General features: G+C 34.0%; 58 protein-coding genes and 2 pseudogenes (1 of these 60 cut by a window edge). 18 read left to right on the forward strand and 42 right to left on the reverse strand.

The window, feature by feature from the left end:
• The 4 genes from WAZ07_RS10050 to WAZ07_RS10065 all read right to left on the reverse strand — a co-directional run.
• Positions 1 to 558, reverse strand: the 5' portion of a protein-coding gene (locus tag WAZ07_RS10050) for a metallophosphoesterase family protein (RefSeq protein WP_336472318.1). The gene continues 684 nt to the left of window position 1, outside the view; 558 of the gene's 1,242 nt are visible here — the first part of the coding sequence; the start codon lies at positions 556 to 558; its stop codon lies beyond the left edge, outside the window.
• Between the two features lie 452 nt (positions 559 to 1,010).
• The gene (locus WAZ07_RS10055; protein ID WP_336472319.1) at positions 1,011 to 2,750 is read right to left on the reverse strand and encodes a tetratricopeptide repeat protein; all 1,740 of its coding nucleotides are present in this window, start codon (positions 2,748 to 2,750) and stop codon (positions 1,011 to 1,013) included.
• A gap of 27 nt (positions 2,751 to 2,777) precedes the next feature.
• On the reverse strand, positions 2,778 to 3,722 hold the full coding sequence (locus WAZ07_RS10060; protein WP_090919295.1) for an ATP-binding protein: 945 nt from the start codon (positions 3,720 to 3,722) through the stop codon (positions 2,778 to 2,780).
• Between the two features lie 224 nt (positions 3,723 to 3,946).
• Positions 3,947 to 4,117, reverse strand: coding sequence for a hypothetical protein (locus WAZ07_RS10065; RefSeq protein ID WP_336472320.1), 171 nt, complete (start codon positions 4,115 to 4,117; stop codon positions 3,947 to 3,949).
• A gap of 520 nt (positions 4,118 to 4,637) precedes the next feature.
• Here WAZ07_RS10065 and WAZ07_RS10070 point away from each other — a divergent pair.
• A complete protein-coding gene (locus tag WAZ07_RS10070; RefSeq protein ID WP_336472321.1) occupies positions 4,638 to 4,823 on the forward strand; it encodes a YhzD family protein in 186 nt (61 codons plus the stop codon).
• A 27-nt stretch (positions 4,824 to 4,850) separates the two neighbouring features.
• On the opposite strand, the gene WAZ07_RS10075 is transcribed toward WAZ07_RS10070, so the two are convergent.
• Complete coding sequence (locus WAZ07_RS10075; protein WP_090918346.1) at positions 4,851 to 5,210, reverse strand: hypothetical protein; 360 nt, start codon at positions 5,208 to 5,210, stop codon at positions 4,851 to 4,853.
• A gap of 138 nt (positions 5,211 to 5,348) precedes the next feature.
• Here WAZ07_RS10075 and WAZ07_RS10080 point away from each other — a divergent pair, with 138 nt between their 5' ends.
• Positions 5,349 to 5,489: a YflJ family protein gene (locus tag WAZ07_RS10080; protein WP_090918344.1), complete on the forward strand. Its 141-nt coding sequence runs from the start codon at positions 5,349 to 5,351 to the stop codon at positions 5,487 to 5,489.
• Positions 5,490 to 5,624: 135 nt separating this feature from the next.
• Here the strand turns inward: WAZ07_RS10080 and WAZ07_RS10085 are convergent, their stop codons facing one another.
• The gene (locus WAZ07_RS10085; RefSeq protein WP_336472322.1) at positions 5,625 to 5,951 is read right to left on the reverse strand and encodes a nucleoside triphosphate pyrophosphohydrolase; all 327 of its coding nucleotides are present in this window, start codon (positions 5,949 to 5,951) and stop codon (positions 5,625 to 5,627) included.
• 137 nt (positions 5,952 to 6,088) lie between these two features.
• Here WAZ07_RS10085 and WAZ07_RS10090 point away from each other — a divergent pair, with 137 nt between their 5' ends.
• Complete coding sequence (locus WAZ07_RS10090) at positions 6,089 to 6,235, forward strand: DUF2639 domain-containing protein (RefSeq protein WP_336472323.1); 147 nt, start codon at positions 6,089 to 6,091, stop codon at positions 6,233 to 6,235.
• Positions 6,236 to 6,389: 154 nt separating this feature from the next.
• A complete protein-coding gene (locus tag WAZ07_RS10095) occupies positions 6,390 to 6,746 on the forward strand; it encodes a DUF805 domain-containing protein (protein ID WP_336472324.1) in 357 nt (118 codons plus the stop codon).
• Positions 6,747 to 6,996: 250 nt separating this feature from the next.
• Here WAZ07_RS10095 and WAZ07_RS10100 read toward each other — a convergent pair whose 3' ends face one another.
• Complete coding sequence (locus WAZ07_RS10100; protein ID WP_336472325.1) at positions 6,997 to 7,797, reverse strand: MerR family transcriptional regulator; 801 nt, start codon at positions 7,795 to 7,797, stop codon at positions 6,997 to 6,999.
• Positions 7,798 to 8,162: 365 nt separating this feature from the next.
• On the opposite strand from WAZ07_RS10100, the gene WAZ07_RS10105 reads away from it, so the two are divergent.
• The gene (locus WAZ07_RS10105) at positions 8,163 to 8,732 is read left to right on the forward strand and encodes a GNAT family N-acetyltransferase (RefSeq protein WP_336472326.1); all 570 of its coding nucleotides are present in this window, start codon (positions 8,163 to 8,165) and stop codon (positions 8,730 to 8,732) included.
• Between the two features lie 260 nt (positions 8,733 to 8,992).
• A complete protein-coding gene (locus WAZ07_RS10110; RefSeq protein ID WP_336472327.1) occupies positions 8,993 to 10,678 on the forward strand; it encodes a multicopper oxidase family protein in 1,686 nt (561 codons plus the stop codon).
• Positions 10,679 to 10,804: 126 nt separating this feature from the next.
• Here WAZ07_RS10110 and WAZ07_RS10115 read toward each other — a convergent pair whose 3' ends face one another.
• Positions 10,805 to 11,308: a DinB family protein gene (locus WAZ07_RS10115; RefSeq protein WP_336472328.1), complete on the reverse strand. Its 504-nt coding sequence runs from the start codon at positions 11,306 to 11,308 to the stop codon at positions 10,805 to 10,807.
• Between the two features lie 273 nt (positions 11,309 to 11,581).
• On the opposite strand from WAZ07_RS10115, the gene WAZ07_RS10120 reads away from it, so the two are divergent.
• Positions 11,582 to 12,580 carry a S66 family peptidase gene (locus tag WAZ07_RS10120; protein WP_336472329.1) on the forward strand — a complete coding sequence of 333 codons (999 nt, stop codon included), beginning with the start codon at positions 11,582 to 11,584 and terminating at the stop codon, positions 12,578 to 12,580.
• A gap of 112 nt (positions 12,581 to 12,692) precedes the next feature.
• Here WAZ07_RS10120 and WAZ07_RS10125 read toward each other — a convergent pair whose 3' ends face one another.
• Positions 12,693 to 13,046 carry a hypothetical protein gene (locus WAZ07_RS10125; protein WP_336472330.1) on the reverse strand — a complete coding sequence of 118 codons (354 nt, stop codon included), beginning with the start codon at positions 13,044 to 13,046 and terminating at the stop codon, positions 12,693 to 12,695.
• 131 nt (positions 13,047 to 13,177) lie between these two features.
• Positions 13,178 to 13,537: a DUF805 domain-containing protein gene (locus WAZ07_RS10130; RefSeq protein WP_090918331.1), complete on the reverse strand. Its 360-nt coding sequence runs from the start codon at positions 13,535 to 13,537 to the stop codon at positions 13,178 to 13,180.
• 268 nt (positions 13,538 to 13,805) lie between these two features.
• Between WAZ07_RS10130 and WAZ07_RS10135 the strand changes: the two genes are divergently transcribed.
• Complete coding sequence (locus WAZ07_RS10135) at positions 13,806 to 14,057, forward strand: hypothetical protein (protein ID WP_336472331.1); 252 nt, start codon at positions 13,806 to 13,808, stop codon at positions 14,055 to 14,057.
• A 162-nt stretch (positions 14,058 to 14,219) separates the two neighbouring features.
• Here WAZ07_RS10135 and WAZ07_RS10140 read toward each other — a convergent pair whose 3' ends face one another.
• The 6 genes and pseudogenes from WAZ07_RS10140 to WAZ07_RS10165 form a co-directional block, all read right to left on the reverse strand.
• On the reverse strand, positions 14,220 to 14,360 hold the full coding sequence (locus tag WAZ07_RS10140; RefSeq protein ID WP_170857670.1) for a hypothetical protein: 141 nt from the start codon (positions 14,358 to 14,360) through the stop codon (positions 14,220 to 14,222).
• Between the two features lie 323 nt (positions 14,361 to 14,683).
• Positions 14,684 to 15,814: an MFS transporter gene (locus WAZ07_RS10145; protein WP_336472332.1), complete on the reverse strand. Its 1,131-nt coding sequence runs from the start codon at positions 15,812 to 15,814 to the stop codon at positions 14,684 to 14,686.
• 120 nt (positions 15,815 to 15,934) lie between these two features.
• Positions 15,935 to 16,561, reverse strand: a complete 627-nt coding sequence (locus tag WAZ07_RS10150; protein WP_336472333.1) for an FMN-dependent NADH-azoreductase — start codon at positions 16,559 to 16,561, stop codon at positions 15,935 to 15,937.
• 25 nt (positions 16,562 to 16,586) lie between these two features.
• A complete protein-coding gene (locus tag WAZ07_RS10155) occupies positions 16,587 to 16,850 on the reverse strand; it encodes a hypothetical protein (RefSeq protein WP_336472334.1) in 264 nt (87 codons plus the stop codon).
• Between the two features lie 63 nt (positions 16,851 to 16,913).
• Complete coding sequence (locus WAZ07_RS10160) at positions 16,914 to 17,498, reverse strand: DUF3238 domain-containing protein (RefSeq protein ID WP_090918324.1); 585 nt, start codon at positions 17,496 to 17,498, stop codon at positions 16,914 to 16,916.
• 366 nt (positions 17,499 to 17,864) lie between these two features.
• Positions 17,865 to 18,011: pseudogene (locus tag WAZ07_RS10165) on the reverse strand (DUF3238 domain-containing protein); the annotation flags it as partial.
• A gap of 138 nt (positions 18,012 to 18,149) precedes the next feature.
• Here WAZ07_RS10165 and WAZ07_RS10170 point away from each other — a divergent pair.
• Positions 18,150 to 18,623, forward strand: coding sequence for a MarR family winged helix-turn-helix transcriptional regulator (locus WAZ07_RS10170; protein ID WP_336472335.1), 474 nt, complete (start codon positions 18,150 to 18,152; stop codon positions 18,621 to 18,623).
• Positions 18,624 to 18,802: 179 nt separating this feature from the next.
• Here WAZ07_RS10170 and abc-f read toward each other — a convergent pair whose 3' ends face one another.
• Positions 18,803 to 20,431, reverse strand: a complete 1,629-nt coding sequence (abc-f, locus tag WAZ07_RS10175; protein ID WP_336472336.1) for a ribosomal protection-like ABC-F family protein — start codon at positions 20,429 to 20,431, stop codon at positions 18,803 to 18,805.
• Positions 20,432 to 20,999: 568 nt separating this feature from the next.
• Between abc-f and WAZ07_RS10180 the strand changes: the two genes are divergently transcribed.
• Positions 21,000 to 21,656, forward strand: coding sequence for an amidase domain-containing protein (locus tag WAZ07_RS10180; RefSeq protein WP_336472337.1), 657 nt, complete (start codon positions 21,000 to 21,002; stop codon positions 21,654 to 21,656).
• 244 nt (positions 21,657 to 21,900) lie between these two features.
• The gene (locus tag WAZ07_RS10185; RefSeq protein WP_336472338.1) at positions 21,901 to 22,923 is read left to right on the forward strand and encodes a GH25 family lysozyme; all 1,023 of its coding nucleotides are present in this window, start codon (positions 21,901 to 21,903) and stop codon (positions 22,921 to 22,923) included.
• 314 nt (positions 22,924 to 23,237) lie between these two features.
• Here the strand turns inward: WAZ07_RS10185 and WAZ07_RS10190 are convergent, their stop codons facing one another.
• The 3 genes from WAZ07_RS10190 to WAZ07_RS10200 all read right to left on the reverse strand — a co-directional run bounded on the left by WAZ07_RS10190 (position 23,238) and on the right by WAZ07_RS10200 (position 26,760).
• Positions 23,238 to 23,945 (reverse strand): class A sortase, encoded by a 708-nt coding sequence (locus WAZ07_RS10190; protein ID WP_336472339.1) that lies wholly within the window; start codon positions 23,943 to 23,945, stop codon positions 23,238 to 23,240.
• A gap of 122 nt (positions 23,946 to 24,067) precedes the next feature.
• Positions 24,068 to 25,306 carry an isopeptide-forming domain-containing fimbrial protein gene (locus WAZ07_RS10195; protein ID WP_336472340.1) on the reverse strand — a complete coding sequence of 413 codons (1,239 nt, stop codon included), beginning with the start codon at positions 25,304 to 25,306 and terminating at the stop codon, positions 24,068 to 24,070.
• A 698-nt stretch (positions 25,307 to 26,004) separates the two neighbouring features.
• Complete coding sequence (locus WAZ07_RS10200; protein ID WP_336472341.1) at positions 26,005 to 26,760, reverse strand: SDR family oxidoreductase; 756 nt, start codon at positions 26,758 to 26,760, stop codon at positions 26,005 to 26,007.
• Between the two features lie 836 nt (positions 26,761 to 27,596).
• Between WAZ07_RS10200 and WAZ07_RS10205 the strand changes: the two genes are divergently transcribed.
• The 3 genes from WAZ07_RS10205 to WAZ07_RS10215 are packed head-to-tail and all read left to right on the forward strand — an operon-like array spanning position 27,597 to position 31,288.
• Entirely contained in the window at positions 27,597 to 29,300 is a 1,704-nt protein-coding gene (locus WAZ07_RS10205; protein ID WP_336472342.1) for a molecular chaperone HscC, read from the forward strand.
• On the forward strand, positions 29,297 to 30,595 hold the full coding sequence (locus tag WAZ07_RS10210) for a J domain-containing protein (RefSeq protein WP_336472343.1): 1,299 nt from the start codon (positions 29,297 to 29,299) through the stop codon (positions 30,593 to 30,595). The genes WAZ07_RS10205 and WAZ07_RS10210 overlap by 4 nt, the downstream gene beginning before the upstream one ends.
• Before the next feature lie 12 nt (positions 30,596 to 30,607).
• On the forward strand, positions 30,608 to 31,288 hold the full coding sequence (locus tag WAZ07_RS10215) for a DUF1266 domain-containing protein (protein WP_336472344.1): 681 nt from the start codon (positions 30,608 to 30,610) through the stop codon (positions 31,286 to 31,288).
• 150 nt (positions 31,289 to 31,438) lie between these two features.
• On the opposite strand, the gene WAZ07_RS10220 is transcribed toward WAZ07_RS10215, so the two are convergent.
• Together WAZ07_RS10220 and WAZ07_RS10225 are read right to left on the reverse strand one after the other, a co-directional pair.
• Positions 31,439 to 32,857: a helix-turn-helix domain-containing protein gene (locus WAZ07_RS10220; RefSeq protein ID WP_336472345.1), complete on the reverse strand. Its 1,419-nt coding sequence runs from the start codon at positions 32,855 to 32,857 to the stop codon at positions 31,439 to 31,441.
• A 1,070-nt stretch (positions 32,858 to 33,927) separates the two neighbouring features.
• Positions 33,928 to 34,578: an AmiS/UreI family transporter gene (locus WAZ07_RS10225; RefSeq protein WP_336472346.1), complete on the reverse strand. Its 651-nt coding sequence runs from the start codon at positions 34,576 to 34,578 to the stop codon at positions 33,928 to 33,930.
• A gap of 443 nt (positions 34,579 to 35,021) precedes the next feature.
• On the opposite strand from WAZ07_RS10225, the gene WAZ07_RS10230 reads away from it, so the two are divergent.
• Entirely contained in the window at positions 35,022 to 37,262 is a 2,241-nt protein-coding gene (locus WAZ07_RS10230; protein WP_336472347.1) for an ABC transporter ATP-binding protein, read from the forward strand.
• Entirely contained in the window at positions 37,259 to 39,124 is a 1,866-nt protein-coding gene (locus tag WAZ07_RS10235; protein WP_336472348.1) for an ABC transporter ATP-binding protein, read from the forward strand. Before WAZ07_RS10230 ends, WAZ07_RS10235 begins: the two co-directional genes overlap by 4 nt.
• A 116-nt stretch (positions 39,125 to 39,240) precedes the next feature.
• Here the strand turns inward: WAZ07_RS10235 and WAZ07_RS10240 are convergent, their stop codons facing one another.
• The 13 genes from WAZ07_RS10240 to WAZ07_RS10300 all read right to left on the reverse strand — a co-directional run bounded on the left by WAZ07_RS10240 (position 39,241) and on the right by WAZ07_RS10300 (position 48,022).
• Positions 39,241 to 39,966, reverse strand: a complete 726-nt coding sequence (locus WAZ07_RS10240) for a DUF975 family protein (RefSeq protein WP_336472349.1) — start codon at positions 39,964 to 39,966, stop codon at positions 39,241 to 39,243.
• A 230-nt stretch (positions 39,967 to 40,196) separates the two neighbouring features.
• Positions 40,197 to 41,162 carry a DUF7018 domain-containing (lipo)protein gene (locus WAZ07_RS10245; protein WP_336472350.1) on the reverse strand — a complete coding sequence of 322 codons (966 nt, stop codon included), beginning with the start codon at positions 41,160 to 41,162 and terminating at the stop codon, positions 40,197 to 40,199.
• Between the two features lie 1,296 nt (positions 41,163 to 42,458).
• Positions 42,459 to 42,863, reverse strand: a complete 405-nt coding sequence (locus WAZ07_RS10250; RefSeq protein WP_336472351.1) for a PH domain-containing protein — start codon at positions 42,861 to 42,863, stop codon at positions 42,459 to 42,461.
• Positions 42,864 to 43,127: 264 nt separating this feature from the next.
• Positions 43,128 to 43,436, reverse strand: a complete 309-nt coding sequence (locus tag WAZ07_RS10255; RefSeq protein WP_336472352.1) for a hypothetical protein — start codon at positions 43,434 to 43,436, stop codon at positions 43,128 to 43,130.
• 101 nt (positions 43,437 to 43,537) lie between these two features.
• Positions 43,538 to 43,795 carry a hypothetical protein gene (locus tag WAZ07_RS10260; RefSeq protein WP_336472353.1) on the reverse strand — a complete coding sequence of 86 codons (258 nt, stop codon included), beginning with the start codon at positions 43,793 to 43,795 and terminating at the stop codon, positions 43,538 to 43,540.
• Positions 43,796 to 44,309: 514 nt separating this feature from the next.
• A complete protein-coding gene (locus tag WAZ07_RS10265; protein WP_336472354.1) occupies positions 44,310 to 44,567 on the reverse strand; it encodes a hypothetical protein in 258 nt (85 codons plus the stop codon).
• A gap of 124 nt (positions 44,568 to 44,691) precedes the next feature.
• Positions 44,692 to 45,000 carry a hypothetical protein gene (locus WAZ07_RS10270; protein ID WP_336472355.1) on the reverse strand — a complete coding sequence of 103 codons (309 nt, stop codon included), beginning with the start codon at positions 44,998 to 45,000 and terminating at the stop codon, positions 44,692 to 44,694.
• Positions 45,001 to 45,028: 28 nt separating this feature from the next.
• Positions 45,029 to 45,286, reverse strand: coding sequence for a hypothetical protein (locus tag WAZ07_RS10275; protein ID WP_336472356.1), 258 nt, complete (start codon positions 45,284 to 45,286; stop codon positions 45,029 to 45,031).
• Positions 45,287 to 45,762: 476 nt separating this feature from the next.
• Complete coding sequence (locus WAZ07_RS10280) at positions 45,763 to 46,020, reverse strand: hypothetical protein (protein WP_336472357.1); 258 nt, start codon at positions 46,018 to 46,020, stop codon at positions 45,763 to 45,765.
• A 299-nt stretch (positions 46,021 to 46,319) separates the two neighbouring features.
• Complete coding sequence (locus WAZ07_RS10285) at positions 46,320 to 46,772, reverse strand: YrhA family protein (protein WP_336472358.1); 453 nt, start codon at positions 46,770 to 46,772, stop codon at positions 46,320 to 46,322.
• A gap of 338 nt (positions 46,773 to 47,110) precedes the next feature.
• Positions 47,111 to 47,473 carry a hypothetical protein gene (locus tag WAZ07_RS10290; RefSeq protein ID WP_336472359.1) on the reverse strand — a complete coding sequence of 121 codons (363 nt, stop codon included), beginning with the start codon at positions 47,471 to 47,473 and terminating at the stop codon, positions 47,111 to 47,113.
• Positions 47,474 to 47,493: 20 nt separating this feature from the next.
• Positions 47,494 to 47,799, reverse strand: a complete 306-nt coding sequence (locus WAZ07_RS10295; RefSeq protein WP_336472360.1) for a hypothetical protein — start codon at positions 47,797 to 47,799, stop codon at positions 47,494 to 47,496.
• Between the two features lie 97 nt (positions 47,800 to 47,896).
• Complete coding sequence (locus tag WAZ07_RS10300) at positions 47,897 to 48,022, reverse strand: hypothetical protein (protein ID WP_336472361.1); 126 nt, start codon at positions 48,020 to 48,022, stop codon at positions 47,897 to 47,899.
• A gap of 533 nt (positions 48,023 to 48,555) precedes the next feature.
• On the opposite strand from WAZ07_RS10300, the gene WAZ07_RS10305 reads away from it, so the two are divergent.
• Complete coding sequence (locus tag WAZ07_RS10305; protein ID WP_090918281.1) at positions 48,556 to 48,756, forward strand: hypothetical protein; 201 nt, start codon at positions 48,556 to 48,558, stop codon at positions 48,754 to 48,756.
• 107 nt (positions 48,757 to 48,863) lie between these two features.
• Complete coding sequence (locus tag WAZ07_RS10310; protein WP_336472362.1) at positions 48,864 to 49,097, forward strand: hypothetical protein; 234 nt, start codon at positions 48,864 to 48,866, stop codon at positions 49,095 to 49,097.
• Positions 49,098 to 49,902: 805 nt separating this feature from the next.
• On the opposite strand, the gene WAZ07_RS10315 is transcribed toward WAZ07_RS10310, so the two are convergent.
• From WAZ07_RS10315 to WAZ07_RS10345, 7 genes and pseudogenes are all read right to left on the reverse strand, one after another.
• Positions 49,903 to 50,892, reverse strand: coding sequence for a hypothetical protein (locus WAZ07_RS10315; protein WP_336472363.1), 990 nt, complete (start codon positions 50,890 to 50,892; stop codon positions 49,903 to 49,905).
• A gap of 284 nt (positions 50,893 to 51,176) precedes the next feature.
• The gene (locus WAZ07_RS10320) at positions 51,177 to 52,079 is read right to left on the reverse strand and encodes a DMT family transporter (protein ID WP_336472364.1); all 903 of its coding nucleotides are present in this window, start codon (positions 52,077 to 52,079) and stop codon (positions 51,177 to 51,179) included.
• A 243-nt stretch (positions 52,080 to 52,322) separates the two neighbouring features.
• Positions 52,323 to 52,433: pseudogene (locus WAZ07_RS10325) on the reverse strand (tyrosine-type recombinase/integrase); the annotation flags it as partial.
• Positions 52,434 to 52,793: 360 nt separating this feature from the next.
• Positions 52,794 to 53,822 (reverse strand): spore photoproduct lyase, encoded by a 1,029-nt coding sequence (gene splB, locus WAZ07_RS10330; protein WP_336472365.1) that lies wholly within the window; start codon positions 53,820 to 53,822, stop codon positions 52,794 to 52,796.
• Positions 53,819 to 54,082 (reverse strand): transcriptional regulator SplA domain-containing protein, encoded by a 264-nt coding sequence (locus WAZ07_RS10335; protein ID WP_336472366.1) that lies wholly within the window; start codon positions 54,080 to 54,082, stop codon positions 53,819 to 53,821. The genes splB and WAZ07_RS10335 overlap by 4 nt, the downstream gene beginning before the upstream one ends.
• Positions 54,083 to 54,683: 601 nt before the next feature.
• Positions 54,684 to 54,950: a hypothetical protein gene (locus WAZ07_RS10340; RefSeq protein ID WP_336472367.1), complete on the reverse strand. Its 267-nt coding sequence runs from the start codon at positions 54,948 to 54,950 to the stop codon at positions 54,684 to 54,686.
• 288 nt (positions 54,951 to 55,238) lie between these two features.
• Positions 55,239 to 55,387, reverse strand: a 149-nt coding sequence (locus tag WAZ07_RS10345; protein ID WP_336472375.1) for a thiol-activated cytolysin C-terminal domain-containing protein, incomplete at its 5' end; no start/stop codon positions are given.

The following is a 55,387-nucleotide window of genomic DNA, read 5'->3' on the forward strand; positions in this document are numbered from 1 at the left end:
ACGAATTTGAAACGGCGCATACCGATTATGATCCGCATCTCCTTCCACACTTCCGTGAAGCATGCCGATATGAAACGGTGCACCTGTCATCTTTTTATATTGCTCTGTCATATTATCCGTCACAGCTTGCTGCTGATAACTAAATCCGTAAATGGAGACAAGGAGCTCCCCGTTTTTATAAAATGATTTTTCTTCTATATAAGGCTCTGTGAAAATATGTACATTACTTGGAAACTCAATTGCCGCCCAGCTTCCGCCTAAATGATCATGATTGCCGTGAATCACATACACCGGAATATCATACTGCGCCAGACGCTTCATTTGCTCACGAACAAACACCTGCGCTCGCAAACTTCTCGTCTCTGCATCATATAAATCACCCGCAAGCAAAACAAAATCAACCTGCTCTTGAATCGCTTTATCCACAATGCGCGCAAACGAACGAAACGTACTTTCCTTCATTCTTTCCCATATAAAAGCCGGTACATTCAGTTCCATCCCTTTAAACGGACTATCCAAATGCAAATCTGCCGCATGAATAAACTTTACTTTTTTCACAACGTAACGTCCTTTCTCCGTCATACTCTGCCCAATCAAGTCCATACTGGCTTTGATCTTCCTCGTTTCTCTTTGAATCTTGAAACGGGAAACTTACTGCCTAAATGCATTTTGATTTTTCAATATCTAAGTCACTGCTATACAGAAAAAAAAGAGCCTACACTCGCTTTTTCTCTTTGTTTTAACTTCGCATGTAGCAAAAAAGTCACTGACCGCTTCTATACACGGCCAGATGCTCTCGCCTACCTAAAAAAATAGTTTTTGTTGTTTTTTCACTCATTCACAGTCCACTAATAGGTAAAGTTTCACTTTATTTTAACACTTTTTTTCAAATTGGGGATGCGCCCGAAACGGCTAGATACTCTCGTCCTTATTAAAACAACAAAAATAAGCCAGATGTAAAAAAACATCCAGCTTATCTTTATCATTCGTTACGTTGTCCTACTTATACTTTAGTCTTTTTTACCTTTCGCTTCCACACCTTGTGTTTCCAACCTATTCAGTAATTCATGATACCTTTGCATTTCTTGCTCACTATTATCCCAGGTTTCTCCGTAAATATGATTAATTTCCTTCCCTACAAATTCTAATATAAAAGTGCTATCATCACTTTTCACCGATAAGTATGTATTTGTTCCTTCTTCATAATTTCTATCAAGATGTGAATTTTTTAATTTCTCTACACTTGGTTGTCCTGCCTTTTCCATAACAATTGGTACATACTGATCTGCTACAATTTGGCGAAGCGAATTCTCGCTAAAGTCACTTATTTTTAATGAATGGAATATGAGTGTAACCATAGGCACATTTAATTTCGTTTGATCTATTTTAACGTTATGTGCAGACTCAGTAATACTCTTTTTCTCTTCTAGGCTTATATTTGGCATCGGATTTTTATCCTCTTTATGATAAAGGTTAAATACTTGCACAGCACGGAAAACGAGAGTAAGAGACAGCGTAACGATTAAATAAATTTGCCATCTGTTATACCGCGGAGATTCAATATTGGAATACGATTGAATTTCCTTATGCTCTTTCGATGATAACTGCGGTTGTGTGGCTGCAGCTACTTCTTCAATTGGCTGTTTCTCAAACACAGCTCCAGTGCTCCAAAAACTTGCTAATTGTGATTCAACTTCTTCTTGTGATAATTTCGGCGTTGAAACTACCGCAGGTTCTACTTTATCAAGTGTACGTGCCATTTTAGAAATTTCTTGCTTTCTTGTAAATTGATTTTTACGTAGATTTTCTTTCGCATCAAATGATGTTCCTAAACCAACTTCTTTATAAATCTTCTTTTTAATTCTAGAAGAAATGAAATACATAACAAGAATTGCAATATAAACACTCCCTGCATACCAACCAGTTGCATATACAGGCAAAATGAGCCAACCTAACAAACTTAACAAGCATAAACAATAAAATATTTTTGGATTCTTGGAACGTACAAACCTAAATAACGAACAAAACTTCACAAAAGCTTGACCTACAACATGTGAAAAACCTGCGGTAAACGCACAAAACTTATTTTTTGTCCCAATCGTACTCTTATAAAGCTCATATACTCCTTTATCATTTGGGTCTAGCCGCATCGCGACTTCCGCTAACATCCTTGCTTTTTTAAAATTCCCCTTATGTTTTGCTATATTTGCAAATAAAACGAGATTGAACGTATTTTCTGGATTTAACTCTAAGGCACGCTTTTCGGCTTTTAATGCCTCCTCTTTTCGTTTAGGGAAGGATGCATAAAGAACATACGCGTACCTTCCTACATATATTTCATTTTCAGGATCCAACTCCATCGCTTTCTCGAAATAAACAAGTGAATCCTTAACGCTTTCACGACATCTAAAAACTTCGCCCATATAGAAGTAATACTGACCATCTTCAGGATAATTTTTTATACCGATTTCCGCTAGTTCTTCTATTCTTTCAAGATCGTTTTGACGACCGAAAATATCTAATCCCACTGAGAGAACTTGCTCATTTAAATGATCGAGTTTAAGCGCCTCCTCCAAGTACTTATTTGCATTATCTTTGTCATCAAACCCATAAAAATAAACATAGCTTAAACAAAGGTATCCGGAAGCATCTTCTGGATCTTCCTCTATAAGTATTTCAGCCTCTTCCATTGCCCGTTCAGCATCGCCAATCTTCACCAAATGCTGAATTCTTCTAAAGTTATCCTCCATCACTTGACTCATCCCTGCCCTTATTTTCTATTTCAACCTATGCTCTTCCATATAATCGAGCACCTTATCAAAATCCTTATTTACATCGCTAAATGTTGCATAATTTTTCGCTGTTGAAAACCAATCTAACGTTGTTGGCTGACGTTTCTTCATCGCTTCTAACAAATCTTCGTTGGAAAGCGGCTGCAGTTGTCCTGTTTCAAATGAACGTTGAATTGCTTGATTAATCGCATCCTCAACTAAAAACGTTAAATCAGCGCCTGAAAAATGTTCCGCATATTTTGCGACAATATCAAGCTGTAAATCTGTTCGAGGCTTATCTTTTGTCTTTAAGTCTAGTATTGTCAGACGTTCTTCATAGCTCGGCGGTGCCACAAAAACAAGTGAATTAAAACGTCCCGGACGGCGGAGTGCCGGATCAATATACCACGGTGTATTCGTCGCTCCAATAATATAGACACCTTCATTAAAAGAATTCATTCCATCCAGTTCTACTAGCAGTTGATTCACTAATGTACGTTGATGATGGGCACCCATCTTCTGTCTATTCCCGCCAAATGCATCTAACTCATCTATAAACAAAATACAAGGCTTTGTTTTCCGTGCTTCTTCAAAAACCTCATGTAAATTTTTCTCAGCTTCACCTGACCACATAGATAGGATAGCTTGTAGCTCCAAATGAATAAAATTCGCATTAATTTCCCCAGCTACTGCACGCGCTAAAAACGTCTTCCCACAACCAGGAGGACCATAAAACAGCAAACTACCCCCCGTTTTCTTACCAAATGCTTGAAAATATTCAGGATTCTTAATTGGCATGATGAAATCCATATTAATTTGCTTCTTAATATCTTCCATCCCGCCAACATCTGCAAAACTCGTTTTACTTTCTTCTACTTCTACCATTCTATTTTGCTCTCTATCAAAAGAGATTACTTTAATTTTGTCATAATATTTCTCCACTTCATTCACCCTCTTTTTTATTTATGTATAATATGAAACTTCCAACGATTGGACGATGTCAAGGAGAATCTACCCCTTATCTTCCCAACTACCCGATACATGCTTTTTATATAGCTATTACAATTGGACGGGTATCCCGATAGCAAAAAATATAAATCTTTAATCAACAAAAATTATCATAACAAACAAGATACTTCCACTATGGAAGTTTCACTTTTGCATTTATCTAACTTCTAACTATTCTTCTTTGATTTTCTTACTTCTTTATCCAACCAAATAAACGTCACGATTAATATAGCACCCACAGCTGTAAATAGAATGCCAGGTACCAATAACCATAAATTCCCTCTACTCCACCAAATTAAATCTATTCCTAAAATTAAACATATGATCCCTATTATCATCTAATCTCATTACCCCTTTTTCATGAAAATTTTTCTTTGTTTGTAAAGACATTCCTTTAGAATTATACCTTTTTACGTCCAAACTGTTAAACATAAAGTGAAACTTCCATCAGTGGAGGTTTTTCTTCATCCCCCACTGATGGAAAGCCCACCCAATCGGGCGCATGCCAGCAGTTATCTCCCACCTATCTTCTTAAGAAAAGCGGAAGTGGCTCGTTCAGAATGTAAGGGGGATGGAGCTTCTGACGTATAGGGTTTTTTCCTCGTAGGAAGAAGCGAAGCCACCAAACATTCTAGCCACTGGAGCTGGACAATGCTTTCTCAGAATCTTGAGGTGGGAGTATTACTGCCCACGAATAGCGGGATAAAATTTTTACCTCTTCATTTCCCCAGTGACCTTGCGTATCATTAAATAATCCATCTTACTTATTACAAATAATGTCACATATTTCTTTTGCATAATTGCCCATTTTGTGACACAATAGTTATAACATTCTGATTATTTTTGGGAGGAATTTTCATGGGCATATACACACTAACAGTTTTCGAAAAAGACGGTTCCAAAGTACTAGATGAATCATTTGAGGCTACGACAGAAGCAGAAGCAAAATCAAAAGGTGAAACCCTTTTACGAGACAAACAATTGTATGACCACACGCACCGCTGCACATCTTCAAGCGGAAAGCTTGTCTTATTCCAGCGCTAAAAAAAGAAGCGTTACACCGCTTCTTTTTCACACTATATCTTCTTCACACCACAGAAACACAACTTCTACAATTCGATTGCCAAATCGAACACGCTTATTCCACATACCTGTTTGAATAAGGCGCTTTAACTCATCCTTCATGTTATCCGTCCACTGCTGAATACTTTCTTTCCGATTGTACGGATAAATACTTGGAAACTCTTCATGTAAGAGACGCAAGCTTTCCGCATCTAGATGAAAATGAAAAAAATAATTTGCAGTCAGAGAAGGATCCTGCAATTGTAAAAACGGATGGTCAATTTGCTTCTTATTACGATAAAACGTAAAAATATTGACCTTGCCACTCGTAATCTGATCAATTTGAATTTCGTGTTTTTCAATAATCACGCTGTTCAATCCACCTCAATATATACTACTTCTAGTATATATGTCTTTGACAAAGAAGTTAACCTCTTTCCTATGGAAATTCATCATTTTACAAAAAATACAATCAGAATCACTCCAAACAAGAAAGGAAGCGATCATATGCATTTCGGCAGCAAAGGTTGGTACGTAAGTGAGTTGAAAAAATTAGGTATCCGTACTTATGAAGGTAGAAAACTAGAGTCATATCGTACGCATATTTTGGCTAGTTTGCTTGAGAAGGCTAAGAGACAGTCGGCTTGATGGAGGAAAGCTCCTTCTTATACGGGAGGAGCTTTTTTGAAATTAACAAATAGCTTGGCATCACTTGTATAAGTAGTGCCTTTTTCTTCTTTCATTAACGGACTCTTAAATAGTACAGGCTCTACAATCCGCTACTTAATTATCACTTACCTCAATCAAGAAAATTCTCTCCCCGAACCCACCGCGCTTTTCAGCTTTTTCTTTGCGGACTTTTTCCACATCTTCGAGCGTTACGCCTTCATGCTGTGCTAGTGCGTTGATAAGCTCCAGTAAATCCGCTAGTTCCTCTACTTTATGCTCCTGTGTTTCCGCTTCTACATATTCCGTTAATTCTTCTCCTGTTTTCTTACACATTTCTTCTATATATTCTTTTTCATCTAACATTCTTGTTGTGCATGTCTTTCCTGTCTTTTCAATAATTTCTGGGATACGATCACGTACTAGTTTGTTGTAGATTGGCATCGCAAGTCCTCCGCTATTTTGAATTTAATTCTATTATTATAGCATGCAGAAAAATCCACACTTTCCATAAGTAAAACAAGCTTTCCTTTTCCTACTGAAGCATATACTGTTAAAAATCTAAAAGGAGAAGATTCATCATGTATTACGGAACAAAAGGCTGGTACGTGTATGAGTTGAAAAAGCTTGGAATTAATTATTATGAGGGGCGAAAATTAGAAAGTTACCGGGCGCATGTTTTAAGGAGTTTGTTATTGACAAAGCAGCAAGAGCAGAAAGAGAAATAAACTTTCTGCTCCACTCTTATAAAAAAACCTTAAAAAATTAAGGTTTTTTTATATAGAATCAGCATTTTCCGTTTATTGTCTAGACAAGATAAAATTGAAATGTTATATTACAATTTCGTAATTATTATCAAAATAAAAAAAGGAGGAACCTTATATGCAATGGTATTTAAACGTACTTAAAAACTATGTAGGATTTCAAGGAAGAGCTCGTCGTAAAGAATACTGGATGTTTTCTCTTATTAACTTCATTATCTTCTTTATATTTTCAATACTTGGGGAAATAGCAGACATATTTAACATTCTATTTGGACTTTATACTTTAGCAATCCTATTACCATCCTTAGCTGTTGGTTTCCGCAGACTACATGACACCGGAAAAAGCGGATGGTGGCTATTGCTGGGCTTTATTCCTCTCATCGGTAGTATCGTTCTCCTTGTATTCTGTTGCCAGGATAGTCAAGAAGGCGATAATAAATATGGCCCAAATCCTAAGGCTGACGAAAACTATTAATATTGTTCTTACTACATAAGCAGATAAACAACCCGTGAAGACTTTCTTCATGGGTTGTTTATCTATGTATTTATTTATATATCCGTTTCAATTTTTTTACATATAAATCTTTTCTATGCAGAATACAACATAACCTGCACTCGCTCACTCCCTTTGTTTGAAACCTCGCATGTAACAGAAATAAGCCCTGACCGCTTCTATACACGACTAGATGCTCTCGTCCTCCTAAAAAAGGTTTTTAAAACATTTTTTAATCTTCTATCAACATTTGCATTTGACAACTATAAGATTCCGTATTAAAGAAATCGTTAAATAACTCCACCTCAATGAGATTTTTAACTTTCAACTGATTTTCTTTTACATATTTAATGATTTTATTTCTACGTTCCTCTTCATTCTCTTTACTATAGGATAACGTTACATACTTTCCCTTAGGTAATGTCTTTATATTTTGTTCAGCTTCTAAATTAGAGTTCTCTTGCAATCTACTAAAAACATACCTTGGTTCTACACTCCAATCTGCATTAACGTGATAGAGGATCCCTCTTTCCATTGACATTTTTCCGTCTTTATCTTGAATGATCTTCTCTAAATCTGAATAGTAAAGTAGCTCTTTTAAACTTCCCACTTCTTTACATGGTGCTACAATGACATAACGCTGTTCAAAGAACTGAATAGATATCTCATCATGATGTAATATATCTTTAGAACGCTCTACCTTCCTATTTAAGCTATCAATCGTTTTGATGATTTCCTGCATTTTCTTTATGTGTTCTTCTGCTTCATCTCTTTTTAATTGTAAAAATTGTAGTAATTTCTCCGTATCACAGTCCTTAAAAATCTCTTGAAGTTCGACGATACTCGTTCCTAACTCTCTACAGCTTTTTATAATATCTATATGAATAAATTGATCTATAGAATAATACCTATAACCTGTCATTTCATCAATATATCTTGGAGTAAGAATGCCCATTTTGTGATAATATCTTAACGCTTTTATTGTAATGTCTTTCATTTTAGCAACTTCTCCAATAGAAAATAAGTTTTTCATCCTAATCACTTCCTTTATCCCGCATTAACGGGCAGTAAGACCCCCACTGATGGAAGTTTCACTTTATATTCTTTCTTACATTACCCTTGACTCTCCTCTTAAGGGAGACTTTATTATCATAATAAGATATTCACAAGAAAATACTATATAAATTCATTTTAATTTTTCGACATCTAAATCCTTGATACGCATAATAAAAAGTAGCAGACACTCGTTTGCTATTTCTGTTTTTACTTCGCATGTGGCAGGAAAAGGCCCTAACCGCTTCGATGCACGGCCAGATGCTCTCGTCCCCCCCTAAAAGGAAAGGGGTTTTTATGTCGGGTTTTTAATTGGCATTTATATATAAAGAGGAGTTTATAACCATGGATAAAGTAATATATAGAAGCTTAGTTAAAGAAGATTATGAAGCTGTTAAAACTTTGATTGGTGAAGCATTTGGTTTCAATGAATTTATCGAGGATAAGAAATTTTTAGATTCAGTATTAAATATGTACTTGCAAAGTTGTATTTTAGGAAGTTCATTTAGCAAAGTAGCAGAAAAAGACAATAAGATTATTGGTGTTATTTTGGGCGATTCCAAAAAAGACAAAAATCGTTTAAAGAAAGCTCATAATACTTTAAGTCTTGCCTATAGTATGCTTAAAGTGCTCATGGCTAATAAGGAAAATAAAAAATTCATGAAAGAATTCGCAAAGGTTCAAGAAATTTATAAAGAACTTATCAAAGGAAAAGAAGATGATTTTGAAGGTTGTATAGAGTTATTTATTGTATCAGGAGAATCTAGAGGTCTTGGAGTTGGAAAGGCTTTAATGAATCATTTGTATAATTATATGAAAAGTACGGATGTGAAATCTTTATATTTATATACAGATAATAGATGTAACTATGGGTTTTATGACAGTCAAAACTTTGAGCGTATCAATGAAAAATAAATTTATTTTGATTCAACGGAAGCAAAACTTAATGTATTTTTATACTGTTATGATTTTTAACGAATGGTAAAAACCGTACCTCTTATTTAGGGTACGGTTCACCGCAGCTCATGTAAATGAGATTTTTTCCTTAGACGAATTGCTTTTTTACGATTCAAGCCTATTTCATTCATTTTCTATTAGAAATTCGTCTATACCGCCATTAAATTCATATTATATATGATAAACAATATTTGATTTTTAAAAAAGGAGGCAGTTAAGTGTCTTTAAAAAAATTTGTAGATGCATTACCCATTCCTCCTGTCTTAAAGCCAAAAGGTAACTATGATGGAATCCCATTCTATGAGGTAACGATGAGGCAAGTCAAACAAAAATTACATCGTGATTTGCCGCCAACTACCGTCTGGGGGTACAACAGTATGTACCCTGGCCCTACATTCGAAGTAGAAAGAAATCACCCTATTTTTGTAAAATGGAAAAATAAATTGCCCTTTGAACACCTGCTGCCTGTCGACCAAACTGTTCATGGTGCGAAATCAAACCAACCTTCTGTTAGGACGGTTGTCCATTTACATGGCGGTCGGGTTCTTCCAGAAAGTGACGGATATCCTGATGCATGGTTCACAAGAGATTTTAAAAATGTTGGGACGAAATTCGTGACTGAAGTCTACTATTATCCAAACTGTCAACGCCCTACAACACTTTGGTATCATGATCACGCCATTGGAATCACCCGTTTGAACGTTTATGCAGGTCTTGCAGGCTTCTATCTTCTCAGAGATGAAGAAGAGAAAAAGTTGAATCTTCCTAGTGGAAAATTTGAAATTCCGTTGGTCATTCAAGATCGCTCGTTCTATGCCAATGGTGAACTATTTTATCCATCCCAACCAGGAAATATGCCGCCCCCAGCCCCGCAGCCACCTCCACCAATCGACCCTGCATTACCAAATCCGTCAGTTGTTCCGGAATTTTTCGGTAACACAATTTTAGTCAACGGAAAAGTATGGCCTTACCTTGAGGTTGAACCGCGAAAATACCGGTTCCGCATCCTAAATGGCTCCAATTCTCGTTTTTATCGTATGCAGCTGAGCTCTGGGCAAAATTTTGTCCAAATTGGTACGGATGGAGGACTTTTAGAAAAACCAGTCCTAGTATCCGAACTCATCCTTGCCCCTGCGGAACGTGCCGATGTCATTGTCGATTTTTCAAACCATAATAGTGAGAATATTATTTTAACAAATGACGCACCAACCCCGTTCCCTGACGGCGAAAGTCCTTCTGGAGATCTTAAGCAGATTATGCAATTTCGCGTCAAACAAACATGCTACAAACCTGACAAAAGTAAAATTCCTGAACAGTTGAGCTGCTTGGAACAACTTAATCCCCAGGATGCTGTAATGACACGCAAAAACACTTTACTTGAAGCTACCGATAAATTTGGACGCCCTATGCCATTATTAAATAACATGGAGTGGGATCAGCCCATTACAGAAACCCCATATAATGGAACCATAGAGATTTGGGAGCTGTACAATACGACACCAGACACTCATCCGATTCACTTGCACCTTGTCAATTTTCAAATTTTGAATCGTGCTGTATTTACCGGCGATCCAACTGGATTTAATCTTAAAGTCGGGCCACCAATACCACCCGATCCAAACGAGAGAGGATGGAAAGATACTGTTCGCGCCAATCCCGGGGAAGTTACTCGAATTATTGCACGTTTTGGTCCATTTACAGGAACCTACCCGTGGCACTGCCACATTCTTGAACACGAAGATTACGACATGATGAGACCATACGAGGTGCTAGCTAACCCTAGCTTTAACCCACGCGAACAAAATCCAGAACAATGCAGCGATAACTCCTTTTCTCAATGTTTTGACTGTCACAAACGCCGTAAAGATAAATGCAGTAAAAAAAGACGATGCGATGATGATTGAATTCAATATTCAAGTTTAGTTATACATTTTTTAGCAACATTCAAATCCTAACATAAAAAAGAAGAGAAATAATGATTCCTTGATTTCTCTTCTCCTTTTCATTCATTAAAGCGAGTCCGTTTTCATTTAAAGTGGCGGATTTTCCACGCCTAAATGAATCCAATCTTCTTTTGGTGGACCATAAACTCCAAATGGTTTGATTCCTGCTTGACGCATAAGAACTGTAACTTGTCCACGATGATGAACAATGTGCTTAATTAGCCCCATTAAGATTGTAGCGTTTGATTCCTGTCTTCCAAATGCTTCTTGGATTTGCTTTAGGGATTCATCTGTCCATTGTTCTTCAATAACTTTGGCCGCATCGAGACTTATATCTTTAAAGGTTTCAGCAATTTCCTCCGCTGAGGTTGGTACACTTTCTGCATTTTCTACTTCATCTATCTTCAACCCGAAATGAGCTAAATACTCTGGAATACTTGTTGTCAAATGCCACGCAATCCTCCCCAATGTACGACCTTCTAGATACACTTGTTGTTTTAAGGATTCATCTGTCAAACCATCCAAAACTTTTTGAGTTAGTAATGCTTCCCTATTCCATTCCTTAATGAAGTCTGAAATTGTTACATACATAAATAATCCCTCCACAATCAAATTTTTCTCGAAATACAGTACAAAACATTCGTTTCTGTATCTCAATTTCCCTTCTTGAATTGGAACTACTCATTGATAGACTTGTTCTTTTTTGTATGTAGAAAGATTCATATTGCAGCGCTTTTCCATTTATTATACATTGGATAAAAAGTAATTTTCAAAAAATAACTTAACAGAAGGAAGCATTATACATAAACACTAGTTTTTCATTTCAATATAAATGCCAATGCCTTTCAAGGGAGCGAGAAAACAATGAAACTTAGCAAATTACAAAAAGGAGATTTAATTGGAATCTATTCTCCTTCATCACCAGCAACCTATACAGCACCGAAAAGATTTGATCGAGCCAAAAATTTTTTAGAGAGCAAAGGTTTTCATATAATAGAAGGAAATTTAACTGGAAAACACGATAACTACCGGTCTGGAAATATTAAAGAACGGGCAGAAGAATTCAATGAGTTAATAAGAAATCCGAACATCAAATGTATCATGTCAACCATTGGTGGGATGAATTCTAATTCAATATTGCCTTATATTGATTATGAGGCATTTATAAAAGATCCGAAAATCATGATAGGTTATTCTGATGTTACTGCAATATTACTTGGGATATACGCCAAAACTGGAATAACTACATTTTATGGCCCTGCATTAATCCCTTCATTTGGTGAATTTGAACCATTTGTCAACTTTACATACGAATATTTTAGTGAAATGCTAGAAGAGAAACAGAAGCTCCCATATACTATTAAAAAGCCGCCTTATTGGACGGATGAGTTTATCAATTGGGAAGAAAAAACGAAGGAAAAACAACGTATAAAAAATGATTGGATCTGTGTAAATGCAGGAAAGGCAACAGGAAGGGTAATTGGAGGAAATTTAGACACTTTAACTGGCATTTGGGGTAGCGAATACATGCCAGAAATAAAAGATGGAGATATCCTTTTTATCGAAGATACAACAAAAGATGCTGCTACTATTGAAAGAAGTTTTTCATTACTAAAACTCAATGGAATATTTAATAAAATTTCTGGTTTAATCCTTGGAAAGCATGAGCAATTTAACGATAGTGGTACAAATAAAAAGCCTTATGAGATTCTATTAGAAGTTTTAGATGGCATTAACATACCGTTTATTGCAGATTTTGATTGCTGCCACACCCACCCGATGTTAACCGTTCCAATTGGTATGAAAATAGAGATGGATGCAACAAATAAAACAGTACGAATTCTTGAAGATTGGATACGTTAAATCTATTAAAAGGAAAAAGAAGACAATCATCTCTTGATGATTGTCTTCTTTTTCCTTTTGTATATCAATAAAGATTGGACTCAAAAACTAGTAAACACCATTACAATAAAGATTATACAAAACTTAAACAAACTAATATCAATGGAATAATCAATGCAAATAAAAGAAAAATCCCTCGTTTTTTTCTCTTTTTTGAAATGGAATCATCTGTTTTTTTCTCATATGTCCCACTTACATATAATGCGATTACCAAAAATAGAAAACCTAGTAATATTGGATACATCATTTTCCACACCATAGGTAGATAGTCCTTACTCATATCAAGACTTGGATCATCCCAAAATAATGCAAGTATTACTGCATAGAAACAAGACAATGTAATTCCAATACTATGTATAACAAATATTATGATTGAAAATATCTTTATAAAAATATCTTTCAAAGATTCTCTAATCACTTTTTCCACAACTTTCTCCTCCAAATAATATTTTTTCATCCTATTCTAAAAAGAATAATTTAATTTGAAGAATTTAGATAACGATTAATTTTTCATTCATATACTATGCATGTGCACGCTACCACATGTAGTAAAAAATATTAACACTTGCCATCAAACTTAGGATTTGGGCCGTATTTATTATCGTCTTCTTGACTATTCTGACAAAAGAATATAAGGAGAACAATACGGCCAATGATAGGAATAAAGCTTAGCAGTTGTAACCATCCTGTTTTTCCAGTATCATGTAGTCTGCGAGCCCTAACAGCAAGCATTGGCAATGTCATTGCGATCACATACATCCCAGCAATTGACAAAAATGTTTTTGACACTACTTCTCCAAGGAATGCAAGTACACAGAATACTATTACATGAATAAGGAAAAACATCCAATATTCTTTACGACGAGCTCTCCCTCGAAATCCTACATAGTTCTTAAGTACTTTTAAATACCATTGCACGTAAGATCTCTCCTTTCTTATTTTAATAACTATAGTAAAATAGTAAAAAATGGATTTCAATTCAAAATATAACATTTCCATTTCATACTGTCTAGATAATATAAATGAAAAGCATTTGATTAAAAACTATTTCTGTATAATCGCTTTTCAATAAACACTTTATTAACGAAAAAAACAGATGGAATTGAAACTTTTACCGCACTATAATTAGGCGAAGCCATTTCTAATAGAATAAAAACCTTGATTATTACAGAAAGAAGTGATTACATTGATTAAATTTGTCCAATTTATATTTGGTAAACCTTGCAAAAAAGGTAACACGTTCCAAACTAAATTTTCACGCTTTGTTTATTGGAATGCTATTGTGCTCTACTTTTTTGCGGTGATATTTTTTGGAGTATGTTCACTTTTTAATACAGTATTTCTTCCATCCCTAATAGGATCTTTGTTTTTTCCGTTGATATTTAGATTGGTTTATTATATGAATCTAAAAATGAATGGGCTCGAAAAAGAAGATTAGATATAAAAAGGATTTCTGGGGATCGTGCACAAAATTTACAACAAGAAGAATGAAAGAAATCTATCACAAGAAGATGTGAAACAGTATATTTATACGAAATATGGGAAGGAAAATTAATAAAAAAGAAACAATCTCCTGTTATAAGCGATTGTTTCTTTTTTATCAATACTCAAATGGCAAGATAGACATTAAATCGCCTTCTTCAGTGTCCTCTTTAGGATTCATTGCAACTTCGTTACGTTCAAAAGACATACACGTTAGCATCGCTAATGCTACTAAACTCCCCACAAAAACTTTTTGCATACTATTCCCCCCACATTTTTAATATAGCACGAAGTAATATTTGTATCATATGCAATATTGCATATGATTTCGTATTTTCAGATAAAAACAATTGTGTTACAATAAATTTTCCATCAAACCGTCTTAGTGGTTAGTACTCACTAGCCCTGAGAAAAAAAGCCCATTGTCTAAACAAATGGGCTTTTTCATATACAGCCTAGAAAGATAATGGTAGTTTTTCAGCAAACAAATGAAAATCATCTTGCATCGAAAAGTTCATAAAAAACGCTATCCTTTTTATACATTTCTACAAAAAGAATAGCGCTTTTTTCATAAATTAAAAATTATTTTAGTGTCTTTTTTACCAACAAAATAAAAATGAACAGACTAATAAACCCAGATACAGCACAAACAATAAATAGCATTTGATATCCCATGAGCTGTGAAACAAATCCTAGAAGAATAGACCCCAAACCAATCCCTAAATCAAAAGCAGTAAAAAATGTAGCGTTTGCTACACCTCTTTTCTCTGGTGGAGCTAATCGTATAGTTACTATTTGAAGAGCAGGTTGCGCTGCTCCAAATCCAATTCCATACAAAATAGCTGTAATAATTAGTCCAACAAGCCCTTTTGTCATTGCTAGGACTAATAGTGCGACTATCAGTGTACAAAGTGCAGGAACAATAATGACCCCTTCTCCATGTTTATCGGATATCTTCCCTGCAAGTGGCCTAATTACTGTAAGTGTGACAGCATAAACTAAGAAAAAAGTACCAACATTAACTTGAATTTTTGCCGCAAACAGCGGTAAAAATGTGGTAATGCCTCCAAAAGTAAGGGATAGAAAAAATGTAACAATAGCGATTGGTAAAACGGTTTTTTCAAAAAATGATATTGGTTTTTTTGCTGCACTTTGAACTGCTGGAATTTTTGTACCAAATGCGAGTATGAATGCAATAAGTGCTAATGCTGTGCATAGAAGAAATAGATAATGAAATGAAAATGATTTTGCTACCCAAAGACCTAATATTGGTCCTAAAGCCATCCCTAAAGTCATTGCCAGTCCATACCATCCCATGCCTTCTCCGCGACGAGATGGTGGAATCACATCAGTCACGGCCGTTCCGATCGAAGTTGTAGCAATTGCCCAGCTAATTCCATGAAGGATACGTAATACCACTAAAAATATAACACCTGTTACCCAATCGTAAAAATACATTGTAATTGCAAAAAATAGTAGTCCGCTTATTATAAATACGCGCCTGCCATATCGATCCATTAATCCGCCAACAATAGGACGTAAAATGACTGCCGATATTGTAAACACTCCAATAATAAATCCAACTTGAGATTCACTCCCACCTAATTGTTTAATAAACATCGGTAGTGTTGGCATGAGTAAATAAAAACCACTAAATAGTAATAATGCTGTAATTGTCAGCATTATATAGTTCTTTGTCCATAATCGTTCCATTATAATGTAATCCTGCTTTCTATCGTTTATGTTCTTATCACCCAAAAGTAGAATAAAAAAGCAGTACCACCGCTATAAAAGTGTTGGTACTGCCATATTGAATGACAAGTGTTTTGTTAATTAGAACGTACTTGCTACTTTAACAGCCGTTTCAAGCCCTGCAGCAATAATTTCTTCTGCTTTATCAGGGAATTGGTTGTGACCTTCAATCACTACTTTCTCCATATCTTTTACACCGAAGAAGTTCATCATACTTGCTACATATTTAACAGCCATTTCCATTTCAGCTTTTGGTCCTTCAGAATATACACCGCCACTTGCGTTTAATAGTGCAATTTTCTTATCCCCGATAAGACCTACCGGACCTTCTGGCGTATATTTAAATGTTTTGCCCGCGCGGTTTAAGTAATCAATATATGTGTGTAGTACAGCTGGGATTGTTAAGTTCCATAACGGGAAACCAAATACAACTTTATCAGCTGCAAGGAATTGATCTAAATATTTATCAGCCACAGCCACAGCTTTTGCTTCTTCTGCTGTTAAATCAAGTCCTCTACTAACCTTAAATGTACCGTTAATCATATCTACTCCTACATATGGCAATTCTTCATTGTATAAATCAAGCTCTACCACTGTATCGTTTGGATGTGATTCTTTATAGCTCGCTAAAAAAGCCTCATATAATTTCACACTAACCGCCTGATCTGCTGGACGATTGTTTGCTCTTACAAATAAAACTGTTGTCATTCTCTTTTCCTCCTGTTACTCACTCTTACGTTGTTCTATATTTACACATTAAAAATGGGTATCCCATTTCTTTTATAACAAAAACAACATAGTCAACCCAATTGACTATGTTATGCATAGTACAATAAAATTCAAATAAAGTCAACTTAATTGACCTTATTTGAGGAGGTTCTATAAATGATGTAACGAGTTGTTCCATTGCCATATTCTCTAATACTTGCTCCATCGCTTCTTGTGCAACAACCTTTAAAACAATTTGTATATTTGCTCTTATAGGACGGCCTTTCATGGAAATGAAACAACTTTTCCTCTTCTACAACATCCACCGCTCAGTACACGTCTAATAAAGTATCTACACTGTTTTTTTAAAGCTATACTCCATTTCTCCGGCTAGTGCTTCAGGAGTATCACCAGTTTCTCTGAAATCATGTGTATAAATCTGTTCAAACGGCCCAAAATTTACTTGCTTATAAAATTCAAAACAAGGAAATCCATCATGTGTACCTTGAATATCGACAGTACCATCTTTTTTGACATGTACTGTTAATAGGTAGTCAACGGGAGGTGCATATACATTTAATGGGTTGCTAGCACTTGCACCCATTTGAAATTTGACGTCATCAGAACCCCATACAATATCAGTGCACAAAATACCTTCTGTACTCGCTTTTCCTGTTCTTTTATTAACGGAACCATCTGAAGTTGTGACTCTTTCTGTTGTTATGCCAGTATTCGCATATGTGAAAATTTCTTTTTTGTAAAAATCTACAACTACTTCTTGTTCCACTCTGGAACGCATAGCGTTTACAGCATAAGGTGTAAATTCACGTGAATCACCTTCGAATTGAATTACGTTTCCTGTTTGAATATCCTTCCTAGGTTCAGTCCAAGACATTGGAATAAATACACTTGCTCTAATTTTAACGATATTAGTCATGAGACACACCTCTGTAATTCTAATTTTATTTTGGGTAATACATAACATTGAACCCCCCGCAAAACAGGCCGCAATTTCTTTCGCATAATCAATTGCTGCTTCTTATTTAAATAGCGATATCTTTTGATTCATATTTATCCCGCTATTCGTGGGCAGTAAGACCCCCACCTCAAGATTCAGAGAGAAGCGTTGTCCAGCTCTAGCGGCTAGAATCTCCGGTCGTTTCGCCCCCTCTGACGAGGCAAAAAGCGCCTCTTTGTCAGGGGCGTGGGCGTCCTGCGTTTCTGAGCGAGCCGCTTCCGCTTTTCTAAAGAAGATAGGTGGGGGATGAAGAAAACCTCCACTGACGGAAGTTTCACTTTATATCTATATTGTCGTTTTAAAACTGTATTCCATTTCTCCAGCTAGCGCTTCGGGAATATCACCAGTTTCTCTGAAATCATGTATATATATGAATTCAAATGGACCAAAATCTGTTTGTTTATAAAATTCATAGCAAGGGAACCCATCATAATTTATTCATTTTTATTTCGGTGAATCCTGTTTCTTTCATTATCGCAATATAGTCAATTTGATTGACTATATTGCGTATAGTACAATGGAATTCAAATAAAGTCAACTTAATTGACTTTATTCAAGGAGGTTTTAAGTATGAATCATCAAGTATTTAGTAAATTGGATCTTACATCACTTTTGTCATTATCCTTTAGTACTTTGATTGATGAACTAAATGACAGAATGAGTGAATTAGGGTTTGGAGATATTAGACCTGCACATGGTTTTATGTTTAAACGTATCACCCCTAATGGAGCGACAGGTATAGAACTAGCTGAATACTTAGGAATTACAAAGCAAGCTGTGAGTAAAATGGTGGATCATCTTGAGAAAAGTGGTTATGTAATGCGTCAAACTCATCCCACTGATAAGAGAGGAAAAATTATTGTTTTGACCGAACGAGGTTGGTTAGCGGTGAAAACAAAAGATGAGATACTAACTGAGATTGAAGGGCGCTGGATTGAAAAGATCGGTGCTGAACGAATGCAAATGCTCAAAGAAGATTTAACAAAATTAGTTTATGAAGCAAATGAGGGCAAATTATCATCAAGCTTAAAACCTGTCTGGTAAATAAAGCGTTTATAAAAGAAAAAAATAATCCCCCAAAACCAATTTTTAATTTGATGGCGATGGCTTAAATTTTGTACACTAAGCAAATGAAAAAGAAAAGCTGATTTCCTCTAAACTAAGGAAGATCAGCTTTTCTTTTTTTCTGAGCAGCTAATACATTCTTATACAAATATTTTCAATTAAAGCTCCTTCATTTGCTTTGTAAGTTCTTTGAATCTTTTATCAAGTTCCATGTATTCTTCATCTTTAAGAGTTAAAAAGCTGAGTTTTCCTAAAACTTCTTGTCTCTCTGTTTCAAGCTTTAAACGTAATTCAGCGAGGCTATCTCTTTTTTGAGATGGTTCCTTCAATTGCTTTTGGATGCTATTGTTTGAAAACACGAGTCTGCTGTTAGCTGTTTTTTCAAGGAAGTACCGATCATGCGAAACAATAAGCAAGGTACCATTATATTGCGCTAATGTATTTTCAAGCTGTTCGCGTGAAGGTAAGTCAAGATGATTTGTCGGTTCATCTAAAATAAGTACATCTTTTTCATCTAAAATGTACGCCATGAGCTTACACTTTACACGCTCACCCATACTCATGTGCTTGATCGGCTCTTTCCATTGAGAAGATGTAAAGCCTAAATGCTTCATTACATTTTGTACTTTTCCTCTTTCTTCAAAAGTCTCTTTATAAAATAATTGTTCTGGTGTTTTTTCAAGTGGTAAATCAAATACTTCTTGTGTTAAATAACCAATGTTTGCAGATGGTGAAATCCATACTTCTCCTTCAACTGTTTCCTGTCCCATAATCATCTTCAATAATGTTGTTTTCCCGCAACCATTAGGACCAACTATTGCAATTTTTTCACCATGTTGAATTGTAAAATTAACTTTCTCAAATAATGTTCTTCCCTTAAAACATTTTTTTAATTGTTTCACTTCTAAAAAACGCTTTCCTACCTTTTTATTTGCTTGAATGGAAAACTCTACAGTTGGGTCTGGCTTAACACGCTCTATTTTCGTTTTTTCAAGCTCTTTTTCCAGACGTTTTTGTTTTGACTTAACTTGCGCATCCGTTCGCTTTGCCTTAACACGATAGTATTCTTTAAATCCCTCTTTTTTTGTTGACTGTGCATGTGCTTTTTGCGACCATGATGTTAATTCTTTTATTTGTGATTGTATACGTTCAATGTTTTTTTGTTGCTTTTCATATTTGCGTTGCTGAGTGAGCCTTTTTTGTTCTCGAGCTTTCATATAACTCGTATAATTCCCTTTATGCTCAATTAGTTTTCTATCTTCTATCGACCAAATCTTCGTTGCAACAGCATCTAAGAAATAACGATCATGTGATACGACAATGATTGTTCTACTATAGCTTTTTATCTGTTCAATAAGAAGTTCTGTACTATTTTCATCTAAATGATTTGTCGGTTCATCTAGCATTAAAAGAGTTGGATTTTGCGCAAATCCTTTCGCAAGCCGGATTTTAAGTTTTTCTCCACCACTTAACGTATGAAAATCGTTTGTTGGTACGCTCCACTTTGCAAGAAGTTCCGCTTCTACTATTGTTACTTCTTTAGATGTAAATGCCTCTTTTTCTTGTTCAACATATGCCATCGTTACGTTCGTCTGTTGCCATTCTAGTTGCCCCTTTGTTGGTCCTATTTTTCCATTTATCAACTGTAACAAGGTGGATTTTCCAGCACCATTTTTTCCAATTACTCCGATGATATCTCCCTGTTTCACTGTAGCATTTATTTGTTCTAACAAGGTATTTTCCATGATTTCTACATAAACATCTTTTAATTTTAAAAGTTCCTTCATACTATCCATCCCTTTCTATAAAAGGAGAACAAAAAATCCTCCCAATTATATTTGGCAGGATTAGTCGTTATATGATTTATACCCAAATAAGCTATTGTATGAAATAGCAATACGTTCTTATAGAAAATGGGCAGACTAATCCTATTTTTTGTAAATTGAAATATCCAATTTCAACATTTAAAAATAAGATTAGTTAATCATCGTCCACCCATCATCCTCTCTGGAATTAATATCCATATTGTATCATAGTGATACTGTATTCGTAAACGAGATGATTTGATTCAGCAACAGTCACCAATAAAACAGAATTTATTTATGATGAATTAAAACAGGGGGATTTATATGTATATTGATATTTTATTTCTCAACTCTTTTTAAAAGGTTTCTTCGTTAGTTTGTGGAAGAATTTACAATATCAAATTTTTGATAGTATATAAAAATGATCCGAGTTTAATAAAATTTATTTCCGATTAACATAAATAACCTATTAAAAAAATAAAACAAAGGAATCTCTTAATTATATAAAATGTACGCGGTATCACCAAAACAATAGTAAGGAGAGGTTTGTATGAAATTTAAGAAAAAAATTATGTACACAACATTATTTTTTGGCATTTTGGTCACTCAAAATACACTAGACAATACAATTGCTTTAGCATCAACAATAGATAACTATCAAAAAAACCAAGATGAATTAGTGACTAATAATTTAGCAGAAAATCAACAACTTAATATAAAAAATGCATTAGATTATGCGAATAACTGGTGGAATAAGAGGAATCCTGAGTATGCAAAATGGGATCCAAACGATTGTATGAATTATGTCTCTCAAATTCTAAAAGCTGGCGGAATAAAAGAAACACTTCCATCAACTATACCACCTTCAGGAATTGATACAAATAAAAATTACTGGTACAGCAAAAAACAAGGATATAATATTTTTACTGAATCTAGTACATGGATAAACGTCGAAGATTTTTATACTTTTTGGAGTAAAACTCAAAAAGTAATTACACCAGATAAATTAAATATTATGAGAGATATTGAAGTTGGAGATGTTATACAACTTCAAAAAAAATCAGGCGGAAGTTACTATCATGCAATGTTTGTAGTAAAAAAGGATGCAGAAACTGTTTATTTAACAGGACATACTAACGATAGAGAAGCTTTAGATATTAGAAATATACAAGGAGATAATTTTCGAGTAATTAAATTTTCTAGTTAAGAATCACCATCTTTACAGTAAAAACCCAACTCTATCAAACCCAATTAATATGTAGATCTAGAAAACAAGAAAAGACATCCTTTTGGATGTCTTTTCTTATTTAACATTAACATAAACACACTTATCACAAATAGTAGAAATGGTATAAATCTCTTTAAACATTTATTAACAATTTAAAAGATTTAGAATATAAAGTAGTATAATACCTCAAAATATTAAATAAACAGTTTAGGAGTGTTATATTATGTCTTTTGGAATTGATGTCAGTCACCATGAAGGGACAATTGATTGGAATCAAGTAAAGAATGATCCTAACCAAGTAAACTTTATGATTACAAAAGTAACAGAGGGTTCTGAGCAAGGTACCAATTATGTAGATCCAACCTTTCAATACAACATCAATGGCGCTAATAATGTTGGCATCCTGACAGGGGCTTACCACTTTTTTCGAGCAATTTCTGTTAATGATGCGAAACAAGAGGCTGCTTTCTTCATTAAAAATTTACAGAGCGTAACATTAACTGCCCCTGTATTTGTCGATGTAGAAGTCAATGATAGAAATTTAGATCCGGATACATTAACAGATGCTGTGAATGCATTTTTAACAGAATTAAAAAATGCAGGGTATACTAGTACCGGAGTTTATAGCAATTTATATTTCTTCCAGAATAGTCTAAACCCTTCACGTTTACAAAATACTTTATTGTGGGTCGCACGTTATAATACAAGGGGTCCAGGAATGGATTGTGATATTTGGCAATACACAGATACCGGAAGTGTACAAGGCATTAACGGGAATGTCGATTGTAATATAGCCTATGTAGATTTGAATATTAATAACAATAATAATGGACCTAACAGCTCCTTTATAGGAGTTGCTACAATCGCAGGTGATAATGTGAATGTAAGAGATCAACCTTCTACAAGCGGCAATGTCATTGGGACATTACATCGTAATGAGTCTTATAAAGTATTTTACGAACAAAATGGATGGTTAAACTTAGGGGGAAATGAATTTATTTATTATGATCCTAGTTATATTTGTTATTGCAACTATATAGGTGTTGCTACGATTACAGGTGATAATGTGAATTTAAGAGATCAACCTTCTACAAGCGGCAATGTGATTCGAACATTACATCATAATGAATCCTATAAAGTATATTACGAACAAAATGGATGGTTAAATTTAGGAGGAAACCAATTTATTTACTATGACTCTAGTTATATAAATTATGAATTACTTTCTTCATGTTCCGATTGTTAAAAAGCGGACAAACTCTATATAGTATACGATTAGGGCAGCCGAGATATGTGTATCTCTCCGCTGCCCTTACTTTTCTTTCTATTAATAGCATCCCGATACAAGTTTGTCTAAACTTTATGGCAATGAGCTGAACCCCATACTCGCTGCTTAATTGTTTTACAGGTTGCCCCAAACAATATAACTCAACCATCATTTAAACTCTTCATTAAATTTCTTGTTTGTCATACGAGCACTTCCTCCTTGAAATCCATTGTAAGTACTTAACTAAGTCGTGTCTATATGACTATATTAACTCCACTAAATTATTGAAACTCTTAATAACTTGTTAGTTGAGACTTAACTTTTCCATCTACCTCTTCTAGCTTTTTCTTTGATTCTAATCTCCCTTTTACTACTAATCTTGCTTCCCCTTTACTGTCATAACAACTTATCAATGTTACTTCATTTAACCCATTCTTATCATCCATTACATGTGTTTCCTTTGGAGAAATAACATCTTTTGAAGTTGTTTTATACGTATATACATACTCCTTATCTGTTAAATATATTAAATCTCCTTTACCCATATTTCTTGTAGGTGTAAATAATAGCTCTTTATTTCTCATACTATGACTACCAAGTACATAGTTTCCTACACCCATCGTCATATTTGGTTTTAAAGTACCTGCACCTAGCATCATTGTCTCATAATTTGTACCGTATAAAATAGGGAGTTTAATATGTACATTCGGAATGTAAATCAACCCGATAATCATGCTTTTATCTAATTTACCTTTTACAGAATTAAAATCAAACTCGTCTACACTTTGTACACTATCGTAATCAAAAGCATTTTCCTTTTTACTTGAATTGTATACGTTCTCTTTTATCCCATTTGTAGTTATTTTGTTATAGTTTTCTTCATACGATTTTTCTAATTGTTTAGGGATTACATAATAATTAAAAAGAGGTTGGTACACAATTAAACCAATCCCAGTTACAAAAATTAATCCGATTAACACATATAAGAATTTCTTTTTCATATTAAACCTCCTAGTCTCCTATTAAAATATACTAAACATTTTAATATCTGCTGTTCTCAATATGGTTCAACTGTAATAAAGAAACCTTCATACTTATGCATGAAGGTTTCTTTATTACCATATTAAGAATTCTTCCTACGTCTTACAATAAAGAACGAAAATAATGCTCCTAATACTAACAATGTACCAATTAGAGTAACTGTTGAATTATTAGTTTGATTCATCTTAGGAATTTCTTTTTGCGGTTGCTTAGGTTCCTCTTTAGTTGATTCCCCTTTAGTTGGTTCCTCTTTAGTTGGTTCCTCTTTAGTTGGTTCCTCTTTAGTTGGTTCCTCTTTAGTTGGTTCCCCTTTAGTTGGTTCCTCTTTAGTTGGTTCCTCTTTAGTTGGTTCCTCTTTAGTTGGTTCCTCTTTAGTTGGTTCTTCTTTAGTAGGAATTACCGTTACAACATTAGAATCTTCCGAAGGGTTATCGTTTAATCGAATAGTTGCTTTGCTACTTATAATTTCAATAGGTGCGTTTTCGTTAATCTTGGATGTAACTACAACTTTAATCTCTTTACCTTTGATAACTTCTAATTGCTCACGAGTTAATTTTAATGTTACCAACTGTTTATTAACATTAGCTTTTAATTCTGATTCTTTTCCATCAACAAGTACTTTTGTACCTACAATTGTTAAATTGTTATCTAATGTATCAGAAAGAGTTAAAGACTCATATCCCTTTAAGTTTTCTGGTACTACTGTTTTTAAATTGTAATTAAACTCTTTACCTTTTGCAATTTCTAAATGGTCTTTACCCTCAACATCTTTTGTTACTTTAGGAGTTACAGATACAAAAACCTTAAACGATACATCATTAGCAAAAGCTAAATTTTCTCCTGTGTCTGACTGTAATGTTGCACTTAGGGTTACTGTATGACCGTTAGATGCATCGTCATGAAAATTAAACTTGACAGGAATCGTTACTTTAGTATCATTAGGTACTTTTGATAGTGAAATAACCGCTACCCTTTTACCATTTTCTACAAAACCTTTTACGTCACTAATATAACCTTGATGTTTTGGAATCTCAATAAGATAAGCCCTAGCATCCTGTAACTCTAATCTAACTTTGTAGTCTAAAGCAACACCGGTATTAGGGTCTCCTTTAGTTGCTACGTTTATATTATAAGTAACTTGTTCACCTCTTTTGAACTCTACTTTTGGAGTTCCATCTGGGTTCTTAATTACATACTCTTGATTAATCTTAGAACCATTTACAGTATCGTTCCCAGCACCTAAAGTGACCATTGGTTGCATAAACGTGGTTAACGAGATAAGAAATACTACAAATAGTGACAATAACTTCTTCTGTTTCAATACGACAACCCCTTTTACTTATTGGAAAAACTTTTACGTTTTATAAAGACGAAGGCGCTTTCAAACCTTATTAAATGAAACTACGCATATAAGTTTTTATTCCCCCTTCTTGCCTAACATACAGTTAACACTAGGTTTTAAATAGTTACTCTATGTAACTATTTCAATACTCTAACTTTATTAAAACACTGAAATAGTTACATAATTTTATTATCTAATGTACCTACGATACGCTATGTCCAAAAGTAGCGTAGGAAACAAGACCAAATACAACAAGCCCAGAAAATAGGCATCCAAAGATTCCTCCGATTAAGCCAGTTACAAACTCTACGGTACGATTCAATATTCAGGTTAATCCTTTTTTACCCATATTAACCATTTTTTATGATAGCAAAATATTGTAAATTAATCTATTAAAATATTTATTGTCAATGATTTTCAATATAAAACATGTATCATTTATGCTACACTTCGTTTCTAACCATACTGATCTGTACTGCATTCTCTTATTCTATGTATGCTATATTTCTATTCTTCTTTCCGCCATTATCATTCCCAACGTAATTATCTATCTAAATCAAAAGAAACATGAAGAAGATGAGCCCTGTTTACTATAGAACTCATCTTCTTCATGTTTCATATACTGGCTATTCAATTCATAAATAGTATCTACAATTCAGGTTCCTTTTATCCTTCATTTAACTTCGCAAAAATCCACCTTCTGAGTTAATCACTTGACCCGTGATCCACTTCGCATCGTCACTAGCGAGAAATGCTACGATGTGTGCTGCATCTTCTACCATGCCAATGCGTCCCATTAAAAATTTAGGTAAAAGGTATTTTCTTATTTCATCTGTCATCCACGTTGAATCTGTTGGTCCTGGGTTTACAGCGTTAACCGTAATTCCTAAAGGAGCAAGTTCTGCTGATAAAGACTTAGTAAAAGCTACAATTGCTCCTTTTGTTGCAGCATAGGCTAATTCCATAGGCATTGGCCCTAATTCTTGTCCGGATGTCATATTAATAATTCTTCCTGCACCTATATTCGATGTCTCAAAACGACGAGCAAATTCCGTACAAAGAAGAAACGTTGATCTCATATTAACTGCATAATGGTTATCAAGTATATGAGCATCTAACTTTGCATATCCATCTCCTGTTGAATATGCTGCGTTATTAACTAAAATCGAAAGAGGACCTAACTGCTTTGAAACAGTATCCATTATTTTAAATGCAGCATTTGCATCTGATAAATCAATTTCTAGACTGTCACAACGAACTCCTAATTTCAAAATCTCTTCTCGGAAATCCTCCGGCCAACTAGCCTCAGAATTCCAATGTGTAAAGAAAATATCTATACCTTGAGAAGCCAATTTGCGACATATAGCGGTACCTATCTCTCTAGGACTACTTACCCCTGTTATAAGTGCAACTTTATTTTGTAAATGCGTCATTTTATATTCCCCCTAATAAAGTGAAACTTTAATCAGTGGGGATTTTCTTCATCCCCCACTGATTATTAGTTGAACCAATCGGGCTTTTACGGGCAGTTTATCTCCCACCTAACTTCTTTGTTTTTGCTGAATTTTGAGGTAGGAGTAATTACTGCCCGTTAAAGCGGGATAAATAGGGACACGATGATATGTGTAAGTAGAGATGTATTGTTCTCATAAAGAAAAGCCGATACACACAGGTATCCGCCTAATAAATGGAATGATAACTCCACACCATGCATCCCTTGTATGATTATTGTTTCAATAAATAGACATACTCCCCCCCTTGGATATTTATAGGAAAAGCACTCTATTTATTTCATTTCGTAATCATTACAAGATTTGCCACATGCAGAATCTTAATTCCCCTTTCATTACATCTCTACCATTATTATACTTTTCTTGCTGGTGATAATCAATATATTATGTTTTTTACTTCCTTTATATATTAAAAACCCCTTTTCTTTTTAGGGAAGGTTCTTAGACATGAGGGCCTAGGAGGCAGAGCTAGACAAAGATGTCCAAAAATTAAAGTGGATTTATATAGATTGTGCTGTCGCATCATAATAGTGAGTCTCAAATCTGACTTTATTTTTCAATTTCACTCTGAGAAAACTGAGTTAATGCTGAAAATTAGATTCATAACTATCAAAATCCCTGCCCTATTCTAAACTACTAAAATAGTCAGATCTTCATTCCCTCCCCTTCAAGAAATACAACCTTATGATTCCATTTTTCTCATACTTTTCCTTATTATAATGGTATAGTAAGATAGATGAAAAAGAGAGGAGATTATTATGGCAACGATTGGAATTGACTTAGGAACAACAAATAGTTTAGTAGCCTATTGGTCGGATAACGGCGCATCCCTTATCCCGAATGCACTTGGCGAATATCTTACACCATCGGTCGTCAGCGTTGAAGAGAGCGGTGAAATTTTAGTCGGACGCATTGCTAAAGAGCGACTTATTACCCATCCACACGTTACAGCATCAACGTTTAAACGATTTATGGGAACAGAAAAAAAATACCAATTAGGTACATACAATTTTTCTTCAGAAGAGCTCTCATCTTTTATCATTCAATCTTTAAAACAAGATGCAGAAGCTTATTTAAATGAATCGGTTACAGGTGCTGTTATTAGCGTACCAGCTTATTTCAACGATGCTCAGCGCAAGGCTACGAAACGGGCTGCTGAAATTGCGGGATTAAAAGTTGAACGACTTATTAGTGAACCAACGGCAGCTGCCATCGCTTACGGGCTGTACCAGGAAGCGGCAGAAACAAAGTTTCTTGTATTTGATTTAGGCGGCGGTACATTCGACGTGTCCATTTTGGAATTATTTGAAGGAGTGATGGATGTTAAATCAATTGCCGGCGATAATTATCTTGGGGGCGAAGACTTCACAAAAAGCCTAATGACCTTTTTCTTAGAGTCACACAAACTTGATCCTGATTCACTTGATTCAAAAACCTTATCGTTAATTTATACACAAGCAGAACGTTGTAAGCTCACATTATGTGATGGGCCCACAGCGGGTATGAAAGTCGCTATCAATAATAAAACATATGAAACTCATATTAACAGAAGCGAATTTGAAAAATTAGTAACTCCGCTTCTCTTACGCCTTCGCTATCCTATTGAACGCGCACTTCGTGATGCGTCGCTAAATCCTAATGATTTAGATGCTGTCATTCTAATTGGCGGTGCGACAAGAATGCCGCTTATCAGATCCGTCATTTCTAAAATGTTCGGACGTATGCCTTATGCGAATATTAATCCTGATGAAACGGTTGCTTTAGGCGCTGCGATTCAGGTTGCCTTAAAAGAACGGAACAAAGCGTTAGAAGAAGTCATCTTAACTGATGTTTGTCCATATACGTTAGGAACAGATGTTGTTCAAGAACTTAGAGACGGTACAAAAGAGTCCGGATATTTCTTCCCTATTATCGAGAGAAATACACCGATTCCTGTAAGCAGAGTTGAACGACTTTATACCGTCAATGATAGACAGCAATCGCTACTTGTTGATGTTTATCAAGGAGAACATCGTCTAGTAAAAAACAACTTGAAACTTGGTGAACTCAAAATCAAAATCCCTCCCGCTCCTGCTGGGAAGGAGTCTGTTGATGTACGTTATACATACGATATTAATGGTATTCTCGAAGTCGAAGTGATAAGTACAACAACTGGAGAGAAAAAAAGAGCCGTTATTCAACAAAATGCCGGAAACCTTACGGAAAAAGAGATCGAAGCCAGACTTTTGGAATTGAAAGAAATTAAAATTCATCCACGAGACCGGTCCGAAAACCGATTACTGCTCGCAAAAGGCGAGCGGCTCTATGAAGAGTTACTCGGTGACGAACGCCAAAAAGTCGCTACCTTGTTACAACAATTTGAAAGTGTGCTCACAACGCAAGATGATAAAAAGGTGAAAGAAGCTGCTCGTGTATTAAAAGAGCATTTAGAGAATATAGAAAGGTGGATCAGTCATTCATGAGCATTTGGGAAACGTTAGAAATTGAGCCTACCGACAATATTGCAGCTATTAAAAAGGCTTATGCAAAACTTCTAAAGATTTATCATCCCGAAGACGATCCTGAAGGATATCAGCGACTGAGAGAAGCATTTGATAAAGCGATAAAAAATGCAAAACAAATGCAGAGCACACCTCCCTCTCAACTAGAAAAAACGGATGAAAACGAAGAGAATTCCTATATCAATCCTGCATTTCCTACATGGATTGATGGGAACGCTGAACTTGCTGCGACTCTCGTTTCAGAGCATCCTGTTCACGTATTTATGGAAAAAATCGAGACGCTGTATGACGATTTCTTTGCACGGATTGAACCGAAAAACTGGGAAGACTTATTAAGTTCCGATGTGATCTGGAACGTAGAACATGCTGCAGCAATTCAAGATAGATTAATAGAGTTTTTAGAATATCATTACCATTTCCCACGCTCAATTTGGGAACTTCTCGACAATGTATTCCACTTTAGTGAACAAGAAGAGGAGTTAGAGTTTGAATACGGTGAAGAAACGGTACAATTTCTTCTAGAGAGAATTAACGGTGCAAAGGAAATGCGTTATGATATTTTCAAGAAAAGTGATGATCTAGATTTTGAAGCGTATTTACATTTACGTGAAGAAGTCCAGCACACACTTATGAATAATAACTTAGAAGCAGCAAAAAGTGCGCTAGATTTTGCATACGAGCTTTATCAAGAAGATCCGGACCTTATACGTATGCAAGGCATTTATTATTTGCGCATCGAAAATAAAGAACGTGCGTTACAATCATTCAATGACATTCTTTTCATTTACCCAGATGACCCAGATGGTTTACTGTATCGCGCCCAGATTTACTATGACCGTGGTCAGTTTGCAGATGCTATCCGGGACTGTGAGCACCTACTTTCGATTCAACCGGAGCATATGGACGCACAGTTCTTATTAGTGAAGTATTCGTTCGAATCAGGTGATATAGAAACTGTAGCCACTAGGGCGTTGGATGTGGTAAAGCGTTATCCGGAACGCTTCGAATTTCGTTCATACAGTATTCGAGCTCACACTGAAATTCCAGAGAAGAGACAGAAACAAGAAATAAATATGCAGTTTATTATCGGCTATGCGCTATACTTTTTATTTCTATTTATTAGCCGTACCTGGGTTTATTTGATCTTTATGATTCTTATTGTTTTAACCCCATTACCATCTAAATATGCATTACTTCTCCTACTCCCACTTATTTGGGAAGCATGGAAATTCGTTAGGCTTAAAACATTAGCATAAGGAGGAGACAGAATGCCTATTTTATATAAAAGAAAACGAGAGAAACAGCTCGAACTATATTTCCGCTGTCTGTCTTCCGTTTGTTTGAATTGTGTTTATCTTACAAACTATTTTACCCGATATGAATTCACCCTTATCAGAGACCGCCTTATTGGGAAACGTTTTTTGAAGAACGTGTTATGGACATGGAAGATCGAAAATTCGACGGAGTTAAAAGAGAAAATCATTTGGTTTTTAGAAGAAGGAACACGGCAGGAATTTAATCGTATACGCCATCAATTGACCCCTCTTTCCGAGGCAGCGCGAAAGCAATTATCGAAAGACCATCCTGACTATGAAAAACTTTATATTGCTAATTACGGATTACATATTTTGACGGATTCCGGAATTGCAGCGTTTGATTATGCATGGTGTATCTGTTTATGTCGGGTCGGTAGAAGGCTCGGTTATTTATCAAAACAGGAAGCAAAGAACTTTATGATACAGGCTGCAGGACTTTCACAACATTCTTATTCAGATTGGCACGAGTATTTTAACGCCTTTCGTATCGGCAGCCACTTTAACGCAAATGATATAGAATTCATAAATAAAGATAAGTATAATATTAATTACGTATCGCACTTGTTTAATTATAAAAAAACTCTATTGAGTGCTGTTCCATGGGAAAATAATCTACTTAAAGATTTAAGTTAAATCATACTATGATTCTTAACCAATTTGATAAAAAGTCCTGGGAACTATGATTTCCAGGACTTTTTTATCAATGATTTTCATCTGTGTATCTTTAGTTAAAATCTCTAGTTTTTCTCGTTTCATTATGAATGCATTTCACTACTTCTATCTTTAATTTAAATTAAAAATACGATTTTTTATAGAATCGATTTCATTTGTAGTCAACATTTGAGAAATATAAATGACAGGTGCCCTTGTATCTGATAATTGACAATTACTAATAATAAAATCATATTTAATATTATAGTTTGGTATCCTATCTATATTTACATTTTCCCCTAAGCTTTGTTTTAACTTCCTATAAATAAGATTTTTTTCAACGGTTGTCCCAGAAAATACAAGTACAATGTTTATTTCATTACAAATTGAGTTAAGAATCGCTGTTGCATGAGAGGCAATATATTTTATTTCATCTTTCGTAAATTTTTTCTCATTATATGTTTCATTCCAATTAGAAATTAAGGAGAGATTCTCCTTATAATTTCGCAATAATACACTATCTAAAGAATTTATTGGATCAAAAACATGACGAATTGAAAAATGAAGTTCTCTTAAAATACACACCATATAAAAATACGGAATTACTTCAGCTTTCAATTTTCCCTTCAATTCATTCGGTAATTGATTGTATATTAAAAGGGTAGTAATAAGATTAATGAATTTTTTATAAACCTCCTGATCACATTCACTTACATATTCAAGCATTGCCTTTCCCTGTGAACTTGTACTTATTAATCCGAAAAATAAAAATAAATTCAGTGCATCTTTTTCGTATTTTGGAAATTTGATCTTATAATAATTCTCAATTTCTATAATCATTTCATTAAGACAAGTTGCTTGCTTACGGCTGTATATAGGCTTGAATTTTATTTCTTTCATTACACAATGTTTATTATAAAATCGATTTATAAAAACAAAAACAATACTGCGTAACAATAAGATATCCATGTGAACTTCGTTACGATAGAGAATAGATAAAAGTTTTTTTCTTAACTCAATAGGTAAGACAGATTGATCTGAAAATTGTTGTGTAAAGTAAAAGAAACAAATATAGTAATATCTTATATTCATTTCATCTCCTTCTAGTTGAAGATTCCTGAATTTAATATTTAACCTACTTTCATTTAAAATTCTATTATAATCTTTTAAATGGTTTCTCAAAGTTAACTTATTCATATATAAAATTTGTGACCATTTTTCTAATGTGTAATACTTATTATGAAATATTTCTAACATAACTTTATAAAGTACACTTTCTGTCAAATAAGAATGAATCACAGGTAATACAGACTCTTCCACCGGTTTATTTAAAATGTATCCTCTCGTTTTAACACTAATAATTTTCCAATTCCCTGGCAATTTCTTTCTTAATTGAGAAATATCATTCATGATTGTTCGTGTCGAACACTGTAGCTGATCTGCAAAATTTTGAGAAGATACTAATTTTGGTTCACGATTTAAAGCCTCCAGTATAAAAATTTGTCGTTTTATTGCTTTATCATCTATTAAACTATAAATAAAATTACGCATTAATCTGTTACCTTCCCTCAAAACTATCAAGACTTTAAAGCTATATAAATACAAATTGAAAAACGAAGTCAAAATCCCTTTCTTTTTAGGAGAGGACGAAAGCATCTGGCCTTCCATAGCAGCGACCTATATGTCGAAAAATTAAAATGGATTTATATAATTAGAATTCTCTCTATATATTACTATTGTTTATTGTTAATTAAAGATAGATATTAGAATTTATTATAAACTATTGATAATTTTACCATAATAATAGAATGACCTCTAATATATATAAGTTAAAAAACAACATAAAAACCCCTTTCTTTTAAGAAGGGACGAGAGCATCTGGCCGTGCATAGAAGCGGTCAGGGTCTTTTCCTGCCACATGCAAGGTTTAAACAAAAAGCAAGCGAGTACAGCTCATGTTGTATTCTGCATAGCAGCAACTTATATGTCAAAAACTTAAAATGGGTTTATATAGTTTAATTCCATGCTTCTCATTATCTCTATTAGTAATTTTGATAACCTTTTGTACACTTTCGAGTACCATTGAGAATCTATCGTAAAAAAATACGCACTATAAAAACTGTAGCCACAAATAAAGTCGTGAAAACGCTCTTTTTTTTCAGTTATTAAAGGAAAAAATATTGATTTCTAATACTCTATAAAGTGATATCCTTATATTGCAAAAGTTATTTGGCCAACTTTTGTATTTGTAATGTCATAACCTGTAAAAATGTTTGATTAGAAAACCGTCAATTCTTATTAAACAACATAAAAGCCATGATACTCTATTAAGTAGAGTATCGTGGCTTTTTGTGTTGAACCTATATAAATTAAAAAATCCTCTTTTTTTAGGCGGGCGAGAGTATCTGGCCATGCATAGAAGCGGTCAGGTCACTTTTTTACCACATACAAGGTTTAAAACAAAAGGAAAAAGCGAGTACAGCCCATGTTGTATTCTGCATAGCCGCGACTTACAAAGAAAAGCGGAAGCGGCTTGCTCAGAACAAAAAACGCGATCAATTTCTAATAATCATTTAGGAATTGATCGCGTTTTTCTAAATAAATAGGTTGGTAAATTAACTTCACTTGGTGTTTCCACACTTTTCAATGGTGTGCGTATCTATATTTTTATGAACAGCATTTACATTTCCTTTCAACTTAAACGTACAAACACAGAAATATATAATCGAAAGAATAGATATACATATCCATAAATTATATACATAAGAAGTTTCCCATACACCTATAAGGGAGAGAAGAGCAGGACAAGTTAGTGTAACCCATGACTGTACAAAGGCTATTTTTCCAACATAATGATTGATGCTCTTTTTCTGTACATTAGAAATAAAAAATAAGAACCATAGAAATGCCCACATGAACCAAGTTAACGCATTAACGATATCATGAAAATGTATAATAGCTACAATCATGTAGAATAGTGCAATAATCGCTACCCAAAGAGAAAACCAGCCTAATCCATCACCCTTCAATCCCGCAATGAAAGTAACTCCTACATATAAATAAGTTAAACCAAATAAAAAAGTAGCTGCATATAAATAAACTGTCCAATTACTTTGATCAGATACTACAATTAAATAGAAAGGAATAATAATTTGCAGTACACCTACAAATAAATTAAAAACACCTGCACTCTTTTCGTCCGCTTTTCCTAGCATCACAAGGCTATTTAAAAAGAGCGCTGCACCAGAAATCAATAATCCTACATTACCCATATATATTCTTGTGAAAAACAAAACTGTTTTTCACAACGATACCTCCTCACATCATACATTCATTTTTTCATAGTTTTAACAATAAAAAGCAACTCCCCTTCTCCAATAACATGTGACAGAGGAACTGCTTGTATTTAGAAAAATTTACAACAGGCCATACATTTGAAATGCATATGCCTTTTCAATTAAGCGCTTTCAAAAAAGTATGCATTAAGTTATAAAAATGATATCAATATAGTAACAGCATTTAGTGCAAAAGTAAATAATATAAAAAATCCATAAAGTGAAACTTTATATTTATTATTCTATACTCTAAAAGTTGCATTACATCTTAATATAGTCATAGAATTAGTCTGTAGTCGAAAATAGATAAAGAGCGGGTAAACTGAAGAAAAAAGAAAAAGCTAAAAAAATTTGAAAAGGAAAATGGAGAGATGAATTAAATGTTAAAGATAATCAAACATTTAAAACCATTTGTTACCTCAATCATTGCAGTTATATGTCTTTTATCCATACAAGCAGTATGTGACCTATCACTGCCAGACTACATGTCTAACATTGTGAATGTCGGTATTCAACAAAAAGGTGTCGAAAACGCAGTACCTAAGGTTATTCGTAAAAGTGAGATGGATAAACTCAAGCTCTTTATGAATGAAAATGAAAAGAAAAAAGTAGCTGACAACTATGTACTTTTAGATAAGAACAATCTTTCTAAAAGTGAGTTGAAAAATGACTTAAAAGATTATCCGCAGCTTGATAAAGAACCGCTTTATAAGCTACATACAAAGGATACAAATACAATTAACGAACTTAACGATATTTTTGGAAAACCAATGTTAATTACACAAGGAATTGAAAAAGGCGGCGCCTCCGCTTTCCCTCCGTCAGGTGATAACAAAACACCGATGAAGCTTCCGGCAAATACAGATCCTTTCGCAGTCATTGCGAAACTACCTCAAGATCAAATTGATGCAATGAAAGAAAAGGCAAATGAAAAGTTTAAAAAGATGCCAGGCAGCATGGTAACACAGTCAGCTGTTACATTTATTGAGAATGAGTATAAAACGATCGGTATCAATACAGATAAGCTTCAATCCAATTATATTCTTACTTCTGGCGGGAAAATGCTCCTTTTATCCTTAGTGAGTATGGCAGCTACTGTTATCGTAAGTTTACTTGCTGCAAAAGTAGCTGCCGGACTCGGCAGAGATCTTAGAAAGAAAGTATTTCGGAAGGTTACAAGCTTTTCGAATGCGGAGTTTGATAAATTTTCCACTGCATCTTTAATCACAAGAAGTACAAATGATATTCAGCAAGTACAAACGCTTATGGTTATGCTGCTTCGAATTGTAGTCTATGCACCGATTTTAGGCATAGGCGGCATTATTAAGGTACTTACTACAGACCTTTCAATGGGATGGATTATCGCAGTTGCGGTAATCGCGATTTTAAGCTTAGTCATTGGTTTATTCAGCATTGCGATTCCTAAGTTTAAGAGTATCCAAAAGTTAGTAGATAAAATTAACTTAATCACTCGTGAATCTTTAACAGGTATGCTCGTTATTCGTGCTTTTAATAATCAAAAGCATGAAGAAAAGAAATTTGAAAAAGGAAATCAAGATTTAACAAGAACAAATTTATTTGTAAGCCGTTTAATGACATTTATGATGCCAATGATGATGTTTATCATGAATGCCGTTACTGTACTTATTATTTGGGTTGGATCACACCAAGTGGATATGGGACATATGCAAGTTGGTGATATGATGGCATTTATGCAATATACAATGCAAATCATCATGGCATTTTTAATGATTTCTATGGTATCCATTATGATTCCGCGTGCTTCTGTATCCGCACAACGCATTGCAGAAGTTCTAGATACTGACGTTTCCATTCGTGATGCAAACGAACCAAAAACATTCGCATCAGATAAGAAAGGTTATGTTGAATTTAAAGATGTTAGCTTTAGATATCCAGATGCAGAAGAAGATGTACTTTCTCATATCACCTTTACTGCAAAACCTGGAGAAACGACAGCTTTCATTGGAAGTACAGGTAGCGGGAAATCGACACTTATCAACTTAATTCCACGCTTTTACGATGTAACAAGCGGCGAAATATTAATAGATGGTACTGACATTAGAGCAGTATCTCAGAAGGAGTTAAGAGAGAAAATTGGTTATGTGCCGCAAAAGGGAGTTCTATTCTCAGGTACGATCGAAAGTAATTTGAAATACGGTAAGAAAGAAGCTGCTGAAAAAGAACTAGTAAAAGCCGCTGAAATTGCTCAAGCTATGGAGTTTATTAACGCGACACCTGAAAGCTTCCAGACAGAGATATCACAAGGTGGTACGAATGTTTCCGGTGGTCAAAAACAAAGGCTTTCTATTGCGCGTGCTCTTACTAAGAAATCAGAAATCTTCATATTTGATGATAGTTTCTCAGCTCTTGACTTTAAGACAGACGCCCTACTTCGCAGGGCTTTAAACAATGAGATTGCAGGAAGTACTGTTTTAATTGTTGCCCAAAGAATCAGTACAATTATGAATGCAGATAAGATCATCGTACTTGATGAAGGAAAAATAGTAGGAACTGGTACTCATGAGGAGCTTATGGAGAACTGTGAGGTTTATAAGCAAATTGCTTTATCACAACTTTCAAGAGAGGAGTTGTCATCATGAGCGAGCGAAAAGTAGAAACAGGAAGACAAGGTGGTCATGGCGGCGGCCATATGGGCGGCGGCATGCAAAAGATCGAGAAGGCGAAAAACTTCAAAGGAACGATGAATAAGTTACTTCAATACTTAAAGCCATATAAGTTATCAATTATGATTGTCATCATTTTCGCAATCGGTAGTGCCGCCTTTACAATCGTCGGTCCAAAAATTTTAGGGAAAGCCACAACAAAGCTTTTCGAAGGACTCGTAGACAAAGTAACGGGAGTACCTGGTGCTGCAATTGACTTTGGCTATATCGGAAACATTGTCCTGTTACTCCTTGGATTATATATAGCGAGCACTGTGTTTGCTATTATACAAGGATATATCATTTCAGGAGTAGCCCAAAAAGTATCGTATAACTTCAGAAAAGAAATTGATGAAAAAATCAACCGGATGCCGCTCAAATACTTTGATAAAACAACGCACGGAGAAGTATTATCGAGAATTACAAATGACGTAGATACTGTAAGCCAAACTTTAAACCAAAGTATGTCGCAAATCATAACATCCGTTATTACAATCATCGGTGTATTCATCATGATGTTATCAATAAGTTGGCAAATGACATTAGTGGCGCTCTTAATATTGCCAGTATCCATGATGCTCATAATGGGAGTTGTAAAACGATCACAAAAATACTTCAAATCCCAGCAAGAGTATTTAGGACATGTGAACGGTCAAGTCGAAGAAATTTATAGTGGCCACAATATTGTAAAAGCCTTTAACAAAGAAGAAGAAGAAGTGGAAAAATTCGAAAAGGTGAATGATACACTTTACCACTCGGCATGGAAGTCTCAATTTTTATCTGGAATGATGATGCCGATTATGATGTTTATCGGTAATATCGGTTACGTAGCTGTATCTATTTTAGGCGGATGGCTTGCGGTAAAGAGAACCATTGCAGTTGGAGATATTTTAGCCTTTGTTCAATACGTTAGAAATTTTACGCAACCAATCGCTCAAGTAGCTCAAATCGCGAACGTACTTCAATCAACCGCAGCAGCTGCAGAGAGAGTTTTCGAATTTTTAGAAGAAGAAGAGGAAGCGCCAGAATCAGAAAATCCAGTGAAGCTGCAAGAAGTAAACGGAGAAGTAACCTTCAAAGATGTTCAATTTGGCTATAATCCAGATAAAATCATCATAAACAATTTCTCAGCTCACATTAAACCTGGTCAAAAAGTAGCAATCGTCGGGCCAACCGGAGCAGGGAAAACAACGATCGTAAAACTATTAATGCGTTTCTATGACATAAACAGCGGTGCCATCTGCATAGATGGTCACGACATAAAAGACTTCACCCGCGAAGACCTGCGAAGCATGTTCGGCATGGTACTCCAAGACACATGGCTATTTAACGGTTCAATCATGGAAAATATCCGTTACGGCCGATTGGACGCAACCGACGAAGAAGTAATCGAAGCAGCGAAAGCAGCTCACGCTCATAGCTTCGTCAAAACATTACCAAATAGATACAACATGGAATTAAATGAAGAAGCAAGCAACGTATCTCAAGGACAAAAGCAACTACTAACAATTGCCCGCGCCCTTCTAGCGGATCCGAAAATACTCATACTCGATGAAGCAACAAGCTCAATTGACACTCGTACAGAAGTGCTCATCCAAAAAGCGATGGAAAATCTCATGGAAGGCCGAACAAGCTTTATCATTGCTCACAGATTATCAACAATACGCGATGCAGATTTAATTCTTGTCATGAAAGACGGGGATATTGTAGAACAAGGTAATCATGAAGAGTTATTGAAGGCTGGTAGTTTTTATGCTTCGCTTTATAATAGTCAGTTTGAGAATGCGGATGCTTCGTGAGATAAAATAAAAGAAGCTTTCCCAAAAGGTCGTTAAATAGCGATCTTTTGGAGAAAGCTTCTTTTGTATGAATACGTTGCACTGTCATCAGAAATATGAAACAAACAATATTTCTTCTAGATAGCTGTTTTTTCCTCTATAACTGTATCTCTATTCGCTAAATTCAAGTAGAAATGCGATATTGTTATCATGTAATATGGATAGATCCAAAGATACCCAATACTAAGTGTAAAATACCCCAAAATAAACCATCCGATAAAACTTAAAGATAGTATGAATAAATCTAACTTATGTCCTTTCATCATTTCTTGACTCTTTTTAAGCGCTTCACTTGCCGTATATTCTGGATGATCTAACATGATATAGTAAGCCATAGAATAAGAGAAACATTTTACAATACCTGGAACAATTAACAATAAACTCCATAAAAATACGTATACACCCATTAATAACGCTAGCTTCATCGATCTAAATGCATTCTTTTTTCGGAATCCTTCAAATAAATCATCAATTGTAGTAGATTCTTTTTTCGCTAAACGCAATGTAACATTACAATACCCATAATATATAATGCCTAGTACAGCTATAAAAGCAAAGCATGCAATAACAAAAGTAAATGCATAAATTAAAAAGATTACCACACTTAACGTTTCTTCTTCTGTAATTGAAGCACTAGACCCTATTATTGCAGCCATCAATAAAATACTCAGTAGAAAAATTGGAAGTCCTATAATAAGCATACCAATACCGGAAATGAGGTTATACAGAAGCGATGCCCCTACTCCCAAACCCCATCTACCTTTTAATGAAGATAAGGCCGCTCTTTTTAAATCACTAATCATTTTAATCCCACCCTCCCATTTATTTGTTACCCCTTGTATGAATAACAATATTACATATAGAATAATAACATTTTTTAACAAGATTAACATTATATATATATTTATTAATATAAAAACTTTAAAAACGAACCCACCCCAAGCTAAAAATCCAAAATACACCTCCATATGAATAAAGGACTAGGTTCATTACAAACCCAGTCCCTCACACGAATTGTTCTTACTGTTTTATTTTACTGTTGTTTTACATATCTAGTTATAGCTTTTGAATTCTCATTAAATAATTGCAAATGCTTTGTGTCATAGTTTTGTACTTTGTAATCTATGTCTTTATGAACAACTTCTGCTACTACTCCATTTGCCATTTGCTTTGAGATATGTAGTTTTAACATCATATTAGACTTATCATACTCCCATGTACCTTCGATGTAGTTTGTCTTATTTGGATAATCGCCTGCGGTATATACCTCAAATGTCTTAGGGCTTCCACCTTTTAGGATGAATAACGGTTTGAATCCATCATCACGATTTACACCCCAGTTGGCAATTAACTCTGTACCATCTAGTACGTTCTTTTGAACCGCATCATAGTCTACCCCTGAACCACTACTTGTATCCTTTAGGTCTTGAGATGATACCCCTCCACCTTTTGACTTTGTTATTTCGTTTTTCATTTCTTTGTAAACTGCAACCCAGTACTTGTCACCCTCTTTGATAATCTTCTCAGCCTGTTCAATAATTTCCTTATCTGTTCTCTTATCATTTGAGTTTGACTTATCTCTTGTATGAGCGTCTTTTACCAATGCAAATGCTTTCTTATACTTTACGATTGCTTTCTCAATATCTTTTTGGGCGTCTACATATTTATTAGGTGGGTCAATTGCTTCAAACTTAGCAATTACTTTGTTTACTTCATCTATACTATCTAAGATGTCTTGATTCGTTTTCTTGCCGTCAAAGGCTTCCTTTACCGTATTACTAAACGTTGAGAATGCTTTATCAAACTCATTACCTAAGTCTACTAAATATTGAGGATAGTCTTCTGCTAAGACTCTTACTTTCTTAACATCAGATTTTGTTTCTTTAGCTTCTGCTTTAGACTCAACTTTATCTTTTGGTTTGTCTGTTGATGCACCTGTTCCGCAACCACCTAATAACATCAATGGAATTGCAAAACATAGTAGTTTATTTACTTTCATGGATACCCCTACCTTTTCTGTTTTTATTTTCCTTCCCCTCCCTCTTTATGGTACCATCCACCTTATTCATCGTCAAAACCCTCTTGCATACTTTCTGATATCCCCTCTTTAGCCCTAATGAACTTGGACACTTAATAGGAGGACATTTATCCCGCATTAACGGGCAGTAAGACCCCCACCTCAAGATTAAGAGAGAAGCATTGTCCAGCTCTAGCGGCTAGAATCTCCGGTCGTTTCGCCCCCTCGGACGAGGCAAAAAGCGCCTCTCCGTCGCGGGCTCCAACGTCCTGCGCTTCTGGGCGAGCCGCTTCCGCTTTTCTAAAGAAGATATGTGGGAGAAAACTGCCCGTAAAAGCCCGATTGGGCGGGCTTTCCATCAGTGGGAGATGAAGAAAACCCCCACTGATGGAAGTTTCACTTTATTATGCAAAAAAGAAGCAACCTGACAAAATAAAGAGCAATTCTATGAAACAATGAGTTAAGGATAGTATGTGTCCGAGATCAGAGAATGAATCCGCTTTCATAATAAAATAGCTAACAAATATAGAGTTCATACTTGTTAACTATATAAATGCCAATTAAAAACCCGACATAAAAACCTCTTTCTTTTTAGAGGTGGACGAGAGCATCTGGCTGTGCATAGAAGCGGTCAGAGCCTTTTCTTGCCACATGCGAGGTTTCAAACAAAGGAAGCAAGTACAGGTCATGTTGTATTCTACATAGCAGCAATCTATATGTCGAAAAATCAACATGGATTCATATAATTTTAAAATAAGAATTGAACTCACTATAAGTCTTACTTCAAGCTAGACTCAAACCAACTTAAGGCAAAGAACAATAAGAAGCAAATATAAACGATGCTTATTAGTCCAAGAATCACTATGTTCATAAATTTAGATACCTTATTAAATATTTTAAGTTTTTTAAATCATTTTACTGTCCATGATCCTAGATAGTATAGAAAAAGAAATTGGTTTAACATAAAACTAAGACTTAAAATCCCTATAGTTGTTTGAGTTAAAGGTAAAGATGTGTTTAAAGATATAATTACCCCTACACCAATCATTGTCACAATCGTAGAAATCCAAATTAACGCTGACTCGTTTACATCTTTCTTTTGAATTAGATATTTTAATACTAATGATATAATGAACGTTTGAAGAACAAAGCATAAAGTTCTAATTGCATAATCTAATACTGTTGGTAAAGTTGAACTTAACATCTTAACTTCTCCCTCTACTTTAAACTTTAGATTTGAGTCAATATTTTAGGTGCGAAATGACTCCATACTTTTTATTAACCATACAATTTTTCTAACTCAACTAGACCCTTTTTGTGATTTGATAAACCAACTGTGAAACTGTTCGGTTTCATTTCTAGTATCCCTTTGTCCTCTTTTAACTTTAAAGTGATATTGGATTTAAGGATACCCCTCTTTACACTTACTTTCTCTACTTTATCTAAATCTAAGTGAGTAATATTTTCAGTGACATTACCAGTTGCAGGACTTAACTCTATTAGTAAGATTCTCTTATTTGTGAACCCTACAAGGTAATGTTTATTTAAGCCAAGTGCACCCAAACCAAAAGCTAAGCATTGAAAGGTAGATGCCATTTTCATAACATAGAAGTAATGAACATAAGTCTCACCTTCTACCATTAGTTTATCGAATACTTTGTCTGCATTTGTATTAGTTAACATATTCTATTCCCCTTTTTTTATATCAAAATAATGATTATTTTAACCTTAAATTTCTAAACTAACCATAATTAAGCACCATATCCACCTTACATTTTACAAATTTACATGTCTATTTAAACATAAAAAAAAAGCACTCATTGCCTATAGAAGACAAACAAATGCTTTAAGTTCATGTGTTTTTAAATAGTATTCTGAAAAGGTTAAGTCTATGGCACTTCTTTAAAACTGATAAACAACTTCTAATACAATCTATTCCTATCAATTTCAAATAATAAATACAATTTGATTTGGTAAATCAATATTTTTTAAAATTGCCATTCCACCACACTCTTCAACTTGCTTATATACTTTAAACATACATTTATAAAATAATGGGAAGTGTTTTTTAGACATATCATCAAGTAAAACATAACCTTCTTCAATCGTTAACTTATCTTTCAAAACCTTAAAACGCCATCTTTCGTACAGTTCTGGAAATTGATCACACATATCAATACTAGGACCACAACTATAAATTGCATATTCGCTATTGTCTAGTTCTTTTGTTATTATAATCGTTGGATATCTTCCCATTTCAATTCACTCCTTAATTAAACGCTTTATCTAAAGAGATTTTAAAATGTGTATTAAGTGGACTCATGGACCCGAGCCAACTTTTATATTTGTTCATTTCATTATGCTTCATATGCCATACTATCAGGAAAGCCTTCATTCCTTTTCAGACATCGTACAATTCTAGTACATGCACAATCAAAATAATATTTTCTCATTGTTTCTGATTTCACTGGAGCTTGCTCTAAATCATACAACATCCTTTCCTTTTTATTAAAATACATTTTTCCGACTTTATCGGGTGATTCAGAAGGATAGTATTGATAAACAACTATCTCCTCATCTTCAAATTCTTTAGTCATTGCTAAACATACCGCCATATATAAAGGCCTCCTTATATGTCTTTCATGTATTCCAGTATTTTCAGCTATAGCTTTGATGTTAAGTCGATTTTCTTATTCCTGCATATGTTGTTATCAAATATCCTTCTCTACGAAAAAATTCATCTACAGAAATACTACCATTTCTTGTACTGGAATTAATATAAATTGAATGATCTACTTTTGAGGCGTTTTTTATGCCTTTACTGCTTTAGCGATCATGTTGAAACTTTTACCAACTGGTGTCAAACTGGCCACCGCCACGGCTCCAGCTAAAAATTTGTTCCAATTAAACCCTTCAAATCATGGAAGAGCAAAACAAACAATCTAGTGATTGAGCGTAAGATGTGCGGAGATAGGGATTAAAGAAGGAGATTATTGATGGCAATTCTAAACCACATAACGAAGTGAAAAAGGGCATATTGGTACACACATTACAACAATGTACGAATAATGGGAGGAGGGAGGAACGCCGGCTCTTATGAATCAGCTTTTCGTATATTTATTTATTTGACTATACTCCGTATGTCATTTCTTCCAAGAATTCTCCACCACCCTTGATGCACTTCATTATTCTACTGCATGCACAATAAAAGTAATGTTCACTTGTTGCAACTGATTTTACCGGAACCGGATCTATTTCATGAAACATTTGCTCTTTTTTATGAAAGTACATTTTTCCAACTTTATCTGGATATTCTGACGGATAATACTGATATACAACGATTTCCTCATCTTCAAATTCTTTATTCATTGTGATATGAATTGCCATAGTTTATCTCCTTTATTTTTATTCTTTCTCCTAATCTACTTTCATAAGTAAATCAACTGAAGGTAGAAAATAACCCAAAGAGTCTACAATAATTCTTGAGTCCAGTAGCTTATATTTCTAAAATTCACACGATAAACTCAAGGTATTCTGGAAAATCTATATTAGTCATATTTTCCATGCCACCATTTTCTTTTACGTGAACATACACCTTATGCATACATTTATATAATAAAGAAATATGTTTATCAGGCATATCATCCAGTAAGACAAATGCTTCATCAGGGTTAGTTTCATTCTTTAAGACTTTAAAATTCCATCTCCTATAACGTTGTGGATATTTCTCACAAGAATGAATATCTGGACCAAAACTGTAAATTACATTTTCTTTATCCTCATTCTCTTTGATTATTGCAATCAGTGGATATCTTCCCATTGTTCTAAACACTCCTTAATTAAAAATTTTATGACTGTGAAAATAGAAATTCAGGAAATTCATCTAAGTTTGATGCGTTTCTAACATATTTTTGCACAGCACCAACAGCTTTAAGAAAATAGTAATTTGCACCTTCACCTTTAGCCGGTTCTAATTCTACGGACCTTTTTTCTAGTTTATTAAATTGAATTTTCCCTGCTTTTTCTTCATCTTCACAAGGAAAAAAGCGATAAACAACCTCCTCTTTATTTTCATATTCTTTAAATAAGTCTACACATACTCCCATATTATTAATTTCCTTTCTAATTAATTTATTACGATATAAGTTCTCATCTGGAAAATGTCAAATTCTTCTTTGCATCGTTTTTTTATGAGCAATCATAGCATTAATTTTGCCACCCCCTTCAAATCGGGGTTCAAAAATCTCATCATGCAATAAGTCTATACTAATTGGAGGATATTCACTTAAAATCCGAACATTGCCAAGCTAATGTCAGAGGATAATCAGAATTAAAATAACCTTTACCAACCACTGCCATTCCTCTAGCTAAAAACCTGTCCTAAATAGACAATTCAAATCATAAAGAGCAAAACAAACAACCTAGTGATTTTGGGCAAGATGCGTAGAAATGTGGATTAGAGAAAGATATTATTGATGACAATTCTAAAGACAGAGGACGTATTGGTACACATGCTACAACTTGAATGGTCGTGTATTTAAGTAATGAAGAAAACCGGTTTTTCATACACTCGTTTATTTGACTATACTCCATATGTCATTTCTTCTAAAAATTCCCCACCATTTCTAATGCACATTACTATTCTAGAACATGCACAATTAAAATAATGTTTTCTTGTTCCAACTGATTCTTCTGGAACAGGTTCTATGTCATAAAACATTTCTTCTTTCTTATGAAAATACATTTTTCCAACTTTTCCTGAAGATTCTGACGGATAATACTGATATACAACGATTTCGTTATCTTCGAATTCTTTATTCATTGTGATATGAATTGCCATAATTTATCTCCTTTATTTTTATTCTTTATCTATATCAGGCATTTTTCATGGACGACCTGATTTTATAGTTGTATTATGTGAAAATCAAACATGGAAATGATGTATTACCTTCGAAATCTATCGTGCATAGGCAGTGTTCTATGTTGCTGGTACCGAAGAGAGGGGAGCGATGTTGGTTTACAAAGAAGATAAGAAGCGTTATCTGAATATCATAGAGAATACGAAATGATTGTTGCTGGACGGTATTAGTATGTATTCGTAACAAGGAGGAAGAGGAATCAGCGCTTCTATCCCTTCATTCAAAGAAGAGTTACTTTTAATGCTTCTTCAAGCATTGTATTGCAATCATTATATGTTTTCATCACTGTACCAGATGGTTTATCCAGTTCTAGATACGTACCATCAGATAAATTTTTACAAAACCATGCTATATTTGAATCTCCAAGGAAAAGATACTCTTTTTGAAATTCATTTTCATACCAAATCTCGTTCGTTTCTATAAATCCGCAAATTTGTTCATCTCTTTTTGTTTCTAGTAAAGAAGGATCAACTCCGTAAAGTACCAGTCCATCAAAATCTAAACCATTTACAGTGTTAAGAAACTCTTCGTATTCACTTGGTAAATCAACATTAAAATTCTCTTTCACACGTTCTCTCAATCTCTGAACTTCAATATCTGTTGCAGGTGTATTCAATTTACCATTGAAACTTTTCTCTATTTTTTCAATTTCTAAAATCAGATTTTTCCACATATCAAAACCTTCTTTCTCAAAAACTGCCAAATATTTATAAGATAATAATAAAACTTGAATAATAAAATTTCATCTCGTCTAATTCTCGTACTTTTCATACTATCCTAGTATAAAAACAAAACTCCATGATGGTACAAGCGTCATGAATTATGAATTTCAGGGAACCATCGTTCATGTTATCCCATACATAATTCCTTTATTTATTTTTTGTTAACTTGCCTTATGTACCTATGTCTTCCCTCATCTAGTACCACGGGCTTTATCATTCTCGTATCCAAATATAAATTAAGTAGTAAGATAGTCGTTTTATATCTTTATCACTACAGCCAATAACAATTTTATTTCCACCATGTAGACGTAATTTGTTTTAAATGAAATTCAATATATTCAATAACTTTTTTATAGTTATCAGATGTAAATTCGTGAATAGGGTTTTCCCAGTCCATGTTTTTTATAATCAAAACTAGGTAATTACCATCAGGAGAAATACCAGGATCCCAACCGAGATCCACTGTGATTGATGATTTCTCATGATAAAGCTGCAACAAACTTTCAGTAAACATAAACCAACAATCGTCATCGGGTTCCAAACTTCGTGGATCTATTTCAAAAAAATTGTTATAGTTCACTTTCCATCCTTCTGTTATTCTCAAAGGGTGAATATTTACTTCAGGCACTTCTAACTTAACATATTTTCTCATAATCATAACCTCTACTTGTTTTAATTCATAAAATCTTTAGCCGTCTCTACAAAAGATGCAAGATTTAGATTAGGAAATTTTTTTTCTAATTTTTCAAGTTCATTAATGTAGTCTTGGCTTTGCAACTTATAAGCTATATCCTCAAACACTTCACTTACATAAAGAACCTGCTCTTCATCTAATTCTTTGAGAACTTCGATTGTTTTTTGAGTATCTTCACTCAATAAGTTTATGAGCTTATTCCAACAATGCTCTATCCCAAAGCTATAGTTTGGATGGATTGACATTCTTTCACTTATTACTTCTTTCACACGATTAATTAACACTTTCTCACCGCCTATTAAATTATGATTGTTTATCAGTATCTAGAAAAATCGTTGCAGGTTTTCTGTTGATTTTGATTTTGCCAACTCTAATAACCTTTTATTCTCCCCAAACTGTTGCTCCATCAGGTATTTTCACATTTTCAGGTGAATTCACAACGTGCTCATCTGCATTTTGTATACCCTCTCTTGTCCGAGGTTCGGGAACCATGATTGATTGGTACAATACCGAGCCCATCCCCAAGAAGTTTCCTAATGAAATAACTGGTCTAACTTTTTGGGTTCACTTCACAATCAAGTGCTTTAAGCTTGTAAGTTTTATATTAAAAGCATGAAAGTTTTTTGCCCAACACGATGCGTGTCTAAATCTGGTACGCCTTTTCTTTCATTCTATAACGATCCAATTCATCATTACTCATGTCTAACAAATGAATACATTCGGCATAATAATGGTTGATTACATATCTATTCTCTTCTGATTTTAAAAGTTATTATTTTCGTAAGAGTGGATTTAAGTGAACGGAATCATCAAGTACTACAATTTCTAATTTTTGTTTATGAAATATGAAGAGTCAATTTCGTAATCATTAAGATACCGACTCTTTCATAGCTATTCTTTTTGTAAATATTTTTTCACGATAAATTCAATTTTTTCTCTCGTTTTTAAATTTTCATTGGTTGTTTTTTAATAATCCTACGCACATTTATTTAACAATTATAATATATTGTTAATGACTATACTATTAGGAGGGATATATAGTGGCATGTATAAATAGAAGCTGTTTCAATATTTGTTTAGAGACAAAGCTTAATCCTAATGGTGGTGCAGAAATTACTGTAAGGTGTAATGATGATTGTTCATCTGACTTTAATGTTATACCTTTTACAGCATGTTTTAATACCACTTTAAATAATGATTTTAGTTTTTCAACTGAATTAGCTGCCCTTATAAAGAGATAAACTACTAAAATTTCTCTTTATTTGTATGAAACTGATTGATATGCCGTGCCTCTCATTCTACATGCTGAATATCTTTATATAGAAGTGTTAGAAAGGAGGCAAAAACAATGGCATGTACTGCAGATAATGTTTGTTTTGATGTATGTCTTGTAGTTACAATTACTCCTGGTGGTGGAACAACATCGTCTGTAAATTGTGACGGAACATGTGGGACAAGCCCAAGTATAGTGATTAATCCAGACGGTTCAATTACTATCACATTACCATTGGTAGCATGTTTCTCAATCACATTAAATGATGATTTAAGTGTTGTATCTTCATTAACAAGTCTTTCATTTTAAACTTCTTAAGCTTGATATTAACCCTATGATGTTGAAGTAGAAAAAGATACTCATCTGAGTGTCTTTTTCTTTTTGTATCAATAATGAATATAAATAACTCAAACATGTGAATAGAGTTATAACATTCTATACATGTACATATTTTTGAGGGAAAATTGTTACATACATAAAGTTTTTGAGTTTAAAGGAGCAGGGAAAACAATTGTTAGGAATATAAAATAACATATTATTGTTATATCTTGTCAAAACAAATGAAGGAGAGAGCATAGTCGCTCTCTCCTTCATTTTCCTACTTAAAAAAATCAAATTATAGGATATCTTTGTTTTTCCGAAGCATTTCTGCATACAAAGATACAATACATAAATATCAGTTATATTACAGATATAAATCATATTTTGAAATAAAGTTTGATTAAAAGCGCCTCACAAGCCAATATTTTATGGTAAATCAAAAGAATCCATTTTATTCTCGATGAAAGCTATGTAATACTTTCTCGTTTAGCAAATGCTTGGAGTAAATAAAGTGAAACTTCCGTCAGTGGGGGTTTTCTTTATCCCCCACTGATGGAAAGCCCACCCAATCGGGCTTTTACGGGCAGTTATCCCCCACCTATCTTCTTTAGAAAAGCGGAAGCGCTCGCCCAGAAGCGCAGGACGTTGGAGCCCGCGACAGAGAGGCGCTTTTTGCCTCGTCCGAGGGGGCGAAACGACCGGAGATTCTAGCCGCTAGAGCTGGACAATGCTTCTCTCTGAATCTTGAGGTGGGGGTCTTACTGCCCGTTAATGCGGGATAAACAATATGTAATTACTTTTCAAGAAAATATTCTTTCATATAATCTTCAACACTATTACTTTTTTCCATATCTTCTGATGACATTCTCCCTTCCCACTTCGTACCTTCTTTGTAGGTCAAGTTAATATTGAATTGTTTGTTATGTAGTTCTTCTTTCACCCAAGTGGCTACTTTGGTTAAATCCTGGATTAAATTCGGGTTGTTTTTATATTGCAACATACCATCATTAAAATCTAAGGTTACATTATACTCTGGACAGTCCCCATTTTTTGTATATGAACAAGTGATTTCTTTGAATATAAATCTTTCATTTTGAATTTCTTTTATTTTGTCATGAACTTGTGTTTGAATTAAATATGTCCAGTAATCTCTTGATGCGTTTTTCATTGCTAGTAGCAGATCCTCTTTCGTTGGATTTTTTTGTATTTTTTTATAATAAAATATAGTATGCTCACCTGTATTGTCTTTTAGATTAAGCTCTGTTATTTTTTTATTATTCCTTTGAATGAGTTGTAATAAAGCAAAGAATCGATCTAATTCTGTCGATTCAAATTGACTATAATCGATTTTGTTATTCATTTTTAAAGTTAGTAGCAAATTATTGTTTAGGTATTCTTCAATATGCTCAGTTATATATTGAATAGTATTTTCCTCTTCAAATTTCGAGAATCCTAACTTTTCGATTTCTTTCAGAGTTGGTTTGAATTTCTTATATGCTTCATATGCATTTTTACCATCTTTGTATTCATCACCTATTATTGTAGAATAAAATACACCATCTACTTCCACTCGGAATTGAATGTTTTTATTATCTTTTACTTGAACAGTATGATATACATGTCCCATATTCCCTGAATGTATTTCTTCCCAATCTGTTACAATAACATCAATCCCATATTTTTCTTTAAAGTATGTTTTTACCTCTTTTTCATTTTCATAGTTACAACCACTCAAAAATAAGAAACATACCACTAACAACATTACATTTTTCATTCTTTTCATATAACCCCTTATACTCCTTCCTTACGTAAGAAATGATTCCTGGTTGTACAGCAAATTCAAAGCCACCTTTTCCCTAGTCCTATACTCTAACATACTGAAATCATTCAAGTTCCTGGCTTAATCATGAAACGTCCCATTTATTTTTCAAGATAATTCAAATTGTATTTCGTATTATAAATACCTATTTAGATTTAGTTACACAATAAAAACCAGAAAATTCATCGAATTCTCTTTCGACAAAATCTGGTTTTTCAATTAAAGCTACATACTTAATAGGCTAGATATTACACTTTTGAACTTTTAACTGGAATATTTAATTTCACTTTACGACTCGTTATATAGACTCCCATTAGTATAAAAGTTAATCCAATGATTAATCTCCAAGTTATATTTTCATTTAGAAGAATATATCCCCAGAAAATAGCTGATACCGGTACCAAATATGTAGATATGGAAGCAAAGTCTGGACTTCCTTTTTGGATCAAGTAAAAGTAAAGTAAATAAGCTATACCTGATCCAAATACACCTATTCCAATTAATGCTCCTATATGATGCCATGATATTTTAGTTAAAATTTGAATTGGTTCTTCTAAGAATAAGACTATAAAACCACTACATATACTACCGACCAATAATGTACCTAAAGAAATTTGAAACATTGATATTTCTTTAAGATAACGTTTTGTTATGTGCGTTGCTAAGCCGTAGCAAAACGTTGCTGTCAACATCGCGGCAAAATTTAATGAATTTACTGAAAAAAAATTAGATAGATGTACATCTGAGAGTATCAAAATACCTATAAATCCGATACATAAACCTATAAGTTGGTTACGATTAGAACGTACACCGAATAATAAAACCCCTAAAATCATTGTCCATAATGGTTGGGTTGCGTTTAACACAGAAGCTAAGTTACTAGTCAATTTTTGCTCGCTAAAACAAATAAGTGTCCATGGGATTAAAGTATTTAGTATTCCTACAGCAAATAAAGGTATAAAAGGAATTTTTCCTTTAAAAGATTTTCGGAAAAATGGTATAAGTACAATAAGTGTTATAGCTCCAAAAGTTGCACGTAAAAATGCTACAACTAAAGGACTGAAATCTACAATTAAAACCTTGAAAAAATAAAAAGATCCTCCCCAAATCAAGCTTAGTATAATGAGCGCAAAGTATAATTTACGAGACATTATTTCTCTCCTCTATATTTTTTGATATTAATAGCTTTTTATCTATATGTATTTAGATATATTTTACATAAAATACAATATAATACCAAGAAAAAGAACCGCCATTACTATATTGCGGTTCTTTTTAATCGTCATGATTTTATATTACAACTATTTTTTTATTTGTTTAAAGGGTTCCATGATCATTGCCATCAAGTTAAGAGATTTAATGTTCTCCAAAACAAAAAAGGAGATGGACCTTTATAAAATATAGTCTCTCTCTAAACAATGACGTTTAAGAGCCCACTTCATATCTTCAATTTGTTCTTTGCTACGGATGGGTTGGACATCAATAAGATGTGGTTTTTTGTTTATGGATTTTAGACCTCTTTATGTATAGTGTTTTGAATGTATACTTTTGTTGTTAATTTTGAGGATATCAGGGGATTTGTTGTGAAGTCAATGATTAAAGGAGATTCGAATGTAAACAAATAGTTGAAAGTTTACATTCGAGAAAAGTAAAAAAAGGGCCCTATTAATTTCGTACTCTTCTTCATTTTAGGGTAATTTTGAATTTTTAAGTTGATGGGGATGTGGCGATCCCTTTTATATAAAAAATCGCTTTAACCTCTTGTAAGTAATCAATGGGTTAAATTGAGATACATTTAATTTGGCATTATAAACTGTCTTTTATTTCCAACACCTATATATTGTTGTAACAGAGTTGGTCTTCTTTTATGTGAAATATTCTAATTTTGCATTGGGAAAGAACTTCTCCATATAAGAATAAAGATAATTTTTTATATCTTCTTCTTCTTCTTTTTGATAAATGTATTTTCCAATTCCGTATTTTCCCCATTTATATCTTCTTTTCTCTTCATCTAATTCCAATTTTGTCATTGGGTAATTTTTTTCAATCACTCTCTTAGCAGGCTTTGTAAAACGATGTTGAATAAATTCAAACGTCATATCATCACGTGCATCAGAGGGTAATTCAGCATCAAGACGCTCAAACATCTGATAGTACCCATCTTGCCAACCTTCATGAAGATAAATAGGAGCAACAATGAATCCGAGAGGATATCCTGCTCTTGCTACTTTTCCAGCTGCCTCAATCCTTTTAGCTAGGGGAGAAGTTCCTGGCTCAAAATTTTTAATAACATAATCAGCGTTTACACTAAATCGAAATCTTGTTTTTCCGTTATGTTTTGCATCAAGCAAATGATCTACATGATGAAATTTTGTAACAAACCTCAATTTTCCGTACTCGGATTCTCCGAAATGCTCAATTGCGCGTTTGAGAGTATGAGTCAAATGATCAATTCCTACAATATCGGATGTACAGGAGGCCTCAAACCTTGTCAGTTCAGGTGCGCGTTCCTCTATATATTTGTCAGCAGCTTCTAGGATTTCATCAACATTTACATAGGTACGGATATATGGCTTACTTCCCATCGTTGTTTGTAAATAGCAATAATGACAATGGCCCATACAGCCTGTTGCAAACGGAATAGCATACTCTGCTGAAGGTTTTGAGGTATCAAATTTTAGTGTTTTTCTAACGCCAACGACAAGAGTAGATTTTGCTACCCGATACTTTTGAAAATCGTTTTCTCCTGGGAGATCTCTCACTTGATTATGAGAAGTAGTATGCCGAATTTCAACATCCATTTTTGCAAATTTTTCATGAAGCTCTCTCCCTAATGGATAATCCAATGCTTTGGGTTCAAAGTATACAAGTTTAGGCATGAATGGATTATTCATTCTAGCACCTCCTCTGAAGTATCCTCATAATAGTAGTTGTAGGCTTGGTTTGCCTCTTCTTCTGTAGAATAAACGGCCATTTCAGGTGAAAGTGGATAATAAGTTTCATAAAGAAACAATGCTAATTCATTAGGAGTATTAGGGTTATTTACAACAGCTGCGGCTTGTATATTTGCTACATCCTGAGTGTGGGGATTGCGATAAAAAACATAGACAATATCTCCAGCACGATAAGTTTTGCTTTCGTTAGACAATTCCATTCCATCACCTTTTCTTTTTATAAAATTTACTGCATAAAGTTATTCATTAATAAAATTTTCCCTTTAGGGTTTAGAATTATGTCATCTTTATTATGGAAAAATTAAATTTGTAGAAGATAATATTTTTAGGTAATTAATACTATTACTTCTTATAAGGGATAATCACAGGGTTCTTGTTCTAGTCCGTCATAACATTCACAAAAAATCGATTGTTGATTGCCAAAAGCACTGATTTTTGTAACAGAATTTGATTTTTCCATGCATGTTACATATATAGAAAAATTTCTCCACACTTATCTATGACTTGATTTTTATAGCGATACAACATTGCATATATTATGTTGCAAATAAATTTATTAATTGGAAGTATTGCTAGACAGTTCCTAACAGGAGCAATTTTTACTTATATCAAAGCTAAATAATATGATTTAGCTTTAATTAATAGCTAATACATTAAGCTGGTTTTAAAGTAAATGCTGCTGACATAGCAGTTGAAGCAGCTACATATGGATGGCAATGTAGAAACAAGTGGCAATAGTAATCTATCAATGCCCTCTAAAATAATAAAAGATCAATTTCAAATTTTGAACTTGATCTTTTATTATTTGTTTTTCAAAATTTTATTAAGTTTTTTTTGATAATATTTTTGATAACTGTCTTTACTCATTTTTTTTATATTAAATCTACCAATCGTTTGTCTTATTTTCAAATCATGTATTATAAGATAAGCATTCTTTTCATCTTTGGATAAATTTTTAAACCATTCATATTTCTTCAATTCATTTATATTCCTAACTATATCCTCTTCACTTGGTTTAAAAAAAGGCAAATATATAAAAAGATTAAGTGTATCTAATAAAAGCCACATATCTATTTCAACTCCTTATAAATTTTTTTGAAAATACTTTCTTTAATATCACTCCATATCTATTAATCTATTCTACAAAAAGGAAAAAAACCTATTAAATTCCAAATTATGTTTATTTAAATAAAGTGAAACTTCCATCAGTAGAGAGTTTTTTCATCTCCCACTGATGGTTAGCCCGTCCAATCAGGCTTTTACCCCAATTAGAGGAGTATGATATATTTGAAAAAACACCGATATACTTGCGACCAAGTAAAAAAGCGCCCTATAAACAGGGCGCTTCACTTTTAATTAATGACTAATATTAGCACTCGGGTATAATGTTGTTCCTCCAATTGAAACTTTCATTTCATTTGTTAATGGAACATTTTGTTCATTAATAATTGTTCTCCACCATTCCCATGCAAGACCTGTACATTCTCTTGCTACGACTTTTACAT

The sequence above is a fragment of the Bacillus bruguierae genome, assembly GCF_037104725.1.
Classification (GTDB): Bacteria; Bacillota; Bacilli; order Bacillales; family Bacillaceae_G; genus Bacillus_A; species Bacillus_A bruguierae.

Coding starts and splice junctions, on each gene's coding strand:
- WAZ07_RS10160 (WP_090918324.1), bottom strand. CDS start 17,498: ATGACTAATATCGTTAAAATTAGAGCAAGTGTATTTATTCCAATGTCT.
- WAZ07_RS10185 (WP_336472338.1), top strand. CDS start 21,901: ATGTCTTTTGGAATTGATGTCAGTCACCATGAAGGGACAATTGATTGG.
- WAZ07_RS10245 (WP_336472350.1), bottom strand. CDS start 41,162: ATGAAAGTAAATAAACTACTATGTTTTGCAATTCCATTGATGTTATTA.
- WAZ07_RS10155 (WP_336472334.1), bottom strand. CDS start 16,850: ATGAAAGGCCGTCCTATAAGAGCAAATATACAAATTGTTTTAAAGGTT.
- WAZ07_RS10215 (WP_336472344.1), top strand. CDS start 30,608: ATGCCTATTTTATATAAAAGAAAACGAGAGAAACAGCTCGAACTATAT.
- WAZ07_RS10105 (WP_336472326.1), top strand. CDS start 8,163: ATGGATAAAGTAATATATAGAAGCTTAGTTAAAGAAGATTATGAAGCT.
- WAZ07_RS10115 (WP_336472328.1), bottom strand. CDS start 11,308: ATGTATGTAACAATTTCAGACTTCATTAAGGAATGGAATAGGGAAGCA.
- WAZ07_RS10290 (WP_336472359.1), bottom strand. CDS start 47,473: ATGAGAAAATATGTTAAGTTAGAAGTGCCTGAAGTAAATATTCACCCT.
- WAZ07_RS10055 (WP_336472319.1), bottom strand. CDS start 2,750: ATGGAGGATAACTTTAGAAGAATTCAGCATTTGGTGAAGATTGGCGAT.
- WAZ07_RS10080 (WP_090918344.1), top strand. CDS start 5,349: ATGCATTTCGGCAGCAAAGGTTGGTACGTAAGTGAGTTGAAAAAATTA.
- WAZ07_RS10280 (WP_336472357.1), bottom strand. CDS start 46,020: ATGGCAATTCATATCACAATGAATAAAGAATTCGAAGATAACGAAATC.
- abc-f (WP_336472336.1), bottom strand. CDS start 20,431: ATGAAGGAACTTTTAAAATTAAAAGATGTTTATGTAGAAATCATGGAA.
- WAZ07_RS10085 (WP_336472322.1), bottom strand. CDS start 5,951: ATGCCAATCTACAACAAACTAGTACGTGATCGTATCCCAGAAATTATT.
- WAZ07_RS10310 (WP_336472362.1), top strand. CDS start 48,864: ATGGCATGTACTGCAGATAATGTTTGTTTTGATGTATGTCTTGTAGTT.
- WAZ07_RS10260 (WP_336472353.1), bottom strand. CDS start 43,795: ATGGCGGTATGTTTAGCAATGACTAAAGAATTTGAAGATGAGGAGATA.
- WAZ07_RS10095 (WP_336472324.1), top strand. CDS start 6,390: ATGCAATGGTATTTAAACGTACTTAAAAACTATGTAGGATTTCAAGGA.
- WAZ07_RS10225 (WP_336472346.1), bottom strand. CDS start 34,578: ATGGGTAATGTAGGATTATTGATTTCTGGTGCAGCGCTCTTTTTAAAT.
- WAZ07_RS10235 (WP_336472348.1), top strand. CDS start 37,259: ATGAGCGAGCGAAAAGTAGAAACAGGAAGACAAGGTGGTCATGGCGGC.
- WAZ07_RS10340 (WP_336472367.1), bottom strand. CDS start 54,950: ATGTGGCTTTTATTAGATACACTTAATCTTTTTATATATTTGCCTTTT.
- WAZ07_RS10200 (WP_336472341.1), bottom strand. CDS start 26,760: ATGACGCATTTACAAAATAAAGTTGCACTTATAACAGGGGTAAGTAGT.
- WAZ07_RS10180 (WP_336472337.1), top strand. CDS start 21,000: ATGAAATTTAAGAAAAAAATTATGTACACAACATTATTTTTTGGCATT.
- WAZ07_RS10335 (WP_336472366.1), bottom strand. CDS start 54,082: ATGGAATTGTCTAACGAAAGCAAAACTTATCGTGCTGGAGATATTGTC.
- WAZ07_RS10255 (WP_336472352.1), bottom strand. CDS start 43,436: ATGGGAAGATATCCAACGATTATAATAACAAAAGAACTAGACAATAGC.
- WAZ07_RS10315 (WP_336472363.1), bottom strand. CDS start 50,892: ATGAAAAGAATGAAAAATGTAATGTTGTTAGTGGTATGTTTCTTATTT.
- WAZ07_RS10250 (WP_336472351.1), bottom strand. CDS start 42,863: ATGTTAACTAATACAAATGCAGACAAAGTATTCGATAAACTAATGGTA.
- WAZ07_RS10170 (WP_336472335.1), top strand. CDS start 18,150: ATGAATCATCAAGTATTTAGTAAATTGGATCTTACATCACTTTTGTCA.
- WAZ07_RS10120 (WP_336472329.1), top strand. CDS start 11,582: ATGAAACTTAGCAAATTACAAAAAGGAGATTTAATTGGAATCTATTCT.
- WAZ07_RS10150 (WP_336472333.1), bottom strand. CDS start 16,561: ATGACAACAGTTTTATTTGTAAGAGCAAACAATCGTCCAGCAGATCAG.
- WAZ07_RS10205 (WP_336472342.1), top strand. CDS start 27,597: ATGGCAACGATTGGAATTGACTTAGGAACAACAAATAGTTTAGTAGCC.
- WAZ07_RS10265 (WP_336472354.1), bottom strand. CDS start 44,567: ATGGCAATTCATATCACAATGAATAAAGAATTTGAAGATGAGGAAATC.
- WAZ07_RS10210 (WP_336472343.1), top strand. CDS start 29,297: ATGAGCATTTGGGAAACGTTAGAAATTGAGCCTACCGACAATATTGCA.
- WAZ07_RS10270 (WP_336472355.1), bottom strand. CDS start 45,000: ATGGGAAGATATCCACTGATTGCAATAATCAAAGAGAATGAGGATAAA.
- WAZ07_RS10275 (WP_336472356.1), bottom strand. CDS start 45,286: ATGGGAGTATGTGTAGACTTATTTAAAGAATATGAAAATAAAGAGGAG.
- WAZ07_RS10090 (WP_336472323.1), top strand. CDS start 6,089: ATGTATTACGGAACAAAAGGCTGGTACGTGTATGAGTTGAAAAAGCTT.
- WAZ07_RS10240 (WP_336472349.1), bottom strand. CDS start 39,966: ATGATTAGTGATTTAAAAAGAGCGGCCTTATCTTCATTAAAAGGTAGA.
- WAZ07_RS10065 (WP_336472320.1), bottom strand. CDS start 4,117: ATGATAATAGGGATCATATGTTTAATTTTAGGAATAGATTTAATTTGG.
- WAZ07_RS10285 (WP_336472358.1), bottom strand. CDS start 46,772: ATGTGGAAAAATCTGATTTTAGAAATTGAAAAAATAGAGAAAAGTTTC.
- WAZ07_RS10320 (WP_336472364.1), bottom strand. CDS start 52,079: ATGTCTCGTAAATTATACTTTGCGCTCATTATACTAAGCTTGATTTGG.
- WAZ07_RS10145 (WP_336472332.1), bottom strand. CDS start 15,814: ATGGAACGATTATGGACAAAGAACTATATAATGCTGACAATTACAGCA.
- WAZ07_RS10070 (WP_336472321.1), top strand. CDS start 4,638: ATGGGCATATACACACTAACAGTTTTCGAAAAAGACGGTTCCAAAGTA.
- WAZ07_RS10100 (WP_336472325.1), bottom strand. CDS start 7,797: ATGAAAAACTTATTTTCTATTGGAGAAGTTGCTAAAATGAAAGACATT.
- splB (WP_336472365.1), bottom strand. CDS start 53,822: ATGAATAATCCATTCATGCCTAAACTTGTATACTTTGAACCCAAAGCA.
- WAZ07_RS10140 (WP_170857670.1), bottom strand. CDS start 14,360: ATGCAAAAAGTTTTTGTGGGGAGTTTAGTAGCATTAGCGATGCTAACG.
- WAZ07_RS10220 (WP_336472345.1), bottom strand. CDS start 32,857: ATGCGTAATTTTATTTATAGTTTAATAGATGATAAAGCAATAAAACGA.
- WAZ07_RS10230 (WP_336472347.1), top strand. CDS start 35,022: ATGTTAAAGATAATCAAACATTTAAAACCATTTGTTACCTCAATCATT.
- WAZ07_RS10190 (WP_336472339.1), bottom strand. CDS start 23,945: ATGAAAAAGAAATTCTTATATGTGTTAATCGGATTAATTTTTGTAACT.